The organism is Streptomyces sp. (genome assembly GCF_019510245.1).
Taxonomy (GTDB): Bacteria; Actinomycetota; Actinomycetes; order Streptomycetales; family Streptomycetaceae; genus Streptomyces.
This window is the reverse complement of sequence record NZ_JAEKKT010000128.1, coordinates 1-56,425: the sequence shown is the minus strand read 5'-3', so window position 1 is coordinate 56,425 and position 56,425 is coordinate 1. Positions and strand designations below refer to the sequence as shown.

Annotated in this window: 53 protein-coding genes and 2 pseudogenes (1 of these 55 cut by a window edge); 29 read left to right on the top strand and 26 right to left on the bottom strand. The window is 71.1% G+C overall.

Annotated features, from left to right (window positions below):
• Positions 1-2,025, bottom strand: the start of a protein-coding gene (locus tag JF597_RS15875) for a S8 family serine peptidase (RefSeq protein ID WP_293994710.1). The gene continues 2,184 nt to the left of window position 1, outside the view; the window shows 2,025 of its 4,209 coding nt (coding positions 1-2,025); its start codon is at positions 2,023-2,025; its stop codon lies off the left edge, out of view.
• A 286-nt stretch (positions 2,026-2,311) separates the two neighbouring features.
• On the opposite strand from JF597_RS15875, the gene JF597_RS15870 reads away from it, so the two are divergent.
• Positions 2,312-3,289: a helix-turn-helix domain-containing protein gene (locus JF597_RS15870; protein WP_293994707.1), complete on the top strand. Its 978-nt coding sequence runs from the start codon at positions 2,312-2,314 to the stop codon at positions 3,287-3,289.
• Positions 3,290-3,494: 205 nt separating this feature from the next.
• Here JF597_RS15870 and JF597_RS15865 read toward each other — a convergent pair whose 3' ends face one another.
• On the bottom strand, positions 3,495-7,259 hold the full coding sequence (locus tag JF597_RS15865) for an Ig-like domain-containing protein (protein WP_293994704.1): 3,765 nt from the start codon (positions 7,257-7,259) through the stop codon (positions 3,495-3,497).
• Between the two features lie 294 nt (positions 7,260-7,553).
• Here JF597_RS15865 and JF597_RS15860 point away from each other — a divergent pair, with 294 nt between their 5' ends.
• The 3 genes from JF597_RS15860 to JF597_RS55545 are packed head-to-tail and all read left to right on the top strand — an operon-like array spanning position 7,554 to position 8,566.
• Complete coding sequence (locus JF597_RS15860) at positions 7,554-7,793, top strand: hypothetical protein (RefSeq protein ID WP_293994701.1); 240 nt, start codon at positions 7,554-7,556, stop codon at positions 7,791-7,793.
• On the top strand, positions 7,741-8,280 hold the full coding sequence (locus JF597_RS15855; RefSeq protein ID WP_293994698.1) for a hypothetical protein: 540 nt from the start codon (positions 7,741-7,743) through the stop codon (positions 8,278-8,280). Before JF597_RS15860 ends, JF597_RS15855 begins: the two co-directional genes overlap by 53 nt.
• Positions 8,281-8,308: 28 nt before the next feature.
• Positions 8,309-8,566, top strand: a complete 258-nt coding sequence (locus tag JF597_RS55545; protein ID WP_366916406.1) for a hypothetical protein — start codon at positions 8,309-8,311, stop codon at positions 8,564-8,566.
• 175 nt (positions 8,567-8,741) lie between these two features.
• On the opposite strand, the gene JF597_RS15850 is transcribed toward JF597_RS55545, so the two are convergent.
• Positions 8,742-9,032: a zinc-binding dehydrogenase gene (locus tag JF597_RS15850; protein ID WP_293994696.1), complete on the bottom strand. Its 291-nt coding sequence runs from the start codon at positions 9,030-9,032 to the stop codon at positions 8,742-8,744.
• A gap of 205 nt (positions 9,033-9,237) precedes the next feature.
• On the opposite strand from JF597_RS15850, the gene JF597_RS15845 reads away from it, so the two are divergent.
• Complete coding sequence (locus JF597_RS15845; protein WP_366916405.1) at positions 9,238-9,696, top strand: helix-turn-helix domain-containing protein; 459 nt, start codon at positions 9,238-9,240, stop codon at positions 9,694-9,696.
• Complete coding sequence (locus JF597_RS15840; RefSeq protein WP_293994694.1) at positions 9,693-9,962, top strand: hypothetical protein; 270 nt, start codon at positions 9,693-9,695, stop codon at positions 9,960-9,962. Before JF597_RS15845 ends, JF597_RS15840 begins: the two co-directional genes overlap by 4 nt.
• A 260-nt stretch (positions 9,963-10,222) precedes the next feature.
• Here the strand turns inward: JF597_RS15840 and JF597_RS15835 are convergent, their stop codons facing one another.
• The 3 genes from JF597_RS15835 to JF597_RS15825 all read right to left on the bottom strand — a co-directional run bounded on the left by JF597_RS15835 (position 10,223) and on the right by JF597_RS15825 (position 18,175).
• Positions 10,223-11,488, bottom strand: a complete 1,266-nt coding sequence (locus JF597_RS15835) for an SGNH/GDSL hydrolase family protein (protein WP_293994692.1) — start codon at positions 11,486-11,488, stop codon at positions 10,223-10,225.
• A 71-nt stretch (positions 11,489-11,559) separates the two neighbouring features.
• Positions 11,560-13,962 carry a hypothetical protein gene (locus JF597_RS15830; protein WP_293994690.1) on the bottom strand — a complete coding sequence of 801 codons (2,403 nt, stop codon included), beginning with the start codon at positions 13,960-13,962 and terminating at the stop codon, positions 11,560-11,562.
• A gap of 448 nt (positions 13,963-14,410) precedes the next feature.
• Positions 14,411-18,175: a S8 family serine peptidase gene (locus JF597_RS15825; RefSeq protein ID WP_293994688.1), complete on the bottom strand. Its 3,765-nt coding sequence runs from the start codon at positions 18,173-18,175 to the stop codon at positions 14,411-14,413.
• 244 nt (positions 18,176-18,419) lie between these two features.
• On the opposite strand from JF597_RS15825, the gene JF597_RS15820 reads away from it, so the two are divergent.
• On the top strand, positions 18,420-19,388 hold the full coding sequence (locus JF597_RS15820; protein WP_293994686.1) for a helix-turn-helix domain-containing protein: 969 nt from the start codon (positions 18,420-18,422) through the stop codon (positions 19,386-19,388).
• 41 nt (positions 19,389-19,429) lie between these two features.
• On the opposite strand, the pseudogene JF597_RS15815 reads toward JF597_RS15820, so the two are convergent.
• The 3 genes and pseudogenes from JF597_RS15815 to JF597_RS15805 all read right to left on the bottom strand — a co-directional run.
• Positions 19,430-19,615, bottom strand: a pseudogene (locus JF597_RS15815) (ATP-binding protein); the annotation flags it as partial.
• Positions 19,616-19,921: 306 nt separating this feature from the next.
• On the bottom strand, positions 19,922-20,263 hold the full coding sequence (locus JF597_RS15810) for a hypothetical protein (protein ID WP_293994684.1): 342 nt from the start codon (positions 20,261-20,263) through the stop codon (positions 19,922-19,924).
• A 154-nt stretch (positions 20,264-20,417) separates the two neighbouring features.
• Positions 20,418-21,215, bottom strand: coding sequence for a GntR family transcriptional regulator (locus tag JF597_RS15805; RefSeq protein WP_293994682.1), 798 nt, complete (start codon positions 21,213-21,215; stop codon positions 20,418-20,420).
• A gap of 316 nt (positions 21,216-21,531) precedes the next feature.
• On the opposite strand from JF597_RS15805, the gene JF597_RS15800 reads away from it, so the two are divergent.
• The 5 genes from JF597_RS15800 (at position 21,532) to JF597_RS15780 (ending at position 25,531) form a co-directional block, all read left to right on the top strand.
• Positions 21,532-21,822 (top strand): class II D-tagatose-bisphosphate aldolase, non-catalytic subunit, encoded by a 291-nt coding sequence (locus tag JF597_RS15800; RefSeq protein WP_293994908.1) that lies wholly within the window; start codon positions 21,532-21,534, stop codon positions 21,820-21,822.
• Positions 21,819-22,991 (top strand): SIS domain-containing protein, encoded by a 1,173-nt coding sequence (locus JF597_RS15795; protein ID WP_293994680.1) that lies wholly within the window; start codon positions 21,819-21,821, stop codon positions 22,989-22,991. The genes JF597_RS15800 and JF597_RS15795 overlap by 4 nt, the downstream gene beginning before the upstream one ends.
• 34 nt (positions 22,992-23,025) lie before the next feature.
• Positions 23,026-24,030 carry a BadF/BadG/BcrA/BcrD ATPase family protein gene (locus tag JF597_RS15790; protein ID WP_293994678.1) on the top strand — a complete coding sequence of 335 codons (1,005 nt, stop codon included), beginning with the start codon at positions 23,026-23,028 and terminating at the stop codon, positions 24,028-24,030.
• A 266-nt stretch (positions 24,031-24,296) separates the two neighbouring features.
• Positions 24,297-24,566, top strand: coding sequence for a hypothetical protein (locus JF597_RS15785; protein WP_293994676.1), 270 nt, complete (start codon positions 24,297-24,299; stop codon positions 24,564-24,566).
• 116 nt (positions 24,567-24,682) lie between these two features.
• Complete coding sequence (locus JF597_RS15780; protein ID WP_293994674.1) at positions 24,683-25,531, top strand: class II fructose-bisphosphate aldolase; 849 nt, start codon at positions 24,683-24,685, stop codon at positions 25,529-25,531.
• Between the two features lie 234 nt (positions 25,532-25,765).
• Here JF597_RS15780 and JF597_RS15775 read toward each other — a convergent pair whose 3' ends face one another.
• Positions 25,766-27,001, bottom strand: coding sequence for a Gfo/Idh/MocA family oxidoreductase (locus tag JF597_RS15775; protein WP_293994672.1), 1,236 nt, complete (start codon positions 26,999-27,001; stop codon positions 25,766-25,768).
• A 526-nt stretch (positions 27,002-27,527) separates the two neighbouring features.
• On the opposite strand from JF597_RS15775, the gene JF597_RS15770 reads away from it, so the two are divergent.
• The 6 genes from JF597_RS15770 (at position 27,528) to JF597_RS15745 (ending at position 33,545) form a co-directional block, all read left to right on the top strand.
• Positions 27,528-28,343, top strand: a complete 816-nt coding sequence (locus JF597_RS15770; protein ID WP_293994670.1) for an endo alpha-1,4 polygalactosaminidase — start codon at positions 27,528-27,530, stop codon at positions 28,341-28,343.
• Between the two features lie 560 nt (positions 28,344-28,903).
• The gene (locus tag JF597_RS15765; RefSeq protein ID WP_293994668.1) at positions 28,904-30,229 is read left to right on the top strand and encodes an ABC transporter substrate-binding protein; all 1,326 of its coding nucleotides are present in this window, start codon (positions 28,904-28,906) and stop codon (positions 30,227-30,229) included.
• 11 nt (positions 30,230-30,240) lie between these two features.
• Positions 30,241-31,179 carry a carbohydrate ABC transporter permease gene (locus JF597_RS15760; RefSeq protein ID WP_293994667.1) on the top strand — a complete coding sequence of 313 codons (939 nt, stop codon included), beginning with the start codon at positions 30,241-30,243 and terminating at the stop codon, positions 31,177-31,179.
• Positions 31,176-32,066: a carbohydrate ABC transporter permease gene (locus JF597_RS15755; RefSeq protein ID WP_293994666.1), complete on the top strand. Its 891-nt coding sequence runs from the start codon at positions 31,176-31,178 to the stop codon at positions 32,064-32,066. Before JF597_RS15760 ends, JF597_RS15755 begins: the two co-directional genes overlap by 4 nt.
• 43 nt (positions 32,067-32,109) lie before the next feature.
• Positions 32,110-32,238 (top strand): hypothetical protein, encoded by a 129-nt coding sequence (locus tag JF597_RS15750; protein WP_293994665.1) that lies wholly within the window; start codon positions 32,110-32,112, stop codon positions 32,236-32,238.
• Complete coding sequence (locus tag JF597_RS15745) at positions 32,235-33,545, top strand: alpha-glucosidase/alpha-galactosidase (protein ID WP_293994664.1); 1,311 nt, start codon at positions 32,235-32,237, stop codon at positions 33,543-33,545. Before JF597_RS15750 ends, JF597_RS15745 begins: the two co-directional genes overlap by 4 nt.
• Before the next feature lie 141 nt (positions 33,546-33,686).
• Here JF597_RS15745 and JF597_RS15740 read toward each other — a convergent pair.
• Both JF597_RS15740 and JF597_RS15735 read right to left on the bottom strand, forming a co-directional pair.
• Positions 33,687-33,833 (bottom strand): annotated as a pseudogene (locus JF597_RS15740) (LacI family transcriptional regulator); the annotation flags it as partial.
• 7 nt (positions 33,834-33,840) lie between these two features.
• Entirely contained in the window at positions 33,841-34,548 is a 708-nt protein-coding gene (locus tag JF597_RS15735; RefSeq protein WP_293994663.1) for an alpha/beta fold hydrolase, read from the bottom strand.
• 133 nt (positions 34,549-34,681) lie between these two features.
• Between JF597_RS15735 and JF597_RS15730 the strand changes: the two genes are divergently transcribed.
• Positions 34,682-35,506 (top strand): helix-turn-helix transcriptional regulator, encoded by an 825-nt coding sequence (locus tag JF597_RS15730; RefSeq protein ID WP_293994662.1) that lies wholly within the window; start codon positions 34,682-34,684, stop codon positions 35,504-35,506.
• 339 nt (positions 35,507-35,845) lie between these two features.
• Positions 35,846-36,025 (top strand): hypothetical protein, encoded by a 180-nt coding sequence (locus tag JF597_RS15725; protein ID WP_089105573.1) that lies wholly within the window; start codon positions 35,846-35,848, stop codon positions 36,023-36,025.
• Between the two features lie 11 nt (positions 36,026-36,036).
• On the opposite strand, the gene JF597_RS15720 is transcribed toward JF597_RS15725, so the two are convergent.
• A complete protein-coding gene (locus tag JF597_RS15720; RefSeq protein ID WP_293994661.1) occupies positions 36,037-36,777 on the bottom strand; it encodes a glucose 1-dehydrogenase in 741 nt (246 codons plus the stop codon).
• Between the two features lie 356 nt (positions 36,778-37,133).
• Here JF597_RS15720 and JF597_RS15715 point away from each other — a divergent pair, with 356 nt between their 5' ends.
• Together JF597_RS15715 and lnt are read left to right on the top strand one after the other, a co-directional pair.
• Positions 37,134-37,619: a nuclear transport factor 2 family protein gene (locus JF597_RS15715; RefSeq protein ID WP_293994660.1), complete on the top strand. Its 486-nt coding sequence runs from the start codon at positions 37,134-37,136 to the stop codon at positions 37,617-37,619.
• Between the two features lie 76 nt (positions 37,620-37,695).
• On the top strand, positions 37,696-39,270 hold the full coding sequence (lnt, locus tag JF597_RS15710; protein WP_293994659.1) for an apolipoprotein N-acyltransferase: 1,575 nt from the start codon (positions 37,696-37,698) through the stop codon (positions 39,268-39,270).
• Here the strand turns inward: lnt and JF597_RS15705 are convergent.
• Complete coding sequence (locus JF597_RS15705; protein WP_293994656.1) at positions 39,188-40,099, bottom strand: Gfo/Idh/MocA family oxidoreductase; 912 nt, start codon at positions 40,097-40,099, stop codon at positions 39,188-39,190. The two genes, lnt and JF597_RS15705, sit on opposite strands and share 83 nt — an antisense overlap.
• Before the next feature lie 107 nt (positions 40,100-40,206).
• Here JF597_RS15705 and JF597_RS15700 point away from each other — a divergent pair, with 107 nt between their 5' ends.
• Together JF597_RS15700 and JF597_RS15695 are read left to right on the top strand one after the other, a co-directional pair.
• A complete protein-coding gene (locus JF597_RS15700) occupies positions 40,207-40,719 on the top strand; it encodes a DinB family protein (protein ID WP_293994653.1) in 513 nt (170 codons plus the stop codon).
• A gap of 112 nt (positions 40,720-40,831) precedes the next feature.
• Positions 40,832-41,305 carry a hypothetical protein gene (locus tag JF597_RS15695; RefSeq protein WP_293994650.1) on the top strand — a complete coding sequence of 158 codons (474 nt, stop codon included), beginning with the start codon at positions 40,832-40,834 and terminating at the stop codon, positions 41,303-41,305.
• A gap of 15 nt (positions 41,306-41,320) precedes the next feature.
• Here the strand turns inward: JF597_RS15695 and JF597_RS15690 are convergent, their stop codons facing one another.
• The 7 genes from JF597_RS15690 to JF597_RS15660 form a co-directional block, all read right to left on the bottom strand.
• Positions 41,321-41,821: a hypothetical protein gene (locus JF597_RS15690; protein WP_293994647.1), complete on the bottom strand. Its 501-nt coding sequence runs from the start codon at positions 41,819-41,821 to the stop codon at positions 41,321-41,323.
• Positions 41,822-42,020: 199 nt separating this feature from the next.
• Positions 42,021-42,707, bottom strand: coding sequence for a uracil-DNA glycosylase (gene ung / locus JF597_RS15685; protein ID WP_293994644.1), 687 nt, complete (start codon positions 42,705-42,707; stop codon positions 42,021-42,023).
• Between the two features lie 93 nt (positions 42,708-42,800).
• Complete coding sequence (locus JF597_RS15680) at positions 42,801-44,378, bottom strand: ABC transporter substrate-binding protein (protein ID WP_293994641.1); 1,578 nt, start codon at positions 44,376-44,378, stop codon at positions 42,801-42,803.
• 211 nt (positions 44,379-44,589) lie between these two features.
• Positions 44,590-45,351 (bottom strand): SDR family oxidoreductase, encoded by a 762-nt coding sequence (locus JF597_RS15675; RefSeq protein ID WP_293994639.1) that lies wholly within the window; start codon positions 45,349-45,351, stop codon positions 44,590-44,592.
• Between the two features lie 31 nt (positions 45,352-45,382).
• Positions 45,383-46,144, bottom strand: a complete 762-nt coding sequence (gene fabG, locus JF597_RS15670; RefSeq protein WP_089105586.1) for a 3-oxoacyl-ACP reductase FabG — start codon at positions 46,142-46,144, stop codon at positions 45,383-45,385.
• A 137-nt stretch (positions 46,145-46,281) separates the two neighbouring features.
• Positions 46,282-46,731, bottom strand: a complete 450-nt coding sequence (locus tag JF597_RS15665) for a DUF3037 domain-containing protein (RefSeq protein ID WP_293994633.1) — start codon at positions 46,729-46,731, stop codon at positions 46,282-46,284.
• Positions 46,728-47,492 (bottom strand): HipA family kinase, encoded by a 765-nt coding sequence (locus JF597_RS15660; RefSeq protein WP_293994630.1) that lies wholly within the window; start codon positions 47,490-47,492, stop codon positions 46,728-46,730. Before JF597_RS15660 ends, JF597_RS15665 begins: the two co-directional genes overlap by 4 nt.
• A 224-nt stretch (positions 47,493-47,716) precedes the next feature.
• Between JF597_RS15660 and JF597_RS15655 the strand changes: the two genes are divergently transcribed.
• Complete coding sequence (locus JF597_RS15655; RefSeq protein WP_293994627.1) at positions 47,717-48,517, top strand: helix-turn-helix transcriptional regulator; 801 nt, start codon at positions 47,717-47,719, stop codon at positions 48,515-48,517.
• Positions 48,518-48,704: 187 nt separating this feature from the next.
• Positions 48,705-49,205, top strand: a complete 501-nt coding sequence (locus JF597_RS15650; protein WP_293994625.1) for a Rieske (2Fe-2S) protein — start codon at positions 48,705-48,707, stop codon at positions 49,203-49,205.
• A 3-nt stretch (positions 49,206-49,208) separates the two neighbouring features.
• Here JF597_RS15650 and JF597_RS15645 read toward each other — a convergent pair whose 3' ends face one another.
• Positions 49,209-49,856: a cysteine hydrolase gene (locus tag JF597_RS15645; RefSeq protein WP_293994622.1), complete on the bottom strand. Its 648-nt coding sequence runs from the start codon at positions 49,854-49,856 to the stop codon at positions 49,209-49,211.
• 82 nt (positions 49,857-49,938) lie between these two features.
• Between JF597_RS15645 and JF597_RS15640 the strand changes: the two genes are divergently transcribed.
• Positions 49,939-50,406 carry a pyridoxamine 5'-phosphate oxidase family protein gene (locus JF597_RS15640; RefSeq protein ID WP_293994619.1) on the top strand — a complete coding sequence of 156 codons (468 nt, stop codon included), beginning with the start codon at positions 49,939-49,941 and terminating at the stop codon, positions 50,404-50,406.
• Positions 50,407-50,448: 42 nt separating this feature from the next.
• Here JF597_RS15640 and JF597_RS15635 read toward each other — a convergent pair whose 3' ends face one another.
• A complete protein-coding gene (locus JF597_RS15635; protein ID WP_293994617.1) occupies positions 50,449-51,351 on the bottom strand; it encodes a LysR family transcriptional regulator in 903 nt (300 codons plus the stop codon).
• Between the two features lie 74 nt (positions 51,352-51,425).
• Between JF597_RS15635 and JF597_RS15630 the strand changes: the two genes are divergently transcribed.
• Entirely contained in the window at positions 51,426-52,370 is a 945-nt protein-coding gene (locus JF597_RS15630; RefSeq protein ID WP_293994614.1) for a DMT family transporter, read from the top strand.
• Positions 52,371-52,535: 165 nt separating this feature from the next.
• Here JF597_RS15630 and JF597_RS15625 read toward each other — a convergent pair whose 3' ends face one another.
• The gene (locus JF597_RS15625) at positions 52,536-53,864 is read right to left on the bottom strand and encodes an aminotransferase class I/II-fold pyridoxal phosphate-dependent enzyme (protein WP_293994611.1); all 1,329 of its coding nucleotides are present in this window, start codon (positions 53,862-53,864) and stop codon (positions 52,536-52,538) included.
• Between the two features lie 36 nt (positions 53,865-53,900).
• Here JF597_RS15625 and JF597_RS15620 point away from each other — a divergent pair, with 36 nt between their 5' ends.
• Positions 53,901-54,599, top strand: coding sequence for a pyridoxamine 5'-phosphate oxidase family protein (locus JF597_RS15620; RefSeq protein WP_293994608.1), 699 nt, complete (start codon positions 53,901-53,903; stop codon positions 54,597-54,599).
• 105 nt (positions 54,600-54,704) lie between these two features.
• On the opposite strand, the gene JF597_RS15615 is transcribed toward JF597_RS15620, so the two are convergent.
• Positions 54,705-55,682, bottom strand: a complete 978-nt coding sequence (locus tag JF597_RS15615) for an EamA family transporter (RefSeq protein ID WP_293994605.1) — start codon at positions 55,680-55,682, stop codon at positions 54,705-54,707.
• A 46-nt stretch (positions 55,683-55,728) separates the two neighbouring features.
• Positions 55,729-56,325 (bottom strand): Clp protease N-terminal domain-containing protein, encoded by a 597-nt coding sequence (locus tag JF597_RS15610; protein WP_293994602.1) that lies wholly within the window; start codon positions 56,323-56,325, stop codon positions 55,729-55,731.
• Positions 56,326-56,425 lie beyond the last annotated feature (100 nt).

Sequence of the window (56,425 nt, the reverse complement as noted above, 5' to 3'; positions counted from 1 at the left end):
GCCGATGGTCTGGCGATGCGCCACGGACAGCCGCACGATCCTGACCGCTCCGGTGGCGGCGAGTTTGCCGTGTGCCTCGGCCAGTACGGCCTGGACGGCCGCCGTGACATCCAGCTGTGGGCCCACGTGCAGCGGCCGGTCGATCTGCGGCGGCGTGGGCACGGCGCGACCGGTCCGTTCCAGCAGTGAGCGCACGTCGTCGGGTGACGGGTGCCGGCCGGTCAGCCGCGAGGTCTGCAGTACGACCGCGGCGGCCGCCGCGATCTCGGGTGCGGAGGCGGAGGTGCCGCCGCTGAGGACCTCCGCGACGGACTGCGCGGTCTGCCCCTGGTGTTCGAAGGCGGGTATGCCGTCACTGGGCGCCGAGACGTCCACGCGGGTGCCGAATCCCGACGAGAAGACACCGGAGCCGTTGAGCCGGGTGGTCGCCCAGGTGCCGCCCGTCGAGGCCGCGCCGCCGTCCTGCGGGGGAACGGACAGCGTGTCGTCGGTGGTCGTGCCGCCCGCGGCGATCGCCCCGGAATCGAGGACCCGGGTGGGCGTGGTCGACATCTGGTCGTCGCCGATAAGGGTGGTGTCGGCGGGCTTGCGTGTCACGTCGGTCGGTGTGCTGCCGCCGTCCGGTCCGACGGCGGCGTTGGTGTACAGGCGGGTGCCGTCGTTCGAGGAGACGACGACGGTGATGCCGTACTGCCGCACGATGGACGCGATCACCGACTGCTGGACGGGGTCGTCCTCCAGATAACGGCCGGGCATGCCGTAGGCGTCGGTGCCGTAGCCCAGGCTGGCGGTGATCACGTCGGGCCGCGGTGCCTGCCGGGCCGCGGCCAGCAGGGCGACGGCGATCTGACTGAAGGTCGGCTCCTGCGGGACGACGAGCCGGTACTTGGCGCCCGGGGCGATGCCCAGCAGGTCGGCGTCCCCGCTGCCCTGCATCCCCGGGCGCTGCGCCTCGTGCGGGAGCGGCGCCATCACGGAGAAGTCCAGAAGCACCTCGCCGAGCGCCGGGTCCTGTCCCTGGGTCGAGCCGGCCGGGTCGAGGGCGCCGGTGGCGTCCGCGGTGTACGTGGGGATCAGCGGCATGGTGGGGACGTCCAGGTACCGGCGGCCGTCGTGCAGGACGGTCGTCGGACCGGTCGAACCGAGGTTCGGCGTCGACTCGTCGGTGAGGTCGCCGATCGAGACGTTGGTGATGGTCTCTCCGGTGCCCGGCAGCTGGCCGAACTTCCGCTTGAGCAGGCTGTAGGCGCCGGTGGCGTCGACGCCGCCGGCGTTGAGGAAGCTCTGCGTCGAGGTGGCGAGGGCCGCGTTGCCGGGGACCCCGTCGGAGCCGGTCGTGCCGCTGTGCCGCGCCTTCGGCGTGTCCCGTCCCCCGACGTCGGCACTGCCGGTTGCGGTCGCGGTTCCCGGTGCGCGCAGGGGTACGGCGCCGGTGTTCATCGGCGAGACGGTCTGGTCGGGTTCCGCGTAGACGACGCCCGGTGTCGCGGCCAGTGTCCGGGCGGCGGCGGTGGCGTCGCCACCGGCCAGCTGAACGACCTGGACCCTGGACAGGTCGACCGCGCCGGCGCCGAGTCTCGCCCGGGCAGCCGCGTGCAGTTCGCGGCCCTGCGCGGCGGTGAGCCCCGGGACCAGGGGCCGGATGGAGACGGCGCGCGCGCGTCGCAGGGCGCTGTTCACCCCGGCGTCGGAGGTGAGTGGGGTGCGGACCCGCAGGTCGCTCCGCGCGCCCTTCGGTTCGCCGGTCACCTGGGCGTCGGGCCCCAGCACCACGAGGACCTGGTGGGGGCTGTCCGGCTTGCTCCGCACGGGATCGGGCTTCAGGAAGGAGCGCAGGGGACCGAGTGCGGAGGCACCCGGCACGGCTGACGGGGCGGGCGCGGCAAGCGCGTCCTTCGAGCCGCTACCGGACGCCCTGGCAGCCGCTCCGGACGCGGCCGCGTACTGCACGGGCGTGCCGAGCAGCAGGGCCGCGGTGGCTACGGCGCCGAGGCCACGAGCGACCGCTCGTCTCCGCCGTTTCATGGGCACTCCACTTCTTGCGTGAGGAGATCGGGGAAAGAGAGGGCGTCGGCCGTCTGAACGGCGCCGACGCGTGGGGAATCTGTCAACCCCCGGGGAGCCGGCACAAGATGGGGGCCGTGGCGGACTTCCGTCAGCTGGCAGAGATCGGCCACGGGAGCCGCGGGGCGACGCGGTCCGCCCTTGGCCCAGGGGCGGACGCGGGCGGGAGCGGACCGTGCGCGAGGATGGCGTGGTGGCCGCGTCGTAGCAGGTGGCGGCCGGTGGAAAGCGGATACCGGAGCTGGAAATGGAACTTGACGTCCTCGGCCTCAGCGACGGATCGCAGCTGGTCTACACCGTCCTGGTCGGGCTGCCCCGGGGCAGCGCCTCCGAGATCGCCGAAGCCTGCGGCATGGGTGCGGCGGTGGCCGGCCGTCATCTGTCCTCCCTGGTGAAGAACGGCCTCGCGATCAGGTCGGCGGGCCGCCCGCCTCGTTTCACGGCCGCCGCTCCGGACGTAGCCGTCACCGAGCTCATCCGGGAGAGCGAGCGCCGGCTCGACACGGCCCGCTCCCTGGTCCGGCAGCTCGCCGAGACGCATCGCGAGGCCAACCGGATCAGCGACCCGAGCATCGCCGTGGAGCTGCTCACCGGTCACGAGGACATCAATTCGGCCTTCCAGCGGCTCACCGGGAGCGCCCAGCACCACATACGCGCCTTCGACCGGCCCCCCTATGTCAACCGCCCGGGCAGCGATCTGGAGAACCAGCGCCAGCGGCAGCACACCGGTGTCGCCCATCGCGTCATCTACGACCGGGCCGCCGTGGCGTGGCCGGGCCGGCTTCGCGACGACATCCTGCCGAGCGTGCGGGCCGGTGAAGAAGCAAGAGTGCGGGCGGAGTTGCCGCTGAAACTGGTGATCGCCGACGACCGCTCGGCGATCATCCCCTTCAGTCTCGCCACCGGCGGCCATTCCGTGGCCTATCTCATCCACCGCTCGCCCATACTCGCCGCGCTGGAAGCACTCTTCGAGGCCGAGTGGGAACGTGCCACCCCGCTGCGGGACACCAGCCCGCCGACCGCACGGAGCGACGGCCCGGACGCCGACACGCGTGCCCTTCTGGGCCTTCTCGCGTCCGGCTGCACGGATGCGGCCATCGCCCGCACCCAGGGCTGGAGCGAGCGCACCACCCAGCGCCGCATCCACCGCCTGATGACCGAACTGGGCGCGGCCACCCGCTTCCAGGCGGCGGCCCAGGCCGCCCGCCGCGGCTGGCTGCAGTGAGCGGCGTTCCGGCATCGCCACCGCCGTCCGCCCTTCGGTCATTCCCCGGGCCGCTGTGCCGGTTCCGCCTCCCAGAAGACCTCCCAGACGTCCGCCACAACCCGACACGCTCGTGGTCGGTAACGTCCAGCGCATTCGGATGCACTCGGCGCTTCACGACGTGCGGTCCGAGACGTCCCCGGTTTCACGGCGTACGCTGCCGACGTCAGCGCGGTGCAGGCGGCATCCACGTCCGTCTGGTCGCCTGCGCGTCGTCGTCGACCTTCCGGGCCGCGGCCGGCGCCGCCTGATGGTCGTCCCACGCCTTCTGGGTCGCGAAGTCGTCCGCGGTCAGCTTCGACTCACCGGCGACCGCCGCGGCAAGATCGGTCTTGTCCGGCAGGGTGACCGCGAGGGCCGGGTCGATCGCCTTGATTGCCTCGTTCAGCGCGACAGCCGCGAAGTAGGCGGTGTCCTCGCTGATGTTCACCGCCGAATAGCCGGAGTAACGCGCCTTGACGCCCAAGGCGTTGACATACGCCATCTGGAAGCGTTCCTGCTGTCCTTCCCAGTCCCGGCTCGTCGAGACCCGTGTGAAGCCGCCGCCTCCGGTGGTGTCGCCCGCATACGCCGAGACCTTCTTCGCCGCGGTGAGCACCGACGCCAACGGGCCGTACCCGCTGAAGTCCGCTCCTGATGAGGTCACCTTCACGGTGGTCGTGACCGGTGGCAGGCTCGGGTTGGCCGTACTGGTGCCGGTGATGGTCACCGTGCCCGCCCCGCGCGCGATCACGAGCCCGTTCTTGTCGACCATCGCCACGTTCTGGTCGCTCGACCGCCAGGCGATCCGCCGGTCGTAGGCGTTGGCCGGCGACACCGAAGCCGTGAGCTGCAGCCGGTTCGTGCCGGTCACCTTGCCCGTGTCGGCACTGGTGGACGCCGGCCCGTAGATCGTCGCTTCCGGCGGGCTGAGCAGGCGCAGTCCGGTCGGGACCGTGGACACGTCGGCGACCTTGACGTGGATCGTCTGACGTACTCCGTCGTCGGACAAGCCGCCGTGCTCGACACCGCGCGCGGTGATCGTCACGTTCGCGACCTTGCCGCCGCCGGTGCCGACGGCCTGGAGCGTCGCCGTACTGCCGGCCCCGGTCACCGTCACGACGTGGGTGTTCGAGGACTTCCACGCCACCGTGTCGCCCGGCTTGCCGCCCTCGAGCGCGGCCGTGACCGTGCCGGTGCCCGCGGGCGCGTGGCGGTGCGCGCTGTCGTAGACCAGCGTCGTCGAGTACGTGGACAGCGAGATGCCGGTGACGGTGTGGGCGCGGTCGCTGGTGTCGACCATGACCATGTACCGCTTGCCCTGTTCGGCATGGAACACGAGCTTCCCGCCCCGCACGTCGTAGTCGACGCGCTCGCCCAGGGTGTTGTCGGCGTTGACCAGCTGGATGACGGGGCGGCCGTCGGCCCACGGGTCGACCAGCGCGATCTTCCCGTCCCGCTTGCTGGTCAGGTCCACATAGGACACCGAGCCCTTGTCCGCGTCGAACGCGCTGGACACCTCGACGTCGCCCTTCGCGCCCAGCCGCTCGTAGCTCACCGACTGGGTCCGGTCCCAGTTCGGGAACACCGACAGGGTCGTCGGCATCTGGGGCGTGGTGCTGCTCTGCAGCAGCATGGCGTTGACGCCCTCCATCGCGCCGACGGTCTCGACCGCGCCACCGCTGCCGTAGTAGGTCAGGTTGCTGGTACGCACCTTGGCCTTGAGCGCCGTCTTGAACTTCGCCAGCAGGTCCGCGGCCGGCCAGCCCGCGTGCGCCGCGATCGGGAACACCTTGGGGAAGCCGTTGTTCTGGCTGCTCCAGCCTGCGAACCCGGTGGCCGCCCAGGAGTTCATGTACTCGAGCGTGTTGCGGACCTTGCCGAGCAGTTCCGGGTCGCCGTCGAGCTGCTGCACGTTCTCGAAGGGGAAGACCACGCCCTCGAGCTCGACCGGCTGGTCGCCCGGCTCGATCGTGTCGACGTGCGCCTGGTTCGGCGACTGGTAGTCGGTGGCCGTCAGCGTCGGGACGAAGTCGTCGTTGTTGTTCGCGGAGAAGACTCCCTTGGGCAGCTCGGCCTCCGGGAACGCCGTGTGGTCGGCCAAGTCCTTCCAACGAGCGACGGTGGCCCGGGCTTCGCCCATCTCCCGGGCATGCGCGGAAAGGAACTTCGACAGGTACTTGATGGCGCCGATGTCGAGATCCGGGTTGATGTCGGCGGCGTCGCCCTCGTGGATCGAGGAGCCGATCACCGAGTAGTGGTACTGCCCGTTCCCGTCGTCCTGCTTCAGCACGTAGGAGCTGTAGAAGTCGAGCAGCTGCTTGAGATACGGATAGAGCACCGTGCGCAGGTACTGGTCATCCAGGGTGTATTCATAGTAGGAGAGCATGTTGATCGCGGCGAAGAAGCCGTTCGACTTCTGGTCCGTGGACCCCGAGCTGAACCCGTAGACCGGCACGGGTGCCTTCGGGTTCAGTGCCGGCTGGTCGCTCGCCAGCAGGTGGAACGGGGACAACGTCCGCACGTGCACCGCGCCGTCGTGCCCCTGCGCGGCGGCGTTGTTCTGCTGCCACGGCAGGTCGTAGGCGATGACCCGGTTGAACGGCACTTCGGTGTCGATGCGGTTGCTCGAGCCCGCCGCGTAGTACTGCGCCTGCTGGTTGTAGTTGAGGAAGTACCGGCCACCCCAGCCCACGTTGTCGGCGGGGACCCACTCGCCGTACATCGAGCCCGGCAGATTCTGCGGATTCACCTTCCCGTTCGCGCTCGTCGGCCGGTTGGAGCTGCCGAGCACGTACAGCGATCCGTAGTAGTACCGGGCGACCTCCGGATCGGTGAACTGGACGTAGCTGCGCAGCCAGTAGTCCTTCCACCATGCCCGGTGCTCAGCCTTGAGCCGGTCGAGGGCGCTCTGCGACGCATACGCGCGCACCCCGTCCACGGCGTCCTTCTGGACGTCGGTGACGCTCTTGATCGTGTTGTAGTCGCCGCTGCTGCTGCTCAGGTAGGTGACCAGGGACGTGGTCGCGCCCGGCGCGACGGTGACGTTCCCGGACTCGCCGAGCGAGTTGTAGTACTTGCCCTTGTTGCTGTCGTAGTAGTCGTTCGCTTCGATCTGCTCGCCCGGGTTCGCGAGCTCAGAGCCGACTACGGTCGTCGCGGTCGCCATCCGGCTGCGATAGCCGCTCGTGTTGGTGGTGGTGCTGTCCCGCGTCGTCCACAGCACGGAACCGGCCTGCGCGGAGTCCACTCCCCCGGTGTACGGGTAGGTCTTCTGCGCGTCGGTGAGGTCCGTCGCGCTCGAGTTCGCGTACGCCATCGCCGGGACCCACTGCTTGATCCTCAGCGTCACCGGCCCGGTTCCGTTGTTGCGGATCTCGGTGACGAAGACGTCCGCGGTGTCGGCGGTCCAGGAGTTCAGCTGGAGGGGCGCGTCGGCACCTTGGTCGTCCTTGAGTTCCATGTCCGTGGTGACCTGGGCGTTGAGGATGTCCTGTTTCATCGAGAACGCGCTCGCCGCGTCGGTACCTGCCGCGGTGGTCGGCCAGACGTCCAGCCCGCCGCCGGATAGGATGCCCGCGTTGTCCTTGACCGAACTGCCCTGCGCGTGCAGCGTGCCCCAGAAGTCGTTCTTGCCGAAGTAGAACTGCTGCGAAGTGTTGGACACACCCGCAGCGACGGCGCCGATGTCGCCGTTGCCCATGAGCTGGCCGGTCGTGTAGCTGCCCTTGTCCACGTCGCCGATCTTCAGCGGCGACGTCACCGAACCGGAGATGCCGGACAGGATCTTCTGGAGCTGGGTCCAGTCGTCCTGGCGGAGATGGTCGAGTACCGCCTGCGGCGCCTTGAAACCGTGGTGGGCGGACGGCCCGACGTCCGCGGCGAACGCGGGGGCGGTCGTGAGTGCCCCGACCATCGCGAGCGCGACTATGACCGCTGGATGACGTCTCACATCAGCTCTCCTTGGCCATCAACACTTCACGAGCGGCGGCTGCCGATGTCTGGCCACGAGGCCGCAAGCCGAGAGTATGGAGAGGAGATCCGATGTATGTCAACGATTCAGACATGAACACCCGGTAGTTGAACCTCTCGGCAGAGATGAGTCGACCAGTTGTCCGATGTATACGGCCGAGTGAGGGCTCTGCTTGTTCTTTCACCTCTGATGCCTCTCAGGGCCGGCCACCTGTACGGTGCCGTGCCGTGGTGACAGACTCGCTACCGAGATCTGAACTGCTGCGCGCTGAGGGTGGAACCGCTGGCCGAGGTGGTCGCTCACCTGCCCTACTACGGCCCGTGCACCTGTACCGCAACTTGCATCAGCCTGCTGACCGCGCCGCCCGGTTCGTCGGGTTCCTCGATGATCCAACTCGAACGCGACGGCATGGACATCGTCTGGCTGAGCTTGGATCCGTTCCGGACCACTATCACCGACATTGAAGTCCTGGACGGACGCGATCTCGGCCCAGACGCCCAGCAGTTTGGTTGACACTCGCCGCCGCGTCGAGCAGACCAATGGCCTGAACGTGCAGCCCAGGACCTACTGGGCCTCTGCCGGGCGGATACTGCGCGGAATCGAACTGCGCGAACGTCAGCTTGCCGCGCAGATCGGCGAACTCGCCGCCCGCCGGCGCGAGGCGCAGGCTGAACGCGAGGCCCTGGCGACCACGGCCAGGACCGTCCGCGCGGTGGCCCCAGGCCTCGACCTCGAGCGGCCGCCGAACCCGATGCCGCCGGATGGCGCGGCCCACCAGCAGATCATGGACGTATCCGAGCACGAACGCCGACCGCTACGCGCCCGCGACCCGTGCCTCGCGCTGGACCTGCCCTTGATGCCCAAGCACGTCGAAGGCACCCGCGAAACTCAAACGCCTGGTCGGCCTCGGATTCCTCGACGAGACCGAACCCGGACTGTTCGCACAGCCCGGCCCTCCGGCCCCGACAGCTCCCGCGAAGACTCGCCTGTTGCCCGCTGAGCTCGCGCGTTGGCGTCAGGAACGAAGGGTGCGCAGGCCGGTGCGGATTTGGGCGGACCACGACGTCGCGGTGCTCCACAGCCGCCGCAAGCGCATCCTCCATCTCGAGGCCGGAGTGCTGGAGATGGACTGCCAGGCGTTGCTGGAGGAGGGACGCTCGCAGATCCTCGCCCTGTTCGTCCCAGCCCCCCGGCACCGGCACCGCCGACCGGCTCGCCGTGCTCGGGGTACTGGGAGCGGGGAGGTGACACGCAGGTGCGAACGATCCGCGCACCGCCATGTCTGAAGGTCGATACCGCCCATCTGGAGGGACCACCTCCGCTTGGCCGTCACCCGAACGGAACTACCCTTGCGGCGAGTTCACGGGAGTTGCCCCTGCGCGCTTCGGTACCGAAAGGGCCGGCCACCTCCCGTGTTTCGGGCGGGCTCCCATCAAGTCGAGCCGAACAAGGGGTCAGAACTCAGATGACCAGGCGTCCCCGGACACCCCCGGCTTCAGGCAGCCGGTGGGCACGCGGTGCTTCAACAGGCGAGAACCGGTCCGCCACCCTCAGGCTCAGCGCCCCGTGATCCGCGAGCCGGCGCAACAGGTCCAGCTGGTCGCGACACCCGTCGTAGGCATGGACGTACGCTGACACGAGGCGCACGCCGACATGGCGGCCCGCCTCCTGCAACGCCTGCTGGTCCGGCATGCTGCGCACGACGGCGAGCGAGCCGCCGTGACGGATGGCGCCGAGCAACGGCAGGCCCATCAACGCGGCGTCGACGGCCGCGTCGACACCCGCGGGCGCAAAGGCGCGGAATCGTTCCTCGCCCCCGGCGACGCTGAGAGCGCCCGGCAGCGCCGGTCACGGCAACGGTACTGCCGGCCGCAAGGTCCGCCCGGCACAGCGCCAGAACCATACCCGCGGCCGCACACCGTCGGTCGAGTCGGGTGCACGCTCCGACCGTGACAAGTTGCTGCGCGATGTGATGGACCGTATCGGTGACAAGTGGTCGGTGACCGTCATCTGCCGGCTCGATGACGGCCCGCTGCGGTTCAACGCCCTTCGACGGGCTGTGGACGGCATCACGCAACGGATGCTGAGCACCACGGTCCGTCGCCTCGAGCGGGACGGCCTGATCAGCCGCACTGTCGAGCCCACCGTGCCGCCGCGGGTCGAGTACGCGCTCACCCACGCGGTCGCAGTCTGCACACCGTCCTGGCCGAACTGGTCGCCTGGACCGAAGCCAACCTCGACGCCATCCGCCGCGACCGCGAAATGTACGACACTGCCGCCCGGTCTCACATCGGGCAGTGACATGCCCCTTCAGCGGGCAGACATCAACGGGCAGGAGCGGTCGCTCATGACGGTTCGCCGGAGTGGTCATCCCGTCCGGCCATCCGCCGGACAACTGGGTCCGGTGCGTCGGTGAGCGCTTCGGTCAGCGCGGTCACCGCGGCGACGACCGCCTGGCGGTGCGCAGCGGTGCGCAGCGGCGCGCTGTTCCTCCGGCTCGCCCTACGTATGGGCGGCTGTTCACCGACCGCACCCAGACCGAGTACCGCTTCCCCGCCCCGGCCGCTTTCGGGGTCGATACTGCACGCCCCGGAAACCCCGCCCCGACGGCTGGGCAAGACCGCGATCAATGAACTCGCCGTGCCCGGCGCCCGCCGGGCCACCGCCGCGGCCGCACACTGAGGCAGGCCTTCAGCTCGGGGTCGAGCCTGTAGTTGACCAGCCTCTTCCCCGGTCGCGGCTGACGCCGGAGTTCTCCCGCAGTGCTGAGCATCCCCACCTGGGTCATCAGGACTGTCACCTGTGGGAATCAGGTGGGGAAACTTGGTTGATCGGCTGGTGTCCCTCGTTCAGCAATGCCCTGCGCTGCGTGGCGGAAGGATTGGCCTGCGTGCTCGGCACGAGAGCGACGTCCCAAGCGGATCACCGCCGCGAGGCATCTCTCACGTCAGCTGGGAGAGGTCGACCGCGTTCGCCAGTGCCTGCATGCCGGCCTCGTTGGGGTGGATGTGGTCGCCGGAGTCGTAGGCCGGGTTGAGGGCGGCGGGGTCGGCCGGGTCGGCGACGGCCTTGTCGAAGTCGACCACGCCGTCGAAGGCCCCGCTGGTGCGGATCCACCGGTTGGCCGCCTGGCGGATCGCCTCCGCGGAGTCGGAGTAGTAGCCGTTGCCCTTGTCGGGCAGCATGGTGCCGCCGATGATCCGGACTCCTGCGGCGTGCGCCTGCCCGATCAGGTCACGGTAGCCGTCGATCAGGTCCTGCGTGGTCAGTGGGGCGCCGCCGGGACCGCTGTTGTTGCCGATGTCGTTGATTCCCTCCAGGAGGATCACGTCCCGTACTCCTGGCTGGCCGAGCGCGTCATGGGCGAAGCGCTTCTTCGCACTGACGCCCTGCCAGATGTTGGGGACGTCCGTCAGGACGCGGTTGCCGCCTATGCCGGCGTCGACGACGGCCATCGGGCGGGTGTCGGCCAGGCGCCGGGCCAGGTCGTCGGGCCAGCGGTGGTAGGCCCCCGCAGGGGTGTTGTAGCCGTCGGTTATCGAGTCGCCGAAGGCCACCACGGTTCCGCGGGCACGCGTCGGGACGACGTCGATCCCGGACAGGTAGTACCAGGAGGTCCTCGCCGCGACGAAGGACGCGTCGGACGCCTCGGCGGTGTGGTCGCCGGGCCCCGACAGGTAGCTGGTGTCGAAGGCGTCGGAGTGCCACGTGGCTGAACTGGTCGCATGGGGCAGGTAGATACTGACCAGGACGCTCTGGTCGGCCTTGACGTGCATCGGCACCCGGTCGCTGACCACTTCCCCGCCGGTGGGGACGGTCACGGACCTACGGTGCGCGAAGGTGACCGGGAGCAGCGACCGTGCCACGGCGGTCGCCCGGTCGGCCTGCGCGCCGACGGTGACGTGTGCCACCGTCAGCGGGATGGTGCCGCGCAGGTTGGACAGGTGGATGCGCAGTGCGCCGCCGTCGACGGTGGAGTGCGCGACCATCCTGATGGTCTGGTCGTTGAAGTTCGGACCGCCGGCCGTCATGCTCGGCGACCAGGCCGCGACCCGGCCCTGCGGTGTCCGGGCGTGCGGCGCGGTGGAGCCGGCTGCCGGGAAGGCAGCCGTTCGGCCTGTGGCGAGGTGCGCGCCGGTGAGCAGCGCGACGACCGTGGCGGGTGCCGTCAGCACGGCGAGCAGCTTACGTCTGGGTGCGGAGAGCATGGGGTGTTTCCTTTCTCCCGGCGCACGGCCGGCCCCGATGGCGATGAGTTGCCTGTGATCGCGGTCCGCGGTCAGTTCAGGGTGAAGCCGTCCACCAGGAGGTAGTCGCCGCCGGCCTTGGTGAGAGTCAGGGTGTGGGTGCCGGCGGGCAGGTTCGAGACCGTGTACACGCTCTGCTGGGCGTGCCGTTGCGGGGTGTTGGCGCTGACGGTCTTCTGGGAGGCGCCGTCGAGCGAGACGGCGATGTCGCCTTCGTCGGAGTTCGTCTCGGTGAGGAAGCTGATCCCGGTGCCGGTGAAGGTGATCGTCGCGGCGGCGCCGTCGTGCTGGGCGTAGTGGACGCCGTCGTCGAGGTCGCCGTAGCCGCGCGAACCGCTGGAGGACCAGCTGCCGGTGTAGGAGATCCGCAGGTCGTCGTCGTCGACGGTCCGGCCGGGGAGGGTGCCGGGGCCCGCGGCCTTGATGATGTCCTGGGCCGCCGGCGGCCAGTTCCCGTCGGTCACCACGGTGGCCTGCTGGAACGTGATGTCGGTGCCGTTGTTGTTGTAGGAGGCGGTGTCGCTGTAGTTGTCGTGGATCGTGTCGTCGTGGATGCTCGGCGTCCACAGGTTCGTCCAGAGCGACCCGTTGGCGAAGCGCACGACGTTGTCGTGGGTGTTCCACAGCGAGCTGCCCTCGTCGTGGTAGATCATGTTGCAGCCGTCGATGCACTCCGAGAGCACGTTGCCGGCGAGTTCCGAGGGTGCGGACTGGCCGCCGAGGGTGTAGATCGGACCGCCGTCGAAGAGCGCGCCCATGACGCTGTGCACGTGGTTGCCGAGGATCTTGTTGCCGCCGGCGTACGTGGTCCCGTGCAGGCAGGGGTCGGGCAGACCTTGCTTGGCCTGCAGTGTGCAGTTCGACGCCCATCCCCAGCCCCAGCCGACGGACATGCCGGAGTAGGGGGTGTAGCCGATGTCGTTGTGGGAGACGGTCGTCGCCCTGGTGTGGCCGACCCAGACGCCGACCGCGTCCTGGTACTCCTGGCCGGGGAACTGCACGGTGTTGCCGGAGACGGTGTTCCCGCTCGTCATGAGGGCGGGGTCGGTCTGGTAGTAGTCGTCCACCTCGCCGACCGAGACGCCGGTGCCGGAGGTGTCGGTGACGGCGCTGTCCTCGACCGTGGAGTTCTGTGTCTGGTCGGCGAGGTCGATGCCGCTGGTGCCGGTGTGCTGGACGATGTCGTGGGAGAAGGAGATTCGCGTGCCCCGGTGCACCTGGACCGCCGCGGGGATGCGGATGGGTGTGCGTGTGGCCGGGTCCCAGATCACTCCGGCCTGGTTGTCCACGTAGCCCTCGGCGGACGGGGCGTTCCACGTGGTGTAGGCGAAGGTGAGTCCGGAGAAGACGAGGTCGTGCACGGGTGCCACGACGTCGGGGATCACGGTGAACCCGTCGACGAGCAGGTAGGTGCCGCCGGTCTTGACCAGACGCAGGGTGTGCTTGCCCCTGGGCAGTCCGGTGACGGAGACCATGGCCTGCTGGGCGAGGCGCTCCGGGCAGTTTCCGGAGACCGTCGAGACCTTCTTGCCGTCGATGTACACGTCCGCGGTGCCCTCGTCGGAGTTGGTCTCGGACAGCATCTGGATCCCGGTGCCGGTGAAGGTGTAGGAGACCGCGTCACCGTCGTTGGAGGTGTAGTGCACGTCCGCGTTCAGGTCGCCGAGGTGCCGGCCGCCGGAGTATCCCCAGCTGCCGGTGTAGTCCGCCCGCCAGTCGGTGTCGTTGAGGGGGGCCAGGTGTCCCGGGGTGCCCGAGGCGTCGACGAGTTCGGGCGCCACCGGCAGTTCGACGTCCGCCGTCGCCAGGTTCTCGCCCGCGCGCGGCACGTAGTAGAGGTACCCGGCGGCCTCGTCGAGGTAGAACTGGCCCGGTGTGCCGAGGAGTTGGTAGGAGTTCTCCAGCCAGCTGACGCCGTCCATCGTCGGCAGTCCGGCGCCGTTGAAGGGGAAGCTCGGGTTGGGCACCGCGTTGTGGTTGTTGTTCCAGCAGCCGGGATCGACGGTGAGGTCCGAACCGCCCGACGCGGAACGGGTGATGGACGCCAGCGGGCAGCGCATCTGCTTCCAGCCGCTGTTGCGGACGACCTCGACCTGGGCGGGGTTCGTCCACGTGGTGTACGAGGCGTCGGCGGTGGTGAAGCCGGTGGCGGTCACGGAGAAGCCCGCCGGGTCACGCGGCCCGCGGGCCCGGTCGGCGCGTCTTCCGTCGACGAACAGCTCCCGGCCGGCGGTGCCTGCGGGCACCCGGGCCCGGTAGATGTTCTTCACGGCGTCGACCCGTGTGAAGCCGGTGATCCGCATCGCGCCGCTGAGCACCGGCGTCTGCCCCGCGGCCGCCCGGTACACCACCGGGTGGCCGGGCCGGCCGGAGTCCTGGACGCCTAGCCGGAAGGGAGCGGTGAGCCGGTAGGTCCCGCCCTCCAGTTCGACCACGACGTCGCCGGAGGCATGCGGGACGAGAGATCTCGCGCGGTCGCGAGCGGATTCGAGACCGCATGGATTTCGGTCACTGCACGCCGAACCACGCCCGTCGGGCGCGACATGCAAGGTGTCCGCCGCGTGCGCGGACGCGTCGGCGGCGACGGCTTCGGTTGGGCCGCCGGTGAAACCTAGACAAGCCACGGCGGCAGCGAGGCACGCGGCGACAACGGTACGCATGGTCGATCTCCCACAGGACGAGCGATGGGCCCAGACATCCGATGAATGTACGGAAGGGTGGGCCCAAGTCCTAGATCTGGGACGGAAATATCTGCAGCCATCCGATCTCCCTGGAAAGGGGTGCGGCCATTTCGTCCTCGGCAGGGTCGTCCGAACGGTCCGTCCGGGGGCGCGTCACCCCGGACGGACCGCTCTTGCCTCGCGTGCGATCCGTGGCGGTGCGTCAGCGCAGGCCGAACGCCCGGATCACCGTCTGGTGCACCGCGTTGCCCGCCGAGTCCCGGGCTCTCGCCCTGAGTGAGACGTAGGACGCCTTCTTCGGTGCGTCCAGGCGGAACCGCCCGGCATGGTCACCGGTGACCCGGTGCCACGTCGTGCCGTCGTCGTAGGAGATCTCCAGGGTGACCGCGCCGAGCCGGCCGGTGCCGACGGCGCCCGGTAGCTGAGCGGCGGTGGCGGACAGGGAGTCGTGCCGTCCGGCCCGCCCGGCCGGGTCGGTTCCGACCTCGTAGTCGATCTGTACCAGCGGCAGCACCGCGGCGGAGCCGTCCGCCGGCGCCTTCGAGGTGAAGTCCCACTCGGTGCGCGTACTGGAGGAGTACGGGGTGAACGACACGTCGCGCTTGCTGGTGACGACCAGCCGGTACGGAAGTCTTCCGGCGCCGGGTGCGTCGCCCGAGACGTTCGTGAAGGTTCCCGTGCCCAGCTGCGTGGTGCCCTGGTAGAGGGTCTGGCGCTGCTCGGTCACCGGGTCCATCTGGCTCATGCCCACGTGGTCGTGGCTGCCCCAGGCCGGGGCGTCGATGTAGAGGTGGTCACCCGTGCGCGTGGGCAGACTGTAGACGTCGTTCAGGTAGGGCCGCTCGATCGGCTTGAACCACTCCTCCGACTGGGTGCTGCCGGCCCGGTAGGACGTCTTGGGGCCGGCTTCGAAGACCAGGCCGTCCGCGTACGCGCTCTGGCTCCAGCTGTTGAAGCCCCCGGTGGAGACCCAGTCGGTGCGCTTGCCTCGTACCGGCTCCGGCATCATCTCGCCGATGGCCCAGTTGTTGTAGGCGGGCCAGTCGAACCGGAACTCGCCGCCGGTGGTGCCCGGCGCGGGGCTGTCGAAGGTCTCGTCGATCCTGGCGAGGTTCTTGGCGCTGCCCTGCACCACCAGGTGGGCGGGGATCTCGTTGTGCCAGGTCCGGTCGAGGTCGTAGACGTACGGGCTCACGGACGCGGATCCGACCGTGACCGTTGCGCCCCGGGTCCCGGCCTGCTGTACGAGCTTCTCACCCTCGTCGGTGCTGACCAGGCCCACGTCGAGCCGGACGGGCGTCGAGCTGAACGGCGCGTTGTAGGAGCGGAAGCCGCGGCCGTCCACGTTGTTCACGACCAGCATGAGCTTGGCGCCCGCCGCCACTGCGGCAGCCGCCTGGTTCCTGTCGGACACGTCGTCGTTACGGCGTACCACCACGGCCTTGCCGCGCACGTCGAGGTGGGCGTAGTCGGTGGTCGCGCCCTTCCCGGCGAAGACCAGCGGGAGCTTGACGGTGCCCTTGGGCAGGGGCGTGACGCCGTCCTGGCGCAGCACGTCGGTGAAGTCGGTCGTCCTGGTGGAGACGGACAGCGCGGGCTGCTCCTTGCGCCAGCGGGCCGCCAGGTAGAAGTCGCCGTGGGTGACCTTGTGGGTGGTCGGCTGGGCCCAGAGGCTGTCGTAGTTGGTCTGGGTCTCCATGTAGTCGCGCCAGGCCTGGCCGCCCATCAGGCGGGTGTAGTCCAGCCGCTGGTAGGTCGTCTCGGTCCGCTGAGGGGTCGTCATGTCTACACGGTCGATCCTGGACGCGTCGAGTGTGACGGTGGTGTCGCGGTCCATGCGGACGTCGGGGTCGCCGAGCAGCGCCATCCCCCAGGAGTGAGGTCCGTGCACGCCCTGCACCGTCTTGAAGGACAGCACCGAGTACACGTCGTTCGGCAGGTACATCTGGCCCGTACCGGAGTCGTCGACCGTGACGAACATCGGGGAGTTGTCACCGGACCTGAGGAGTTCGACCACGCCTGACATCGGCCGCCCCTGGGCGTCCTTGAACCGCATGGTCAGCTTGTGCTCGACGTCCCCCAGGGAGACGGCGGTGTGCGCCGCGACCTCGCCGGCCGCGGTCTTCGCGACGACCTGGCCGGTGTACCGGCCGCCCGTGGTGACGCCCGAGCCGTCGATGCTCACGGTGACACCGGCGGTGTCGTGTGCCGGCACCGTCACCTGGGAGGCGGAGAGCCGGAACACCCCGCTGGGGGCGTGTGCCGCCTCGACGCTCAGCGCGAGGGTGACGGGCTTGTCCGTGGTGTTGGTGTACGTCACCGGGCGCTGCACGCCGCCGGCGGGACTCTGCGGAACCTGCGCGGCGTACGCGGTCGCGGTGGCGAAGACTCCGGCGTGCGAGGCCGCGGCGACGTCGAGACGGCCGCTGCCCGCCTGGAAGGCGTCGTACTGCGGGGTCTGCCGGGAGCTGCTGGCCAGCAGGTCCTTCAGCTGGCTTCCGGTGAGGTCCGGGTGGGCGGCGGCCATCAGCGCGGCGGCGCCCGCCACGTGGGGCGTGGCCATGGAGGTGCCGCTCATGGTCTGGTAGGCGCCCTCGCCGTTGCCGTCGAACTGGGAGTTGGCCGCGAGGATGTCGACACCGGGGGCGGTGATCTCCGGTTTCAGCGCGCCGTCCACGCGGGGGCCCTGGCTGGAGAACCCGGCCACCGAGTCGCCGGAGTCGACGGCCCCCACGGTCAGCGCGTCGCTCGCCGCGCCCGGCGCGCCGATGGTGGCGGGCGCCCCGGAGTTGCCTGCGGCGACGACGAACAGCGCACCGGTCTCGGCGCTGAGCGTGTCGACGGCCTGGCTGAGCGGGTCGGTCCCGTCGGACGGCTGACCGTCGCCGAGGCTCATGTTGATGATCTTGGCGTGCTGGTCGACGGCGGCCCATTCCATGCCGGCCAGGACCCAGGAGGTCTGACCGGACCCGGTGTCGTCCAGCACCTTGCCGATGTCGAGGCGGGCGCCGGGGGCGACACCCTTCTCCTTGCCGTCGGAGGCCGCGCCGGTACCGGCGATGATGGACGCGACGTGCGTGCCGTGGCCGAAGTGGTCGTCCGTGTTCTCGTCCGGTACGAAGCTCTGACGGTCCGCGACGCGGTCCGCGAGGTCGGGGTGCCCCGCGTCGACGCCGGTGTCCAGGACGGCCACGTCCACACCCTGTCCGGTGTTGCCGTTCGCCCAGACCTGGGGGGCGCCGATCTGCGCCGTGCTGTCGGCGAGGTCGGCGTGGACGAGGCCGTCCAGCCAGATGTGCGCGATCCCGTCGGCGAAAGCCGGTGCGGCGGACTGCTTGCGGACCCCGTCGGCCGGCGGCGTCGCGGTCACGGACTTCCAGAAGTCCGCGGCGTGCGCGCGGTCCGATGTGAGGGCGGCGCCGTCGATGCCGGCGAGGGTACGGACCCGGGCCGCCCCGTCGGGCAGGGCGGCAGCCTTGCCGCGGGCGTCGGCGGCGTGCGTGTAGGAGACGATGAGCGGCAGCCGGTCGCGGTGCGCGTCGTCGTACCTGTCGGCGATCATGGCCGTGATGTTGAACAGCTGCCGGTCCAGGATGCCCTTGGCGACGAACGGCAGCGCCGACTCGGGAAACACGTAGAGGTCGTCGCCCGACGTCAGGATGTGGGTCTGCACCGGGCGCCCGTCGGCGCCGCGGACGCTGACGACCCCTCCGGTCCCGTTGCCGGTGCTCGTGCTCCGCCGGGTGGTGACCACGTCTCCGGTGATCAGTGTCACGGAGTGGTCGCCCGCGGGCACCCGGTCGGACGTGGACGCGGTCGACAGGGATGCGGTGGGCAGGTGCTCGGCGGCGGCGGGACGGGCCGCCGAGGACGCGAAGGCCGTCGCGTCGTAGGGGCCGGACAGCGCCAACGCCAGGGCGCCGGCGGCAACCGGCGCACTCCAGCGTCTGCGGTGGTGCGCTTTCACAGGGTCTCTCCCGGCTCGCGGTCGGGCAGCGCACGTTCGTCCTCTGCCCTCCAAGTGGCGCCGCCTGACCGGTCGTAGGCACCGAGGGTGCCCGGAACCCGTCCACAGGTGGCGTGAACGTTCGTAGTGAAAGCTTGTGAACGGCGAATGTCTAGATCAAACTCGTGTCGTACATCGCCAGGTGGCGATTCGCGCCACGGCCGTTCCGACAGCCCGACGGACGGCGATCGCTGGGAGGCAACCGGTGCTGAGCACCCTGGGGATCAGCGAGTTCGACGAACAGGTCTACCGCACCTACCTCACCACGTCGGACCGGACGGCGGCCGAGATCGCCGAGACCCTGGGCACCACGCCCAGCCGGATCAGACGCGCCGTCTCCCGGTTGGTGGAACTGGGCATGCTGCGAAGGGAAGGACCCGGCCAGTACCGACCGGTCAGCCCGCACACCGCGCTGAGGGCACTGCTCGCCGGACGCCGGGCCGAGACCGAGGCGGCGTTCACCGCCGTGTGGGGCACCGTCGACGATCTGGCGGACGACTACCGCGCCCATCGGCTGCAGGAGGATCCGACCGGACTGGTGGAGGTGATCACCGGCGAGGCCGAGATCACGCTGCGCGTCGCCGAACTGATGCAGTCGGTCCGCACCCATTTCTGGGTGCTCGACCGACCTCCCTATCTCGGCCCCTACAGCACCGAGCTGGAAGAGGCTCTGACGATGGACCTGCTGGGCCGCGGCGTCGACATACGGTCGGTCTACACCCAGGAGGCGCTGGCACAGCCTGGCCGGTTCGAACTGGTCACCCACCTCGCGCAGATCGGCGAGCAGGCCCGCATCCTGCCGACCCTGCCCTTCCGGCTACGCATCATGGACCGGCGCGTCGCGCTGGTCGCGCTGGTCCCCGGTCGCTACGACAGGATCGCCGTCGTCCACCAGTCGGGCCTGCTCGATGCGCTCCTCGAATTGTTCGACTCCTACTGGCAACGTGCGCAATCCCTCGTCGCGACCGCTCCGGCGGCGCCCGACGGGCCGAGCCCGCAGGACCTCCTGCTGCTGAAGATGATGCAAGCGGGTTACAAGGACCAAGCGATCGCACGGCAGTTGGGGACGAGCGCGCGCACGGTGACCCGCCGGATCGGGGCGATCGCGTCCGGCCTCGGCCTCGAAACCCGCTTCCAGGTGGGAGTCGAGGCGGCCAAGAGAGGCTGGATCTAGGACTCCGGCATCGGTGACCTCCCCGGCCCCGGGCGCCGGGGTCACGGACGGGGCGTCGTCGGCCGGGCCGGTTCGATGCCGGTGCTCTCAGTACGGAGGGGGTTGATCTCCTGCTCGGCCCAGACCGTCTTGCCCGCGGACGAGTTGCGGGTGCCCCGCCGGCTGGCGAGCTGTGCGACGAGGAAGAGACCGCGCCCGCCCTCGTCCGTCGGACGGGCATGGCGCAACACGTCCCGCTGCAGTCCGTCGCCGCGGCGCAGGCCGACGACCCCGGACCAGCCGTCGCCGCGGCGGCTCGGTCGGTGAGGGCGGGCGCCCTCAGGACCACCGCCGGGTCCGCCAGGAGCCGTCCGGCGAAGAGCCCGATCGCGTCGTCGGCGACGACGCCGCTGAGCCGTTCCGCCTCCGCGCTCCACGCGACCACCACTCCGTGCACGTCCACCACCGCGATCGCGGGGCCTGCCGAGTGCCCGGCTTCCCGTCCGGCCTCCGGCATCGTCTTCCTGGCTCCGGCCATCGGCGCCGTCCCTCCTTCAGGATGCCGACCGCGCGGCGGAGTTCGCGTCGGCGAGGCGGTCGAGCCAGTCCGCCAGGAGCGCGCCCTCGGACGGTGTCAGCGGGGAGGTGCCGTCCCGGGACAGCGCCTCGCGCAGGGCCGCGGCCCGGCACGCCACGTCCGCGCACGAGCCCTGCTCCCCCACGGTGTCCGTGGTGGTGATCATGCGTAGTGCGTGTTCACGGGCCGTAGCCGGCAGGGTCTCGTCCCGCTCGGAGGCCGGCGTGGCGATCAGGGACGGTACGACACCCAGGCCCATGGCGTGGACTAGCTGAGTGGCCCGCTCCACGCTCATGCAGAGCCGGCCGGCCGCGGCCACCCGGGCGACATTGATAAACCGAGTGGGACACGCGAAGGAGCCGAGAGGTCCACGTCAGCGGGCGCCCCCGGGGAGAACCGGGTCGTGGGGCGCTTCTGCCGAGGGGGAGACCGGTGGCTCGATCCGCGCCTCGTCACACCACGACGCGACACATTCACCACCCCGTGATGGAGGCCCGGAAGTGGTACCGGTCGCCGCGGTAGGCGGCAACGGTGAGCTCGAGGGGTTGTCCGTTCTGGTTGAAGGCGAGCTGCGTGGCGACGAGCACCGGAGTAGCGTCGGTGATTTCGAGCAGTCGCCGTTCCTCCGCCGTCGGGTGACGGGCCTCCACGGAGTAGTCGGCGACCTTGGGCAGTTGAGGCGGGTCGGCGCGGCGGAGTGTGGCGAAGAGCGTGTGCGTCGTGAAGTCCGTCTCTGCGAGCTGCGGGCACAGTGCGAGCGGCAGCCGGTTGTGCTCCAGCACCACGACGATGTCGTCCAGGTAGCGCAGTCGGCGCATCTCGAACAGCGCGGCTCCCGGGCCGACCCTCAGCTGTTCGGACTCCTGAACCGTGGCAGGGCGGACCCTGGCCTCCAGGACCGAGTCGCGGAGCCGCAACCCCTGCTGTTCGGCGTAGTCGGCGAAGCCCTGTACCGACTGGGCTGCCGCCCGGCCCGGTGACGGCGGAGGGGGTGCGGGGGCGATGCGTGCGTAGCCCTCGGCGAGGAACCAGCCGCGGGCCGGCGCGGACTCGATGACTTGGCGCTCGGCGAGTTCGTTCAGAGCGGAGCGAAGGGTGACGCGCGAGACGCCGTACCGGGCGGCCAGTGCCCGCTCCGAGGGCAGCCGGTCTCCCGGGCGGGCGCCTTTCTCGGCGATGTCGTCCAGGAGGCGTCCGGCGACCTGGGAGTACAGCGGCAGGGCGTCTCCGCTCAACAGCCCTTGAGGGAGACCACGGTCCGAAGAAGGCATACCAGATGTATACCAGTTGCGAGCAGACCAGTTCCATACCAATAACAGACCATTGACGGCCATTGGCGAGACCAGTACCGTTCCAGTCACGTTTCCGAAGGCGCGCCGGCAGGTGCGGCTGACGCTCGTCGGTGAACCCTGGAGCGCTCATGTGGAACCCCTTGGATGAAGTGGTCTGCTGCCAAGGCAGACGAACCGCACGGCATCACCTCCGTCCGCTCGGCCCATCCGCCGGTCGTCGCGGCATACGTCCGGGCGGGCTTCATGAAGATCCACCTGGTGCCGGGAGCGGCCTACGAGACGCTGGAAGGCATGTCTGCCACCAGTCCGCAGGCAGCGGCCGGCCAGGCGCTACAGCTACAGCGACCGCATGCGCTCCCACTGGCCCGACCCCGGCATCGCCACCGCGCAGGACCGGCTGTTCACCAACCTCTCGGGCCTCGACATTTCGCTACCACTGCTCAGCGCCCACCTGCCCGGCCAGTACCAGCGCGTCAGGACCGGGGACCGGTCCGCGACACCGCGGGACCTCGTCGTCGATCACGTTCCTGACGTCCTGCGCGACTACGACCGTGCATCCCGACCCCATGACAAGGAGTACGCGTGAAGACCACCACCCAGGACCTGGTACCTCAGGACCGCGGGGCCGACCACACCACCGCCGAGATCATCCAGCAGCCCGACGTGTGGCGTGAGGTCGGGGCGATCGTCGCCGGTGGACGCGCGTCCCTGGACGCCTTCCTGTCACCCCTGCTCGCCGACGAGGACCTGCGGATCGTCCTCACGGGAGCCGGTACCTCGGCCTTCGCCGGAGAAGTCGTCCGGGCCGCGGTCGCTCGCGCCACCGGCCGCCGCACCGACGCCGTTTCCACCACCGACATCGTCGCCGACCCCTACGCGTCCTTCCCCGGCGACATCCCCACGCTGCTCGTCTCGTTCGCACGGTCCGGGGACAGCCCCGAGAGTGTCGCGGCGACCCGGCTGGCGGACCAGGTCCTGGCACACGTGCACCACCTCGTCATCACCTGCAACAGCGCCGGACAGCTGGCACGCCTGCACCGCGAGAGCGCCTCCTCACACGTCCTGCTCATGCCCGCCGCATCGAACGACCAGGGCTTCGCCATGACGTCGAGCTTCACCAGCATGCTCCTGGCGTCCCTGCTCGCCCTGGGCGCGCTCACCACGGACGCCATCGAAGCCCCCGCAGCGGCGGCCGAGCACATCACGACGGGCGGACTCGGCAGGCAGATCGAGGAGTTGCTGGCCCGCGAACCCGAACGGCTGGTGTACCTCGGCAGCAGCAGCGCACTCAGGGGGCTGGCCCAGGAGTCCGCCCTGAAGCTGCTGGAGCTGACCGGAGGCGCGCTCGTGGCGTCCTCGGAGTCCTCACTCGGCTTCCGGCACGGCCCCAAGTCCGTCCTGAACGACCGCACCGCCGTCGTCGTCTACGTGTCGAACAACCCCTACACGCGCCGCTACGACCTCGACATCCTCGCCGAACTGCGCGCGGGGCTGCCGAAGGGCAGCGTCGTCGCCGTCTCCGCGTCTCGGGACGGACTGCCCGGCGACGACACCTGGCTGCTCCCCGGGCTCGCCGGCGTCGACGACACCGTCCTCGCCCTCCCCGCGGTGCTGTGTGCCCAGCTGATCGCGCTGCGCGCGTCCCTGCACCAGGGCATCCGGCCCGACAACCCCTTCCCCTCCGGAGAGGTGAACCGCGTGGTGCAGGGCGTGACCGTGCATCCGCTCCCCCAGCGACGCCATGACGTCGTCTGACAGCGTTCAGACAGAGCCGAGCGGAGGAACAGCGATGTTTCTGGGTGTGGACGGCGGAGGCACCAAGACAGCCTTCTGCCTCATCGACCGTGCGGGCGCGATCAGGGCCCGGGCCGTCTCGGAGGGTGCCTACTACTTCGCGGACAACGGGACGGGGGGCGTGGAGCACGTCACGCAGGTTCTGCGCAAGGGAATCCGGGCCGTGACGGAGGGCGCGGGCACCACGCCCGCGGACATCACCTACGCGTTCCTGGGCCTGCCCGGGTACGGGGAGGTCCCCGGCGAGGTCGCCGCGCTGGACGCCGTCCCCGGCGAGGTGCTGGGACACCGGCGCTACGCGTGCGACAACGACATGATCTGCGGCTGGGCCGGTTCGCTCGGCGCTGTGGACGGCATCAACGTCATCAGCGGCACCGGATCGATGACCTACGGCGAGCGGCAGGGCCGCGGTGTACGCACCGGAGGCTGGAGCGAACTGTTCAGCGACGAGGGATCGGCGTACTGGATCGCCGCCCGCGCGCTGAACGTGTTCTCCCGGATGAGTGACGGCCGGCTGCCCGAGGGCCCGCTCGCGGAACTCCTGCGCCGCCATCTCGAACTGACCACCGACCTCGAGGTCATCGACGTCGTACTCAACCGGTGGCAGGGACACCGCAGCGAGATCGCCTCGCTGAGTCCCCTCGTGGTCGAGGCGGCCGGGCTGGGCGACACGCAGGCCGCCGCCGTTCTCACCGAGGCCGGACGGGAACTGGCCCTGCTGGTGGACAGTGCGCGACGCCGGCTGGCCTTCGCCGCGGCCGAACCCGTCCCGGTGTCCTACTCGGGCGGCGTCTTCCGCTCGGCCGCCGTGCTCGACGCGTTCACCGCCCAACTCGGCGGCAGCACCGCCCGCTACGAACTGCGCCGGCCCCTGTTCGAGCCCGTGGTCGGCGCGGCCCTCTACGCGGCGAAGCTCGCCGGAGCCCCTCTCGACACCGCGGCACTCGCCGCCCTGCGCTCCTCCTCGGAGTTCACCAGCACAGAAACCCACCATGCGTGACCAACGAAACTGGATCCTGCACGCGGGTCAACTGGTGCTGTTCTGGGGCGTCTGGGGAGCGTTCTCCAGTCAGCCCACCGAACGGCACGGCTGTCCCAACGAGATGATGTACGTCATCTGGGCCCTCACCATGCTGCTGCCTGCGGGGGTCGCGCTGCGTCGGCAGCGGTTCGACGGCCGGCCGGTCGCCGCGGTCCACGGGCCCGCGGCGGGACTCACCGGGGCAGGCGCCGGCACTGACCGCCGGCACCCAGGTCCGCAAGGCCGTGGGCGCGTTGTTCCTCGTCATGGCGCTCAGCCGCGGCAAGGCCGGCGTCGTCGCACCGATCACCAACGCCCTGGTACCCGCCCTCACCATCGTGCTGTCGCTGGTCGTCTACCAGACGCTGCCGACGACATGGGGGACCGTCGGCATCGCCCTCGCCCTCGCCCTCGCCCTCGCCCTCGGCGGATCCACTCAGACGGCGGACGCCGACGAGAAGCGCGAAGAGACCCCCGAGCCACGGGTTCCCCCGGCACCGCCGGCCGGCCCGTAGGCCCCGCTCTCCGGTGGTCGGATCACGCCGGGCCCGCACAGGGCCGACCGACCTGATCCCAATCGCCGCACGCGGACATCGCAGGTTCAGACAGCCCCCGCGCGAGGAGCACACACATGCCTCTGGTCCCCACCGGCGAGTTGGTCGCCCACGCCGCGACCGAGCGCCGCAGCGTCACCGCTTTCAACGTCATCACCCTGGAGCACGCCGAGGGCATCGTCACAGGCGCCGAGGCGGCCGACCGCCCCGTGATCCTGCAGATCAGCGAGAACGCCGTGCGGTATCACAGAGGCCAGCTCCTCCCGCTCGCTCTGGCGACGGCCTCGATGGCCCGGTCCAGCACGGTCGAGATCGCGCTGCACCTCGACCACGTGACCGACGTGGAGCTGCTGCACCAGGCGGCCGACTGCGGTTTCTCCTCCGTGATGTTCGACGCCGGGGCCCTGCCCTACGCCGAGAACGTCTCCGCCACCGCTGCGGCGGCGCGATGGGCTCACGACGCGGGGCTCTGGCTGGAAGCCGAACTGGGATATGTGGGAGGCAAGCCGGACTCCCCCGCGAGTGCGCACACCGCCGGCGTGCGCACCGACCCGGCGGAAGCCGCCGACTACGTGGTGCGTACCGGCGTGGACGCCCTGGCGGTCGCGGTGGGCAGCAGTCACGCCATGACCGAACGGTCGGCGACGCTGGACCACGCACTCATCGAACGGCTCCGGGAAGCGGTTCCGGTGCCCCTGGTGCTGCACGGCTCCTCCGGAGTTCCCGACAGCGAACTCCGTTCCGCCGTCCGAGCCGGCATCGTGAAGATCAACATCGGGACGGCGCTCAACATATCCCTGACCCGGGTCGTGCGCGACACGCTGGACTCGCTGCCTGGGCTGACCGACCCACGCAAGTACCTGGGTCCCGCACGCGACGCCGTTGCGAGCACCGTACAGAGCATGCTCACCGTGCTGGCTCACTGACCGTCACCGGTCATTGGCCCACACCTGCCGTCGGAGGCAACGGGCGGTGCCGCCGGACGCAGTGGTCCCCAAGGGGCCGTCGGCGTCGGAAGGGAGCGACGGTCACCGGCAACTCCACGCTGAAGCACAGACAGCCTGAATGACGCCGACTGCGTGCCGAACCGCACCACGGCGTCACTGTCGGCATGACCTACGGCGCGGCGCGTCGCGGCACCGGAGGCCGCGCCAAGGTGCTCAGTCGATCCGGGGGGCCGGGCCGCGCGAACCGGGCTGGTGGCGCGCGAAGTAGTCGGCGAGGTGCGGGGCGAGGGCGGGGACCTCGACCGGCGTGCCCCCCGAGCGCAGCGACGTGGTGGCCGCGATGCCGGTCGCGACGGCTTCGCGGGCGGCGACGGGCGACGTCTCGGTCGCACCGCCGTGCGCGACGAAACGCAGGAACTCGTCGACGAGTGACTGGTCCGCGCCTCCGTGCGCGCCGCCCGCCGCCTCGGTGGGGGGCAGGGTCAGATCGGCCTCCGGCCGGTAGCCGGAACGGCGCCGGTTCCACACCTTGATCAACGGGGCGTCGCCCTCGACGCCGTCCCCGAGGTTCTCGATACGGCCCTCGTCGCCGATGACGGTGTAGTTGCGCCAGTAGTCGGGCGTGAAGTGGCATTGCTGGTAGCTCGTGAGCACACCGTTGTCGAGGCGGGTCAGCACCATGCTGATGTCCTCCACGTCGATGACGGGGTTGAGATCGCGCAGCGCCGACGGCGGCCAGACGCCCTCGTCGAACCAGTCCTGCACCCGCTGCGAGCCCTGGGGCCGGGTACGGCGGTGCGGGCTGGCTCCGTAGACGGACAGATCGCCCAGCGCGGTCACCGTGCGGGCGTAGCCGCCCGCGAGCCAGTGGATCACGTCCAGGTCGTGCGCGCCCTTCTGCAGCAACAGGCCCGTGGTCCGGGCCCGTTCGGCATGCCAGTCCTTGAAGTAGTAGTCGCCGCCGTGGCCGACGAAATGCCGGCACCACACCGCCCGCACGGTCCCGATCGCCCCTTCGTCGACGAGCCCGCGCATGGTGCGCAGGACCGGCAGATGGCGGAGGTTGTGCCCGACGTACAGCCGGGTGCCGGTGCGGGCCGCGGCGGCCAGGACCCGGTCGCAGTCGTCGAGGTCGACGGCCAGCGGCTTCTCGACGAACACGGCGACACCGGCTTCGAGGAAGTACAGGGCCGGAGCGGTGTGGAGGTCGTCCGGGGTGAGGACGAAGACGGCGTCCAGGTCGTCCGTGAGCATGTCCTCGTAACGGTCGTGGACCTGGACGTGTGCCCCGAAGACCGTCCGGGCGTCGGTGCGGCCACGCTCGGACGGATCCGCACAGGAGACCATGCGGGCCGAGCCGGGCCGCTCGGCCAGGACGGCCAGCCCGGCTCGCTGGCCCGTGCCTACGACACCGACACGCAGTTCCGGCGCGGCCGGCTGGTTGGTCATGGTGCATCCCTTCGTCGCGAACAGGGAGACGTGGCGGACGCCTGGCCGTCTTGGGTCTGTCGGAGGGTCGGCCGCGGTGCGCGGTGGTGGACGGTCTCGCGGTGTCCCGGGGCGCCGTCATGGGCACGGCCGACGCGGGAGCGTGGCAGAGATGTGTCGCGCATCGCCCCGGGCCGACAGCGCAGCCCCCGGTTCGGCCGTCACGCCGACGACCTTAGATGCTCGAAGGTGCTCAATCAACGCCTGCGTCAAGCAGTTTCGAGCATCTATGTCGGCACTCCGACGCGCCGCCAACTGTCACACCGCGCCCCGCGAGCTTCCAACTCCCGCTGCAAGCAGAGGACTTGGCCGCCGTTGACATCCTCGAACGCGATCGCTTTACTCTCGGACTGCACCGGAGCCACGCTCCGCGTTCAGAGGCACGCCCAGCCGGTATGCAGGTCCCGCGCCGCAAGCCCGGCCCAAGTCGCCAGGACACGCCAGTCGTCCGAGGCGGGGACGTGCCCGCTTCCTCTGGAGCTCACGCATGAGCCACCTGAACACCACCCCTCTCAAACTGACCGGCACCGTCATCGGCGCGGCCGCGCTGACCGGCGCCCTGTTCGTCGCGGCGCCCTCGACGCAGGCGGCGACCGTGTCCCTGCCGCCCACGCACGCGGGCTTCGACTACCAGATCGGAGGCGCCTACACGCCGCCCGCCGGCGTCAAGGTCGTCACCCGTGACCACACCGCGTCCCCGGCCGCCGGCCTGTACAACATCTGCTACGTCAACGCCTTCCAAGCGCAGCCGGGCGCGGAGGGCGAGTGGGCGTCGGACCTGCTGCTGCGCGACTCGGCGGGCAAGGTCGTCTACGACGAGGACTGGGGCGAGGCCCTCCTCGACGTCGGCACGGACGCCAAGCGCCGGCGGATCGCCGACCAGATCGGATCCCAGATCGACGGCTGCCGGGACAAGGGCTTCCAAGCCGTCGAGCCCGACAACTACGACAGCTACAGCCGCTCCGGAAACCGTCTGACGGCGAACAACGCGCAGGCGTTCATCAAGCTGCTCTCCGCCCGCGCCCACGCCGACGGCCTGGCCATCGCCCAGAAGAACACCCCCGAGTTGGCCGGCAACCGCACCGCCAACGGCCTTGACTTCGCGGTGGCCGAGGAGTGCGGCCAGTACGACGAGTGCGGCGACTACACCAGCGCCTTCGGCAACAACGTGATCGTGATCGAGTACACCAACTCCGGCAGGTCGAAGGCGTGCAAGGGGTGGGGCGGCACGCTGAGCATCGTCCAGCGCGACGTGGAGGTCTCGCCGGCCGGCAGCAGCGGGTACGTCCGCAAGACCTGCTAGGGCACCTCCCGCACCGATCGCGACCCCAGGCGCGCCCTGAAACGCGTGTCGGCCTGTGACGGTTCACCGAGCCGCCGCAGGCCGACATCGCCTGATGCTCACTCATGCAGGTTTCCTCGGTGTTTCACGCACGTCCAATCATTGCTTGCCTCTTGACAGCTGCCCGGCATCATCGTTTAACTCCTGGTCAACGCCGTAGTCGAAGCACTCGGCGGCAGAGGTACGCCCAGCCGGTAGCTGACCACGCGCCAGGAGTCCGGACTGAGTCGCCAGGACCACGTCGGTGTCCGAGGCGGGGACGTACCCACCATGTTCTGGGGCTTGGACATGATCCGTATCCGTGTGACTCCCCGCGGACGGCGAGGCAGTGCCCGCACCCGGCCGCCCGTCCCGCTCAGCGCCCGGCCCTGAGCACCGACGCACGGCGGTCCGGCCGGCCGAGACCGGCCCCCCACCCGGACCCGCCGGGACCACCCGCGGTCGCCGCGGGCGGAACTCCGTACACCGAACGCATCCCTGACGCACCGCGCATGTCCCACGGCTCCGCACGGGAGGTACCCATGTTCGCGCTCACCCGCAGCGCACAGCCCGAACGCCGCGCAGTGCTGCGCGCCGGCGCGGCTCTGGCCACCACGGCGGCCGCGGGCCTCGGGGCCTCCGGCTGCGCGGCGGGCGACGACGGCGTGAGCGCCGACGGCACCGTGACGATCGAGATGTGGCACGGGCAGACCGACACGGGCAAGAAGGCGATGGAGTCCCTGGTCGCCTCGTTCATGCGGAGCCACCCCCGTATCCGGGTGGAGCTGGGCGGCGGAGTGCTCGCCGACGCGATGCTCCAGAAGGTGACGGCCGCCCTCGCCGCAGGCTCCTACCCGGACATCGCCTACATCTTCGGATCCGACCTGGCGAGCGTCGCCCGCAGCCCGCAGGTCGTCGACCTCACCGACATGGTCGGACACGCCGGCACGCCCTGGACGAACTACTGGGCGCCGGCCCGGCAGGCCGTGACCGTCAACGGCCAGGTACGCGCCGCGCCCGCGCTGCTGGACTCGCTCGCGGTGGTCTGCAACCGGAAGCTCTTCCGGCAGGCCGGCCTGCCGCTGCCCGAAGCGGACTGGCGCTGGGACGACTTCGTCGCCACCGCCAAGGCGCTCACGGACGCCGGCCGCGGCCGTTTCGGCACCGGCTGGCCCGGCGTCGGTGACGAGGACACCGTCTGGCGTCTTTGGCCCATGATCTGGGATCTCGGCGGGGACGTCGTCGCCGACGACGGCAAGCACATCGGGTTCGCCCACGCCGGGACCCGCGCCCTGGAGGTGGTGGCCGCCCTCGCAAGGGACAAGAGCGTCTACGTCGACCCGAAGCCGGGCAGCGAGCAGATGTACCAGGTCTTCCTGTCCAACCGGATGGGCATGGCCGTCACCGGTCCCTGGCAGCTCCCCGACATCCGGCAGGCGAAGATCGACTACCACGTCGTCCCGCTGCCCACCTTCTCCGGCCGGCCGGTGACCATCAGCGGACCCGACACGTGGACGGTGTTCGACAACGGCGCTGCCCGCAAGAAGGCCGCCAAGACCTTCGTGAGCTGGCTGATGCAGCCCGCGCAGGACGTGCGCTGGGACATCGACGCGGGCAGCCTCCCGCTCAGCCGCCGCACCCGCGACCTGCCCGCCTGGCAGCACCAGGAGAACACCACCGAGGGCCTGGAGGTGTTCACCAAGGCACTGGACTCGGCCCGCGTACGGCCCGTGCACGCCGCCTACCCGCAGATCTCGCAGGCCCTCGGACAGGCCGTCGTCGCGGTGCTGCTGGGCCGGAGCAGTCCCGCCCAGGCAGTGCGCTCCTGCGCCGCCGACTCCAACGCCGCACTGCTCATACCCCGCTGAGGAGATCCGCCGTGTCCCGAGTGCCCACCCCGATCACTCTGTCCCGGCCCCCGGACAACCGGCGCGCCCTGCGCCGCAGACGGGCCGCCGAGTCCGCGATGGCCTGGACGTTCGTATCGCCCGCGGTCCTGATCATTCTCGGTCTCAGCGTGGTGCCCATCATCTGGTCGCTGCTGCTGTCCTTCCGGGCCGACGATCTCGTCACACCGAGCCGCTGGGTGGGCCTGGACAACTACCGCGCCCTCGCCCAGGACCCCCACTTCAGCCAGGCGGTGCACAACACCCTGCTCTACACCGCGCTCTACGTGCCGGCCAGCATGGTGGTAGGGCTGCTGCTCGCCCTCGCCCTGAACCGGCGCATACGCTTCGTCGGGTTCTACCGCACCTTGTTCTTCGTGCCGTTCGTGGTCTCCTCCGCCGCGCAGGGCGTGCTGTTCTCGTTCATCCTGGATCCGCAGTTCGGCGCGGCCAACGCGGTACTGCACCACCTCGGCATCCCGGCGCAGGGCTTCCTCAACGATCCGTCCCAGGCCCTGCTCGTGCTGGTCGCGATCAGTCTGTGGAGCGGTACCGGCTTCTGCATGGTCATCTACCTCGCGGCGCTGCAGGACGTGCCGGCCTCGCTGACCGAGGCGGCCCGGCTGGACGGCGCCGGCCGCTTCCAGATCCTGCGTCACGTCACCCTGCCCACGCTCAGGCCCGTCTCGGTGTTCCTGCTGCTGTGGCAGACCATCGAGGCCCTCCAGACGTTCGACCTCGTGTACGTCACCACCAAGGGCGGACCCCTCGGATCCACCGCGGTGATCGTCTACTTCATCTGGGAGCAGGCGTTCAAGAACGCCACCGCAGGCTACGGCGCCGCCTCCGCCTACGTACTGGCCGCGGCCCTGGGCCTGATCGGCCTGATCTTCCAGATCGCCCGCCGCCGACTCCAGGGAGCCGCCGCATGACCGCCGTCTCCGCCCCGCCCGAGGCCGCGCAGGCCGCCCGCACCGCCCGGACCGATGCCGGCCGGCGACGCCCGCGGCTGCCGTTCAGCCCCTGGCACCTGCTGCTCGCGCCGATGGCCCTGCTGTTCGCGGTACCGCTGATCTGGCTGGCGCTCAGCTCGGTGATGAGCAACGCGGAGATCAACCGCTTCCCGCCGGCGCTGTGGCCCTCCCGTCTGGACCTGGGCGGCTACCGCTATGTGCTCGGCAACGCGATGTTCCCGCGCTGGTTCGCCAACTCGTTCCTCGTCAGCCTCGTCACGGTCACCGCGAACCTCGTGCTCGGCACCATGGGCGGCTACGCGTTCGCCCGGATGCGGTTCGCCGGCTCCCGGCTGCTGCTGGGACTGATGCTGGCCACGATGGCGATCCCGTTCCAGCTGACGATGATTCCCACGTTCCTGGTCATGAAGCAGCTCGGCCTCATCGACACGCTCGGCGCGCTGATCGTGCCGTCCCTCGTGACGCCGTTCTCGGTGTTCCTCCTGCGGCAGTTCTTCCTCTCGCTGCCCCGCGAGCTGGAGGAGGCCGCCTGGCTCGACGGTTGCTCACGGCTTCACGTGCTCTGGCGGATCGTGCTCCCGCTGTCGCGGCCGGCCCTGAGCACGGTGGCCGTCCTGACGTTTCTCAGCACCTGGAACGACCTGACCTGGCCGCTGATCGCCATCAACCACGACACCCGGTACACGCTCCAGCTCGGCCTCACGACCTTCCAGGGACAGCACCACACGCAGTGGTCCGCCGTGATGGCCGGGAACGTCATCACCGTGCTGCCGGTCCTGCTCGCCTTCCTCGGCGCGCAGAAGGCGTTCATCCAGTCGATCACCTCCACCGGTCTCAAAGGCTGATCCCCCTCGTCACCCGACACACCACCCAGGCAGGAACACCTCAGTGCCGCACACCTTCGACGTGCTCGTCATCGGCGACGCCGCCCCTGACGTCACCGTCGGTACGACCACACGGCCCACGCGGGACGACGTCCTCTCCCGCCCTTCCGAGACCGAGGAAACCCCGGTATGACCACCCCCAAGATCGCCTTCATCGGCGCAGGCAGCGTCGTCTTCACCCAGGGACTGCTCGCCGACCTCCTCGCGTTCCCCGAACTGGAGTCCGCGCACGTCGCGCTGCACGACATCGACACCGAACGCCTGGCCACCGCGCACGCGGCCGCCGTCCGCATCGCCGACACGCTCGGCGCCCGCCCGAACGTCACCGCGCACACCGACCGCCGCGAAGCCCTGGCCGACGCCGACTTCGTCATCAACATCGTGCAGATCGGTATGGCCGAGGCCACCCGGACCGACTTCGAGGTACCGGCCCGTTACGGCGTCCGGCAGACCATCGGCGACACCCTCGGCATCGGAGGCATCTTCCGTGCCCTGCGCACGTTCCCGTTCCTGAAGGAGCTGGGGCGGGACGTCGCCGAGGTCTGCCCGCAGGCCTGGCTGCTGAACTACACCAACCCCATGGCCATGAACGTGCAGTACCTGACGCAGGCCACCGGCCTGACCCGTGTGGTGGGCCTGTGCCACTCGGTGTACTGGACGATGCGCGACCTCGCGGACCTGGTCGAGGTGCCCTACGAGGAGATCAGTTACCACGCCGCGGGCGTCAACCATCAGGCGTGGGTGCTGCGGTTCGAGCACCAGGGCCGGAGCCTCTACCCGAAGCTGGACGAACTGATCGCCTCCGACGACCAGTTGCGCCGGAGGGTCCGCATCGACATGTACCGCCGGCTGGGTTACTACCCCACGGAGACCAGCGAGCACTCCTCCGAGTACGTGCCCTGGTATCTGCACCACGACGGCGAGGTGGAGCGGCTGCGGCTGCCGATCGGCGAGTACCTCAAGATCGTCGACGAGAACGTCGCCACGTACGAGAGGACCCGCGACGCGCTGACCGCCGGGAGGCCGGTCGCCGTCGAGGGGACGATGGAGTACGCGCCGCAGATCATCCACAGCATGGTGAACGGCACCCCGCGCACGGTCTACGGCAACGTCCCCAACCGGTCCCTGATCGACAACCTGCCCGCGCACGGGACCGTCGAGGTGCCGTGCCTGGTGGACTCGCTGGGCGTCCAGCCCACCCGCGTCGGCTCCCTGCCGCCCCAGCTCGCGGCGCTCAACCGCACCTATCTGAGCGCGAACGACCTGGTGGTGCGGGCGGCGATCGAAGACGACCCGCGGCACATCAGGCACGCGGCGATGACCGACCCCGCCACGGCCGCAGCCCTGCCGGTCGAGGACGTCTGGCGCTTGTGTGACGACATGGTCAGCGCCCATGGCGAGCTCCTCCAACCCGGGCTGCGCGCTCTCCTGGGCTCGTGAGCGACCGCGGGCGGCGGGCCGACACCATGTCGGCCCACCGCCCGTCCCGAGTGCCGGGTGAACCGGACCCGACCCGTTCGACATGTCGCTCGGCCGGCACACGGCCCTCGCCCCGCGGTCCCGTGGGCTCGGGTGGGTTCCTCACGACTCACTTGGCGGGGCTGTGCTCTGTCCTTCCACCAAGTGCGTCGCCAGCTCGATGCGCTGGGCGGCTTTGCCGGATTCCGCAGGGCCGAACAGCATGCGTGACGCCTCCTCGGCCATGCGTCGCAGAGGCTGGTGCACCGTCTCGGGATCAGCCCAGCTTGAGCAGGAGGTCGGCGAGTTCGGCCGGCATGGTGATCATGCAGTCGTGACCGGTGGGCAGTTCCCACACCTGCTGGGCCGCGGGGACCGGACGGCGGACGATGCCCTGCGGAACGTTCGCCACGCAGTGGATGTGGGTCCGGGGGATCGTGCGGACGGCCGGATCGTCCAGCCGCACCGGCTGCTGGAAGCTGCGCACCGCCTGGTCGGACAGCATGCCGCGCAGCCACGCCACGTCCGCCGCCTCGGTCACCCCGAACAGTCCGTAAGGCAGCGGCAGTTCGGGCAGCGGCGGAACCCGCCAGCCGCTGTCGGACGCGAGCGCCCTCTCGATCAGGCCCAGGGTCGCGGGCTGTATGTCGGCCGCGGTCTCGCCGTGCTCCGGGACCATCGCGTCGAGGTAGACCAGGTGCCCGACACGGTCCGGGACTTCGTTGGCCGCGGAGGAGATGACCAGCCCCGCGTAGCTGTGCCCGACGAGGACGACGTCGGTGAGGTCCTCGTCCCTGATCAGCGCGAGGACGTCGGCCGCATGGGTGTCGAGGCCCACGTCCGGACCGAGCAGCCGGGTTTTCTCGCCATGACCGGTCAGGGAGGGTGCGTACACCCGGTGCCCCGCCGCCGCCAGCAGGGGGACCACCCGCTCCCAGCACTCCCCGCTGTGCCAGGCGCCGTGTACCAGCAGATATGTCGACATGATCGCGCTCCTCGGCTTGCTCGTCGCTGTCACCGACCACGCTTGCGCTCCGGCTCCGGACGGGGCAGAGCCCTGGCGGTCCTGGGGGTGGCAGGGCCAGGCACGAGCGCGGTGGCCGCATTACGGTGGCGGGATGACCGACGAACCGAACCCGCTGGGCTCGTACGTGCGCGCCCGCCGCGAGCTCGTCACGCCGGAGCAGGTCGGCATCCCCGTGGTGGGGATACGGCGGGTGCCGGGCCTGCGCCGGGAGGAGGTCGCGATGCTGGCGGGCATCAGCGCGGACTACTACCTGCGCCTGGAGCAGGGCCGCGACCGCAACCCCTCCGTGCAGGTCCTGGAGTCCCTCGCGCGCGTGCTGCGGCTCGACGAGGACGCGACGGCGTACCTGCTCCGCCTCGGTGCCGAGCGGCCCCGCCGGCGCCGTCGCCGTGCCCGGAAGGAGACCGTCCCGCCCGGCGTCGCCCAGCTCGTCGCCGCGCTCCCGCTCCCCGCGCTCGTCGAGGGCCGCTACTTCGACGTCCTCGCCGTCAACGCCCTGGCGACCGCGCTGTCGCCACGTTTCTCGGTCGGCGCCAACCGGCTGCGGGACATGTTCCTCGACCCCGCCGAGCAGGCCCTCCCCCCCGGCTGGGAGGAGGCCGGCGCCGGGATGGTCGCCGGTTTCCGGCGCTCCGTCGGGACCGACACCGACGACCCGCGCGTCATCGAGCTCGTCGGCGAAATCTCGCTCGCCAGCCCGCACTTCAGCCGCCTCTGGGCCCGTCACGACGTGGCGTCCTGCGAGGGCGCGGCCAAGGTCGTCGACCACCCCCAGGTCGGCCGGCTACGGCTGAACAGGGAGCGGCTGAACGTCAGCGGCGCGGCGGGGCAGACCCTCGTCGTCTACCATCCGGACCCGGGGAGCGGCAGCGCCGAGAGGCTCGCCCTGCTCGCCTCGGCGCTGCCGACGGGGTGACGACGGGGTGACGACGGGCTCGGCGTCGAGGGACTCCAAAGGGGCGGCGAAGGCGCGACGAGTGGACGACCGGGCAGCATTCAGGCGCCGACGCCCTGGCGCCGCATCTCAGCCAACCCCCGACTTCCGTCGTTCTCGCGGGGTCCGAGGCCGCCGCACCCGCTTCGGCGAGGGCGAAGTCCTGCCCAGCGGCACCAGGACCGGTCGGAACCCCGGCGATCCGCCTGGCAAATGCCAATGCGCGGCCGCCCGCCCGGCGTGTCGCCCGTGACCAACCCCATACGGTCTGCGTAGTGGCCCGGTAGCGCACGGTCAGTTCCTGCCCCTACGCTGTTTCTCATGTCCCCCGATTCCCGAACCCCTGGTTCCGTGCGGTCTGCTGCCGAGGTCAACGAGCACATCCGGGCGCTGTGGCTGCGCGCGGGCGGAACGCTGTCGGCCCAGGAGCGGACGGAGTACGAACTGCTGGTGGTCGAGTGGGCCGCGGCGATCCGCGAGCAGATCATCGAGGCGGCCTGACCGGCCGGGGTTCAGCGGCCGCCGGAGACGCGCAGCACCGTGCCCGTCGTGTAGGAGGCCTCGGGCGACAGCAGCCAGGCGATCGCGTCGGCGATCTCCTCGGGCCGCCCGGCGCGGCCCAACGGCGTGGTGCGACCGACCCGTTCGGCCCGGCCGGGGTCGCCCATCGCCGCGTGGATCTCCGTGTCGATCACGCCGGGTGCCACCGCGTTGACCCGCACTCCGTCGGGGCCGAGTTCCTTGGCGAGGCCCACGGTGAGGGTGTCGACGGCCGCCTTGGTCGCCGCGTAGTGGACGTACTCGCCGGGGCTGCCGAGGGTGGCCGCCGCCGAGGACACGTTGACGATCGCACCGCTCCCCCGTGCCGCCATCAGCCGGGCGGCACGGCGCGAACACAGCAGCGTGCCCAGCAGGTTGACCTCCACGACCCGGCGGAGATCCGCGGTCTCCGCGTCGGCGAGCCGCCCGAACGGCCCGGTCACGGCGGCGTTGTTCACCAGGCCGGTCACGGCCCCCAGTTCCCGCTCCGCCGCGTCGAAGAGCCCCTCCACATCGGCTTCCACGGACGTGTCCACCCGGACGACGGCGCAGCGCGCCCCGCCTCTGCGCACCTCCTCGGCGACCGCCTCGGCGGCGTCCCCGTCCCGGACCCAGCCGATCACCACGTCGTGGCCGTCGGCCGCGAGCCGCAGACAGGTCGCCGCGCCGATACCGCGGCTGCCACCGGTGACCACCGTGACGGGACGTGCCATCGCGAACCTCCTCGGACCGACCGGACGACGATCTTACGACGGCGGGCGCACGGGAGCTGGTCGGCCTTGCCCCAGCGCCACGCGGTGATCATCACCGCCACGAGGCCGAATGCGACCGGCCCAGCGCAGCATGTCTCCGGTCGAGTAGGTCACGCTGTGCATCGGACTCATCGGCACAACTCGACGAGGAACTCGGTGACGTGGAGTCCGCGTACCGGACACGGACACGGAACCCGGATTCCCGTTCGACCGGCCCACCGTTCACAGGCCGGGGGCCCCGGGTGGCCGGCTTCGAACATCACCGAATATCGCCCGCGCCCCTTGGCTCCGCCCGCCCCGTGCCCAACACTGAGCCGATGACGCAGCGCGTGGAGCTCGCGACCGTGATGGACCGGCTGGCCGTGGACGAGATGGTCACCGAGTACGCGGTGGCCGTCGACGACGGTGACTGGGCGGCGTACCGGAGGCTGTTCACGGCGGACGGGCGGGCCGACTACCGCTCGGCCGGCGGGATAGAGGGCGATGCCGGGCAGGTGGCCGGGTGGCTCGCGGAGAACCTGACCCTCTTCTCGATGCGGCAGCATCTGATCGTCAACCGCCGGGTGCGCTTCGGGATTCTGGACCACGACACCGGCGACACCGCCCGAATGCAGGCCGACTACGTCAACCCCATGCGCTTCGCCGGCGGCGACGGCGCCTCCACCGCCCCCGACTTCGTGTGCGGCGGCCGCTACTCCTTCGCGTTCCTGCGCACCCCGGACGGCTGGCGGCTGCGCCAGGTGGTCGTCGAGGAGCGGTGGCGCAGGCTGCCCGACCCGCGTGCGGTGGCCGTGTCCGACTGAGCCCGCGCCCATGCCCCCTGTCGGAGATCCCGCCGGGTCCCGCACACTGGAAGGACCCGCAGGCAGGAGGCGATGGATGAGGACCGTCGAGCGCTGGCTCAGCTCCCCGTGGCGGCGCTCCTGCGTCGGGGCGCTCGCGGGCGCGCTGCCGGTCCTGGCCTTTCCGGCGCCGTCGCTGTGGTGGTTCGCGTATGTCGCGCTGGTTCCGTGGCTGCTGCTGGCGCGCTCGGCACCGACCGGGCGGCGGGCGGCGTACGACGGCTGGTGCGGCGGGTTCGGGTTCATGGTCGCCGTGCACCACTGGCTGCTGCCGAGCCTGCACGTCTTCATCTTCCTGATCGCCGGCCTGCTGAGCGTGTTCTGGGCGCCCTGGGGCTGGGTGACGCGCCGGCTGCTGGGCGGGGTGCCGTCGCCGGGGCGGGCCGCGGCCGCGGTGCTGGTGCTGCCCTCGGGCTGGCTGATGGTGGAGCTGGTGCGGTCCTGGCAGGGGCTCGGCGGACCGTGGGGCATGCTGGGTGCGACCCAGTGGCAGGTGTCGCCGGCGCTGCGGCTGGCCTCGGTCGGCGGGGTGTGGCTGCTGAGCTTCCTGGTGGTGGCCGTCAACGTCGCGGTCGCCGTGCTGATATCCGTGCGGGAGGCCCGGGTCCCCGCGGTGGCCTCGCTGGTGGCCACGGCCGCGGCGACCTCGGCCGCCTGGGTGTGGTCACCGCGCCCGGACGTCGACGGTCACGTCCGGATCGCCGTCGTACAGCCCGGCATCGTCGACGGCACCGACAGCGGCGTCCGGCGGTTCGACCGGGAGGAGCAGCTGACCCGGCAGCTGGCCGGGCAGCATCCCGATCTGATCGTCTGGGGCGAGAGCAGTGTCGGGTACGACCTCGGGGACCGGCCCGATCTGGCACGGCGGATCGCCGCCCTCTCCCGAGCGACCGGTGCGGACATCCTGGTCAACGTGGATGCCCGGCGCTCCGACCGGCCCGGCATCTACAAGAGCTCCCTCCTGGTCGGCGCCGACGGCCCGACCGGGGACCGGTACGACAAGATGCGGCTCGTTCCGTTCGGTGAGTACATACCGGCCCGGTCCCTGCTCGGCTGGGCCACCTCGGTCGGCAAGGCGGCCGGCGAGGACCGGCGGCGCGGCACCGAGCAGGTGGTGATGGACGTCGGCCACGGGCTGCGGATCGGCCCGATGATCTGCTTCGAGACGGCGTTCCCCGACATGAGCCGGCATCTCGCCCAGGACGGCGCGCAGGTGCTGGTCGGCCAGACGTCGACCTCCTCCTTCCAGGACAGCTGGGCCCCCGAGCAGCACGCCTCGCTGGCCGCGCTACGGGCCGCCGAGACCGGCCGCACGATGGTCCACGCCACGCTCACCGGGGTCTCCGCCGTCTACGGTCCGGGCGGCGGGCGCATCGGCCCGTGGCTCGGCACCGACGCGAGCACCGCCCGGGTCTACGAGGTGCCGGTCGCCCGCGGCGTCACCCCGTTCGTGCGGTACGGCGACTGGCCGGTGGACGGCGCCCTGCTGGTGCTGGCGGCGTACTGCCTGGCCGAGGGGGTGCGGACGGTCAGGCTGCGCCGGAGCGCCGCCGAACCTCTCGTACCACGTGCTCGCACAGCTCATGAGTCGCCAGTGCGTCCCGGGCGCTGAGCACCTTCCCGGCGCGGACGGCGTCCAGGAAGGTGAGCACGGCCTGTTCGATGCCGCGCTGCCGGGCGACCGGCACCCAGTCGCCGCGCCGCCGGAGAGTCGGCTGGCCCTTGTGGTCGACCACCTCGGCGAGGTTGAGGACCTGGCGCTTGGTGTCCTGTCCCGAGACCTCCAGGATCTCCTCGGCGGAGCCGCTGAGCCTGTTCATCACGCCGAGCGCCGTGAAGCCGTCGCCGGCGAGCTGGAGGACGACGTGGTGCAGCAGGCCGTCGGCGACCCGGGCGCGGACGGTCACGTCCTCGACCGGGCCGGGGGCGAGGAAGCGCAGGGTGTCGACGACGTGGATGAAGTCGTCGAGGATCATCGTCCGGGGTTCCTCGGGCAGCCCGACGCGGTTCTTCTGCATCAGGATCAGCTCGCGCGGGTGGTCGGCGCACTGCACGTAGCCGGGGGCGTGGCGGCGGTTGAAGCCGACGGCCAGCGACACGTTCCGCGTCTCGGCGAGCGTGACGAGCCGTTCGGAGTCGGCGAGCCGGTAGGCGAGGGGCTTGTCGACGTACGTCGGTACGCCCGCCTCCAGCAGCCGGGTGACGATCTCCGGGTGGGCGACGGTGGCCGCGTGCACGAAGGCGGCGTCGAGGTCCTGGGCGAGGAGGTCGTCGAGGGTCGCGTGCCGGCGGCCGGCGGGCAGGCGGAGGCTGTCGCCGACCCGGTCGAGGGTGGCGGGGGTGCGGGTCTGGAGGTGGAGTTCGAGACCCGGCTGCAGGGCCAGCACCGGCAGGTACGCCTTCTGCGCGATGTCGCCGAGTCCGATGCAGCCGACCTTCACAGACGCTCCCCACGTGGTTGCCCGCGGTTGCCCGCGCGTGCCTGAAGGGAAGCATACGGGCCGATAATCCGTGGTGGGATCGGTCGGGCTGGGCCAGGATGCCGGGCATGACGACCGAACGCCGTATGCCCGCCGTGGACGCCGACGAACGCACCATGCTGGAGGGCTGGCTGGAGTTCCACCGGCGGACCCTCGCGGTGAAATGCGAGGGCCTGACCGACGCTCAGCTGCGGACCGCCTCCGTGGAGCCGTCCCCGCTGTCCCTGATGGGGCTGGTGCGCCACATGGCCGACGTGGAGCGGTCCTGGTACCGCAGGGTGCTCGCCGGGGAGGACGCGCCACCGCTGTACTTCAGTGACGAGGACCCGGACGCCGAGTTCCGCCTCACCGGGGCGGACACCTGGCAGGAGGCGTACGCGGCCTGGCAGGCCGAGATCGGGGCCGCCCGGCAGGCCGCGGCCGGCTTCGGCCTGGACGGCCTCTCCAAGGGCGTCCACCGTCGCACCGGGCAGCAGATCAGCCTGCGCTGGATCCACACCCACATGATCGAGGAGTACGCCCGGCACAACGGCCATGCCGACCTGATCCGGGAGCGGATCGACGGCGCGACCGGCGACTGACGTCAGCCTGACACCCGCCCGTCCCCCGTACGGGGTGCGAGATCACCCGTGCGGGGCACCAAAGTCCTGTCGACGGTGTCAACCTCCGCGCCGAGCCAGCAGAGTTGCGCGGGTGCATCGAACGACGACCACCGCAGCGCTCCTGGTCACCGTGACCTTCTCGGCCCTCTCCGGCTGTGTGACGGTCCAGCACCCGGCGGCACCGGGCCCGCCGCCGGGTACGGCGCCCTCGCTGCCGTCGGTGCCCCGCCCGGACGGCAGTGCCGAGCCTCGGGTGGTGCAGGCGCCGGTCAAGGAGGCCCTGGAGATGGTCGGCCCGTCCCGCCCGGCCCACCGCGCCGCACCGGCCGCCCCGCACGCCCCCGTGCCCGCTCCCCCGGCCGGCCCGCCCGCCCCGGCGGCCCCGCGCACGGCCACCCCGCACCGTCCCGCCGTGCGCCGGTCCCACCCCCCGCAGGCGGACCTGCCCGGACTCCCCCGCTCGGCCCCGAAGGCCCCGGACGTGTGCGCGCTCGGCAAGCAGTACGGCGGCTGGGCGCCGGACAGTCCGCAGGCGAGGATCTGCGAGCAGACGTACGGGCGTTGAGACGCCGGCGCGACCCTACTGCGGCCGCTGCCGTGGCGGGCCCCAGGGGTCGGCGCCCGGGTCGCCGTCGTCCCGGAGCCGGAGCTCCAGGCGGCTGATCGCGGCCCGGACCCCGTCGCCGTAGCCGTCGTCGCCGAGCGCGGCCGCCGTGCCGCGGGCCCGGTGCAGGTGGCTGCGGGCGGCCTCGGTGCGGCCGAGCTTCACGTAGTCGGCGGCGAGGTTCAGGTGCAGGGAGGGGTAGAAGCCGCGCAGCCCCGCGGCTCCCTCCGCCTCGTCGGCCGCCGACAACGCCCTCAGGTCCCAGGCGAGTTCGTCGCAGGGGTCGTCCTGGGTGTCGGCCAGGTAGTGGGCCAGGGTGCAGCGGTGCAGCGGCTCGCCGTGCTCGCCGATCTCCGCCCACAGGTCGAGCAGGCGCCGGCGGGCCTCCTCGCGGTCCCCGGCGTGGTGCAACATCACGACCTGCCCGATCCGCGTCAGCACGGCGTCGGCTGCCGTACGCTCCTGTCGCTCCGCCACGGGGCCCTCCGGGCTGTAAGCCGTTGTGTGCTGCCGACGGTAGACGGCGCCGTCAGTTTTTCTTGTCAGGCGGCGCCGTTGGACTGCGGGCCGGTGGGGGCTTGTCGCGCAGTTCCTCCCCCGGCCTTCGGCCGGGGGTGCCCCCCAGCGCCCCTTGGGTTTGCCCCTCAGTCGGCTTCGAGGAGCCCTCGGTATGGGCTCAGCCCAGGTCGGGGATCCGCCAGTCGATCGGCTCGTGGCCCTGGGCCGCGACCGCCTCGTTGATGTGGGTGAAGGGGCGGGAGCCGAAGAACTTCTTCGCGGAGAGCGGGGACGGGTGCGCGCCCTGGATCACCACGTGCCGGGTCTCGTCGATCAGCCGGAGCTTCTTCTGCGCGTAACCGCCCCAGAGGACGAAGACGGCCGGGTCCGGCCGGTCGGCCACCGCGCGGATCACCGCGTCCGTGAACTTCTCCCAGCCCTTGTTCTTGTGCGAGTTGGCCTCACCGGCGCGGACCGTCAGGACCGCGTTGAGCAGGAGTACGCCCTGCCGGGCCCACGGCATCAGATAGCCGTTGTCCGGCACGGACTCCCAGCCCAGCTCCTCCCGCATCTCCTTGTAGATGTTCCGCAGGGACGGCGGGATCCGCACCCCGGGGCGGACGGAGAAGCACAGGCCGTGGCCCTGGCCCTCGCCGTGGTAGGGGTCCTGCCCGAGGACGAAGACCTTGACCTGGTCGAACGGCGTCGCCTCCAGCGCGGCGAAGACCTCCTCGCGCGGCGGGTAGACGGGGCCCTTCGCCCGCTCCTCCTCGACGAACTCGGTCAGCTCCTTGAAGTAGGGCTGCTGCAGTTCGTCACCCAGAACCCCGCGCCAGGACTCGGGCAGCATGGCGATGTCGGTCACGTCAACGTCCTCACGAATTGCGGTCACTTGCAGATCCTGCTGATACCGAAAAACCTACAGGCGACCACTGACAACCGGTGCGGGACGGCCGTTTCACCAGCTGGTCTTGCGGTGCAGCTCCCACATCATCATGATCGTCGACGGGTCGAGCGCCTTCTCGCCGCCGGAGATGTCGTCGCTGGCCGCGACGTACTGCCGGCCCTGCCACAGCGGGATCAGCCGGGCGTCGTTGACGAGGATCTGCTGGGCCTCCTCGAAGTCCTTGACGACCTCGGCGCGGTCGCTCTCACTGCGGGACCGCGGCAGCAGCTTGCCGGTGATCACGGGGGACGGGTAGGGCGTGCCGAGGGCGTTCTGCTCGCCGACGAAGGGCGCGATGAAGTTGTCGGCGTCGGGGAAGTCCGGGAACCAGCCACGGCCGAACACCGGGTACTCGCCCTTCTGGTAGCCGACGACGTAGGTCTTCCAGGGCCGGCTCCTGAGGGTGATGGTGAACAGCCCGGAGTCGTCCAGCTGCTGCTTGAGCTCCTGGAACATCTCGCCGGTCTCGGAGCCGTAGCGGTCGGTGGTGTACCAGAAGGTGAGCGGGACGCGCTGGGTGATGCCGGCGTCGGCGAGGATCTTGCGGGCCTTGGAGGTGCTGGGGTCGCCGAAGTCGTCGAAGAAGCCGGTGGTGTGGCCGGTCAGGCCCGCCGGGACCATGGAGTACAGCGGGTCGACGGTGTCCTTGTAGACGGTGTGGGCGATCGCGGCGCGGTCGACGAGCTGGGCGACGGCCTTGCGCACGGCGGGCAGCTTGGCCCACGGGTCCGCGGGGTTGAAGACCAGGTAGCTGATGTCGGTGCCGGTGCCGTCGATCAGCTGGAGGTCGGTGCTGCCGTGCGCCTGCAGGGCCACGATGTCGGAGGCGGCGAGACCGCGGTAGGTGACGTCGATGTCCCCGGACCTGAGGGCCTTGACCATGGTGGCCGAGTCCTGGAAGTAGCGGATGGTCACCGCGTCGTTCTCCCGGTCGGCGAAGCCCTGGTACGTGTCGTTGCGGACCAGCTCGGCCCGCTTGCCGTCCTCGTAGGACTTGAGGGTGTACGGCCCGGAGCCGCGTACGGAGGCGTCCTTGCGCAGCGAGTGGGCCGGGTAGTCGTCGGGATCGACGATCGACATGGCGGGGGTGGCGAGCACGAACGGGAAAGTGGCGTCGGGCTTGTTGAGGTGGAAGACCACCTCGCGGTCGCCGGTCGCCTGCACCGTGTCGAGGCTGCCGAGCAGTCCGGCCGGGCCGCTGGGCGCGTTGATGCTCCGGATCCGGTCTATGGAGTACTTGACCGCCGCGGCGTCGAGTCTGTCGCCGTCGGCGAACGTCAGCCCGGAGCGCAGTTCGCAGCGGTAGGTGCGGGAGCCGGAGTCCGTGAAGGCGCACTTCTGCGCGGCGTCGGGCTGCGGGGCGGTGGCGCCGTCGGGGTAGGCGAGCAGTGTCTGGTAGACGTTCCGGAACAGCTCCCAGGAGCCGTCCCACGATCCGGCCGGGTCGAGGGTGCTGGGGGCGCTGGTCGTACCGACGACGATGGGCCCGCTGTTGTCCGCGCTGCTGCCGGAGAGCACCCCGCACCCGGCGACCAGGGACAGGGAGGCGAGCGCGGCGGCTCTTCGCAGGCCTCGGTTCCGGTTGAACACGCGCACGCTCCTCGATCCGCCGTACCAGGGGTCGGCGGCAGACCATACCGCAGCGTTGCGCGCCTTGACGCACCCCGGAAACACGGGCGTTGATCGAATGTGCTATGACGACGTTGTCATCCGGCTGTGCGGATCTCGCACGACCGCGGGGGCGCCGTTTTCGTCATAGATGCGGCAAATATCTGTGACGAAAACGACGCCCGACGGCCCGTCAGGCCATGCCGGCGTTCAGGAAGATGCCGCCGTCGACGACGAGCGTCTGGCCGGTGACCCAGTCGGACTGTTCCGAGGTGAGGAACGCGGCGGCGCCGCCGATGTCGGAGGGCACACCGAGCCGCTTGAGCGGGTAGCCCGCGGCGGCCTCCGCCTCGCGGCCCTCGTACAGCGCCTCCGCGAACTTGGTCTTCACGACCGCGGGGGCGATCGCGTTGACCCGGACGCCGGGGGCGAACTCGTGCGCCAGCTGCTGGGTCAGGTTGATCATCGCGGCCTTGCTGATGCCGTACGCGCCGATGAACGGCGAGGCCGACAGGCCGGCGACGGAGGCGATGTTGACGATGGCGCCGCCGTTCTCCTTCTGCCAGGCGTGCCAGGTCTTCTGGGCGAAGCCGAGGGCGGAGACCACGTTGGTCTCGAACACCTTGCGGGCCACGTCCAGGTCGACGTCGGCGATCGGGCCGAACACGGGGTTGGTTCCCGCGTTGTTGACCAGGTAGTCGACGCGGCCGAAGGCCGCCATGGTGCGCTCGACGACCTCGCTCTGGTGGGCCAGGTCGTGTGCCTTGCCGGCGATGCCGATGACGCGCTCGGAGCCGAGGCTCTCGACGGCCTCCTTGAGGGCGTCCTCGTTGCGGCCGGTGATGGCGACGCGGTCGCCGCGGGCGATCAGCGCCTCGGCGACGCCGTAGCCGATGCCGCGGCTCGCGCCGGTGATGATGGCGACCTTGCCGGACAGCTCGGGCAGTTCAGTCATGTCAGTGTTCCCCAGGTTCCCCGGTGTACTTCTAGTCGAGCGGTCCGCCGGCCACGTACAGCACCTGGCCGGAGACGAAGCCGGCGGCCTCGTTCGTGAAGAAGGCGATGGCGTTGGCGATGTCCTCGGGCTCGCCGACGCGCTGCACGGGGATCTGGGTGGCCGCGGCGGCCTTGAACTCCTCGAAGCCCATCTTCACGCGCTCGGCGGTGGCCTTGGTCATCTCGGTGGCGATGAAGCCGGGGGCGACGGCGTTGGCGGTGATGCCGAACTTGCCGAGCTCGATGGCGAGGGTCTTGGTGAAGCCCTGCAGACCGGCCTTGGCGGCGGAGTAGTTGGCCTGGCCGCGGTTGCCGAGCGCCGAGGACGAGGACAGGTTGACGACCCGGCCCCAGCCGGCCTCGACCATGTGCTGCTGGACGGCCTTCGTCATCAGGAAGGAGCCGCGCAGGTGCACGTTGAGGACCGTGTCCCAGTCGGACGCGGACATCTTGAACAGCAGGTTGTCGCGGAGCACGCCGGCGTTGTTGACCAGGATGGTCGGAGCGCCCAGCTCCTCGACGACGCGCGCGATCGCGGCGGCGACCTGGGCCTCGTCGGAGACGTCGGCGCCGACCGCGATGGCCTTGCCGCCGGCCGCGGTGATCTTCTCGACGGTGTCCTTGCAGGCGGCCTCGTCGAGGTCGATCACGGCGACCGCGCGGCCCTCGGCGGCCAGTCGTACGGCGGTGGCGGCTCCGATGCCACGTGCTGCACCGGTGACGACGGCCACCCGCTGCTCAGTGCTGGACATTGCTGTTTCTCCTCGCCCTTGAGAACACCTGATCGAGAATCCGGCCGGATGGTGAGCGACCGCTTAGTACCTTCGACAGACGTGACGCTAGAAGCCCTGGCACGCGGTGTCAACGTCACGCCGCGCAGTGTGATCCATTACCTCACCAGGAGGTCCAGCAACCGCTCCGTCTCCGCGGCCGGGTCGCGGGTGAGCCCGGTGTGCACGGGTCCCGGCTGGACGACGGTGGAGCGGGGCGCGACCAGCCAGCGGAAGCGCCGCCCCGGGTCGTCCCCGGCCGCGTGCCCCGCCGCCGCCCCACCCGCGCAGACAGCCTCCACCGCCCCGAGCGCGGCCCGCACCCCGGCGACGTCCGCGCCCGGGTCCAGGGCCAGCAGCCGGGCCTCGTCCAGATGGGTGCGGGCGCCCACGTACCCCTTGGCCCGGCAGTACACGAGGACGCCCGCGTTGATGCACTCGCCGCGCTCCACGCGGGGTACGACGCGCAGCAGGGCGTACTCGAAGACGTCCCGGTCGCCGCCCTGGCCGGTGCGGGTGATGTGGCGCTCGGTCATGTGCCCGGCCACGTTGATGTGGGTCTCGCTCACTTGGCCCCCTCGATGCCGGTGATGCGCTCGTGGATGACGGCGGCCCGGGCGAGCAGCGGCCGGGCGTAGGTGCGGCGCAGGTCGTCGGGGGTGTCGAAGCCGGGCTCGGCGGCGAGCCAGGCGTCCGGGATCTCGGCGGTGACCTCGGCGAGCAGGTCCTCGGTGACCCGGGGTGCCAAGTCCGCGGCGGCGGCCCGGACGTCGGGGCCGAACCCGCTCAGCGCGTGGTCGGCGGCGTCGTACGGGCGGGCGGCGGAGGCCTCAGCCGAGGGCCAGTTGTGCTGCCAGATCATGGTGGCGCCGTGGTCGATGAGCCACAGGTCGCCCCGGTGGACCAGCAGGTTGGGGTTGCGCCAGGAGCGGTCGACGTTGTTGACCAGCGCGTCGAACCACACGATCCGCCCGGCCTCCTCGGGGCTCACCGCGAAGGCGAGCGGGTCGAAACCGAGGGCACCCGAGAGGAAGTCCATGCCCAGGTTGGTGCCGCCGCTGCCTCGCAGCAGGTCCTGCACCTGCTGCTCGGGTTCGCCGAGTCCCAGCACCGGATCCAGTTCGACGGTGACCAGCCGGGGCATCCGGAACCCGAGCCGGCGGGCCAGTTCACCGCAGACGACCTCGGCGACCAGCGTCTTGCGGCCCTGCCCGGCGCCGGTGAACTTCATGACGTACGTTCCGAAGTCGTCGCCCTCGACGAGCCCCGGCAGCGAGCCACCCTCCCGCAGGGGCGTGATGTAGCGGGTCGCGGTCACTTCTCGCAGCATTTTCCCAGGCCATCCAGCTTCTCAACCATGCAGTCGACGGCCGGGCTGACCTCCGGCACGAAGTGAGCATAGTAACCGAGCGTGACAGCGGGCGAGGGGCGCCCCGGGCCCACGCGAGATCCATGATCTCACCGCATACCACGTGTTCCCAAGTCTCGTTGGCGTCATGGTCACGGAGACTCCTACGGTGGGGGCGGAACCTCCGTCCAAGAGGAGTTCGGCCCATGGCAGACCTGGTCCGGCACGGCGAACTCGGTGCCTTTCTCCGCGCCCGGCGCGAGGCGACCGACCCGGCGGCGGCAGGCTTCCGGTCCGGGGTGCGGCGCCGCACCCCGGGGCTGCGCCGCGACGAGCTGGCGCAGCTCGCCGGGGTCAGCGTCACCTGGTACACCTGGCTCGAACAGGGCCGCGACATCAGCGTGAACAGGAAGGTCGTCGAAAGCCTGGCCCGCGCGCTGCGCCTCTCCGGGCCGCAGCGCGCCCACCTGTTCACCCTGGCCGCCCTGGTGCCGCCGCCCTCGGGTCCGGGGCCGGTGAAGGTCGACCCCCTGCTGGCACGGCTGGTGCGGGAACTCTCCCCCAGGCCCGCTTGCGTGACGAACCCGTGGTGGGACCTGCTGGCGTACAACGACGCGTACGCCGAGCTGCTCGGCGGCCTCGACCGGCGCCCGCCGGACGAGCGCAACCTCCTCCGGATCACCTTCACCGAGTCGCGGGGCTCGGGGCTGTTCGTCGACTGGCTCGGCGAGGCACGCGCACTCACCGGCCAGTTGCGGGTGGCCCTCGCCCGGTACCCCGACGATCCGCGCGGCCCCGCGCTGCTGGAGTCGCTGCTGGACTCCTCGGAGGCGTTCCGCGCAGTGTGGGACGAGCGGAGCGTCGGCGGGTCCACCTCCGCCCGGAAGGAGCTACGGCACCCACGGCTCGGACGGGTCGACGTGGACTGCCTGAAGCTGGCGGACGCCCATGACGAAAAGCTTTCGCTCATGGTCTTCCTGCCCGCCGGGGAGAACGGCTCCGATTAGCGGCATCCCGGCCGCCGCGGTCGGCCGCGTCCTCGACCGGCCGAGACCGACAGCGAACCGACAGCGGCGTTTTACCGAAGCCTCATGTCCGGGTGGTCACTATCGGGATGCCGTCTGAACAGGTGGTGCCCGAAGGCCGTACCCCTGGACGGATCAACGAGAAGCTCCGCTGAAGGGAACCCCTCACATGACCAGCGCACCGCTCAACCCCTCGGCCACCCCGGCTCGCCGCACCGTGATGGTGGCGGCCGGAGCGGCAGGGCTCGCCGCCGCGCTGACCGCCTGCGGCTCGTCGGACGACGACTCGTCGAGCTCGACCACCACGAACGGCAACGCGGGCGGTGGCTCCACCACCCAGGACAGCAACGGCTCGGCCGGCGGCTCCACGGCCGCGGCCGGCGGCACCGCGCTCGCCAAGACCACGGACATCCCCGAGGGCGGCGGCACCATCTACAAGGACCAGGCCGTGGTCGTCACCCAGCCGACGTCGGGCACGTACAAGGCGTTCTCGACGAAGTGCCCGCACGCCGGCTGCGCGGTGACCAGCATCGCCAACGGCGAGATCGTCTGCCCCTGTCACGGCAGCAAGTTCGCCATAGCCGACGGCAGTGTCAAGCAGGGCCCGGCCACCACGGGTCTGACGGCGGCCAACATCACGGTCTCCGGCGACCAGATCTCACTGGCCTGATCCTCAGGACCGCCGGCGCGGTCGCCGGAGGCAGCCGAGCACCTCGTCCGTGGTCGCGACCGTGGCGACCAGCGCGAGGGTGTTGCGGACCATCGCGGGGGTGTACTCGGAGGGCACTCCCGCGACGGCGTCGGCCGAGACGACGACCGTGTAGCCCCGGTTGACCGCGTCGAACACGGCGTTCGGCACGGCCACGTTGGCCGAGACACCGGTGACGACCAGGGTGCGGCAGCCGAGGTTGCGCAGCAGCGGGTCGACGTCGGTGCCCTGGATCGGCGACAGGCCGTGCAGCCGTCGTACGACGAGGTCCTCCTCCGAGACCTCGATGGGGGGCGCGACGCGGACCGCCGTGGTGCCGGAGAGCTGCTGGACGGGCAGCCGTTCGGCGGCGCGGAAGAGGCGGGCGTTGCGGTTCGCGCCGCGGCCGTCCGGGCGGCGCTCGGCGATGGCGTGGATCACCTGGACACCCGTGTCGTGCGCGGCGGCGACCAGGCGGGCGATGTTGTCGAGAGCTCCCGAAGCCCTTGCCTCACGGGCGAGTTCGGGCAGCGCGCTCTCCGGGCCCAGCACGCCCTGCTGGCACTCGACGGTGAGCAGCACGGTGCTCACCGGGTCGAGGAGTTCCGGGAGCCGCTCGTACGACGACGGCATGACGCCCCCTTCCGCCTTGGTGCGGGGCGGGTGACACTAACCGCCATCGCGCGGGAACGGAAGAAGACGAAGAGGGGGCCGCATGACCGTCACTCAGCGCCGGGGCCGGAAGATCATGATGACGCCCGGTGAGCTGGACGAGTTCCTCACCACACAGCGCACCTGCCGGGTCGCGACCGTCTCGGCGTCCGGCGCCCCGCACGTCAGCGCCCTGTGGTTCGCCTGGGACGGCACGTCACTGTGGCTCTACTCGGTGGTGCGCAGCCAGCGCTGGAAGGACCTCAGCCGCGATCCGCGGGTGGCGGTCGTCGTCGACTCCGGTGAGGAGTACGACCAGTTGCGCGGCGTCGAGCTGAGAGGGACGGTCGAGTTCGTGGGCGAGGTCCCGCGCACCGGCGAACTGGTCGCCGAACTCGACTACATCGAGACGGTGTTCGCCCGCAAGAACTTCGGCCTGGACGAGATGCCGCACGACGGCCGGCACGCCTGGGCGCGGCTCACCCCGACGAAGACCGCCTCCTGGGACTTCCGCAAGCTGGGCTCGGCGTAGGGACGTTCACGGGCGGGGACGTCCGACAGGCGGGCAGCGGGCTCAGGCGACCGCCTCGGCCGCGCCGCGCAGCGCCTGTACCGCCGCCCGGATCGAGGGCCGGCGGTCGGCGTCGGCCCGCCAGACGACGTACACATGGCGGCGCACCCGCTGCTTCAGCGGCACCATGAGCACGCCCTCCGGCACCGGGTGCCGGCCCAGCAGTGGGGCGATGCAGACGCCCAACCCGGCCGACACCAGGTTGAGTTGTGTGTGGGTCTCGGCCGCGCGGTGCCCGATGATGGGCTCGATGCCGCGCGAGCGCAGCGTGAACATCAGCCATTCGTGGCAAAACTCGCCCTCGCCCCAGGTGATCCACTCGTCCTCGGCGAACTCCCCCAGGTCCACCTCCGCGCGGTCGGCGAGCCGGTGTCCCACCGGCAGGGCCACCTCGGCGGGGTCGTCCAGCAGCGGCGCCTTGACCAGGCCGTCGGGCAGCGGCATCGGCTTGTTGTACCAGTCCAGGACGACCGCGAGGTCGAGGTCGCCGCGGACGACCCCGGCGATGCCGTTCTCCGGTTCCAGTTCGCTGGAGCGGACGCGCAGCGCGGGGTGCCGGGTGCGCAGGGCGGCCAGTGCCCCCGGGAACAGACCGCGGGCGGCCGTCGGGAACGCGGACAGCCGGAGCTCGCCGACGACCTGTCCCCGGTGCGCCTCCAGGTCGGACTGGGCCAGCTCGACCTGGGAGAGGATCCGGGCCGCGTGCTCGGCGAGCAGCCGGCCGGCGTCGGTGAGCCGGATGCCCCGGCCGTTCTTGGCGAGGAGTTGCTGGTCCACCTCGCGCTCCAGCTTGCCCATCTGCTGCGACACCGCCGACGTCGTGACGTGCAGGGCCTCGGCTGCGCCGCTGACGGAGCCGTGCCGGGCGAGGGCGTCGAGGGTGCGCAGGCGCTCCAGGTTCAACATGTAAGCGATTCTAAGAGGTACCCGGTGAGAAGTCTCGATTGTGCTACGAGATCGCTTGACGCATCGTGGTGGGCATGAGCACCGTGACCACCGCCGCGACCAGCGAGCCCGCACTCGCCGCCACCCCCTCCCGCCCCCGCCTCGACTGGCGCCTTCGCTTCGGCGCCCTGTCGCTGATCTGGGGCTTCAGCTTCCTCTTCATCAAGGTGGGGACGGAGGGCTACGCGCCGTTCCAGGTCACCCTCGGCAGGCTCGTGTTCGGTACGGCGGTCCTTGTGGCGGCGATGGCCGTGAAGCGGCAGCGGCTGCCGCGCGGGGCCCGCACCTGGGGGCACCTGGCCGTCGCCGCGTTCCTGCTCAACGCACTGCCGTTCTCCCTCTTCGCCTACTCGGAGCTGACGATTCCGTCCACCCTGGCCGGCATCTGCAACGCGACCTCGCCGCTGTGGGGGATGATCCTGTCGCTGGTGGCACTGTCGGAGGACCGGCCGACGCGGGTCCGGTTCGCCGGACTCGGCCTGGGATTCATCGGTGTGCTGACGGTGCTGGGCGCCTGGGAGGGCTTCCACGGCCTGGACGTCACGGGCACCGTCATGGCGCTGCTGGCGTCGCTGAGCTATCCGATCGGGTGGGTCTACGTCCGGCGGACGCTGGCCGGGACGGGCGACTCCCATCTGGCGATGACCGGCGCGCAACTGCTGCTGGCGACGGTGCAACTGGCCGTGGTGACTCCGTTGTTCACGTCCTTCCCGGCACACTTCGCCCTGGTCCCGCTGCTGTCGATCGCCGCGCTCGGCGCGCTGGGGACGGGGCTGGCGGTGCTCGTCCAGTACGGGCTGGTGGCGGAGGTGGGGCCGACCACCGCCCAGATGGTCACCTACTTCATCCCGGTCATCGCCGCCGCGGCGGGCGTCGCGGTGCTGGGCGAGTCGCTGCGGTGGAGCACGCCGGTGGGCGCCCTGATCGTCATCGCGGGGGCCGCACTTACTCAGAGGAGGCCCAAGGCGGGTACCTCCTGAGGAGCGTGAGCGGGTGCGGGTGGGTGGTGGGCTGGTCGCGCAGTTCCCCGCGCCCCTTTCAGGGGCGTCAGCCCAGGCGCCCCTTCGGGGGCTCGGGGAACTGCGCGACCAGCCACCACGGCGGCGCAGACGAGGCCGGCCCGTCGCCGCGCTTCGAACAGAGCCTCAGGCCTGGATCCGGCCCTTCGCCGGTGTCACCGCTCTCGCCACCGCCGCCGCGAGCGAACCGGCCTCCTCGGGTGCCAGCGTCGAGACGGTGACGCGGATGCCCGGCGGGGTCGACAGCCGGTAGCGCGCCCCCGGCGCCACCGCCCATCCCTCGTGCAGCAGCCGGGACACCGCACCCGTCTCGTCCGGAACGGGGACCCAGAGGTTCATGCCGCTGCGGCCGTGCGCCTCGACGCCGTGGTCCGCGAGCGCGTCGATCAGGAGTTCCCGACGGGCCCGGTAGGCGGCCGCCACCTCCGGGCCGTTCACCGCGCCGTCGGCCCACATCCGGACCACCGTGCGCTGCAGCAGGCGGCTCACCCAGCCCGGGCCCAGGCGCTGGCGCCCCCGCACCCGGTCGACCGTCACCTCGTCGCCGGTCAGGGTAGCCAGCCGCAGGTCGGGGCCGTAGGCCTTGGCGACCGAGCGGATGAACGCCCAGTGCCGGGTGGCGCCCGCCAGCGGGTGCAGCGGGAGGTCGACGATGCCGTGGCCGTGGTCGTCCTCGATCAGCAGGGTGTGCGGGTGCGCGCGCAGGACGGCCCGAAGGGCACGCGCGCGTGCGGCGCTCACCGCGGCGCCGGTGGGGTTGTGCGCCCGGGCGGTGACGATCAGGGCGCGCGCCCCGGACTCCAGGGCCCGGCGCAGGGCGTCGGCACGCGGCCCCTCGTCGTCGACGGCCACCGGGACGGTGCGCAGTCCCAGCGCGGGGATCAGGTCGAGGGTGCGGCCCCAGCCGGGGTCCTCGACGGCGACCGGGTCGCCGGGCCTGAGGTGCGCCAGCAGGACGCGTTCGGCGGCGTCCAGGGAGCCCGAGGTGACGGTGAGCGGTCCGTCGGGCACGCCTTCGGCGGCCAGTTCGGCGCGCGCCCTCCGCTCCAGCTCGGGCTCGACGAGGTCGGCGCCGTAGAGGACCGGGGCGCGGTCGAACTCGGCCGCCACCGCGGCGAGGACCGGTGCGAGGGCGGGGAGCAGTGCGGGGTCGGGGTTGCCGGAGGACAGGTCGCGCACTCCGGCCGGGACGTCGGGGAGCTGGTCCCGACCGGTGGTGGCCGGCTTCGGCCGGACCCGGCTGCCCCGGCGGCCGGCGGTCTCGATGACTCCGCGCTCGCGCAGGATGCGGTACGCGGCCGCGACCGTATTGGGATTCACCCCGAGCCTGCTCGCCAACTCCCTCATCGGCGGCAGCAGTTGCCCCGGCTCCAGCTCCCCGGAACCCACCGCGCGCTCGACATCGGCCGCAATCTCTGCTGCGCCGCGCCCTTCGATCCGATATCCTCCTAGCACAAAGAGCATTATGCACTAGTGCAATGGAGACGCGCAATGGAGACAGCCGCGCCGGGGACCGTACCGGCCCAGCCCGCCGGGCCCGCCCCCTACGCCAGGACCGACCGGACCGTTCCCACCCGTTCCGCCGAGCGGGCGTCGTACGACAGGGAGCTGGTGCACGCGATCCTCGACGAGGGCTACCTCTGCCACCTCGGCTTCGTGCGGGACGGTGCGCCGGTGGTGCTGCCGACGCTGTACGGCCGGGTCGGCGAGGTCCTGTACCTGCACGGCTCGACGGGCTCGCGTCCGCTGCGGATGACCGGACAGGCCGATCCCGGGCTCGCGGTGTGCGTGACGGTCACCCATGTCGACGGCCTCGTGCTGGCCCGCTCGGCCTTCCACCACTCGGTCAACTACCGGTCCGTGGTGGTGCACGGCATCGCCCACCAGGTCACCGACCCCGACGAGAAGAGCCGTGCGCTGGACGCCCTGGTCGACCACGTGGTGCCGGGCCGGGCCGCCGACTCCCGCCCCGCCAACAGGAAGGAACTGGCCGCGACCGCGGTGATCCGCCTCGACCTGAACGAGGTCTCCGCCAAGACCCGCACGGGCGGCGCGAACGACGAGCCGGAGGACATGGGCCTCCCGCACTGGGCGGGCGTGCTGCCACTGCGGAAGGGGTACGACGCCCCGGTGGCGAACGACGACCTGGCGGCGGACGTCGCGGTGCCGCAGTACCTGAAGAGCGTCTGATTCGACGTTCCGGCAAGGGAAGCGCCCCGAAAGGGGCGCGGGCCCGGGTGCGACACGCGGCTCCGGCCGGGCGGGCGCGACAGGCCCCCCGCGCACCCGCACACGTCACCCCCCAGAGGCCGAGGCGACCTTCTCCCCCACCGCACTCTGCCCCACCACCGACTCCTTCACCGGAGTCGAGGACTGCGCGATGAACGCCCCGGCCAGCACGACCGCCCCGCCCAGCACCTGTGGCGCCGACAGATGCTCCCCCAGCAGCACCCAGGCGAGCACGGTCGCCACCACCGCCTCGAGGCAGGCCACCACCCCCGCCACCTGCGGCGACAGCCGGCGCACCGACAGCACTCCGGTGATGTAGGCGACGACGGTGGCCACCAGCACGACCCAGGCCAGCAACGCCGCCGCCGGCACCGCGCCCCCGTGCAGCCGCGCGGAGCCGCCCAGCACCGACCAGTCCATCTCCCACGGCCGGGCCACCACGGTGAGCAGCCCCGCCCCGACCAGCAGCCCGTAGGCGATCACCCCCAGCGGATGCGCGTCGTCGCCCCCGCCGTGGTCGGCTAGCACGAAGTACCCCACCTGGCAGCAGGCCGCCGCCAGTGCCAGCACCAGCCCCAGCGCGTCGAATCGCAGCCCCGACCACACCTCCACGACACAGGCGAGGCCGCCCGCCGCCAGGACGACACCGAGCGCGGCGGCGCGGGTGACCGGCCGTCGCTGCACGAACCGGACCCAGCCGAGCACCAGCGCGGGGGCGAGGTACTCCACGAGCAGCGCCACTCCCACCGGTATCCGGGAGATCGCGGCGAAGTAGCAGGCCTGGACGCCGGCCACGGCGAGCAGACCGAACCCGGCGAGCAGCGCCGGCCGGCGGCGCGGCAGGTCACGGTGGCGGACGGCGAGCGGAAGCATCACCAGGGCGGCTCCCGCCACCCGCAGCCACACCACGTGCAGCGGCGCGAGGCCGGCCTCGATCAGGGGCTTGGCCGCGACGCCGGAGCCGCCGAAGGCGAGCGCCGACCCGACGGCGAGGGAGAGCCCGAGGCCCTTTCCATGGCTGCTGTCAGTGGTGTGCACCGGCACATGATGCCAGCGGGCGACATGAGCGTCACCCTCGATGGCACCTGTCTCAACGGCCGGACGCGCGGCGCTCCGCCTCGGCGTCCCGGAGCACCCCGGCCGCCCCGTCACCGTCTATCCGCACGGCCAGCTCACGGACGGCCACCCCGGCCCGCGCCAGCACCTCCACGGCCCGGGACTCCGGGTCGAGGACCAGGCCCGCGAGCAGGTCGATGCCGTCGGAGCGGGCCGCGCCACGGCGCCGGGCGCGGCTGCGGGCGTACTCCAGGGCGGCCGCCGCCACCGGCGACCAGGCACCGTCGCCCCTGCCCTCGGCTCTCCCGCCGGCCCGCGGAAGGGCGGGCAGCGCGCCGGAGTCCTCGACCCCGCCCTGCCAGCGCAGGCCGTAGCCGATGCTGCGCTGCACGAGGTAGCCGAGCAGGCGCGCGAGTTGCGGGGCGTCGCCGATGGCGGCGCACACCTCGGGGTCGTACTCGATCAGCGAGTGCAGCAGATGGGCGGTGTCGACCTGACGGTCCCCGTCCCGCACGGCCCGGCGGCGGGCACCGGCGATCACCGCTGCCGGCTCGGCACCGAGCCCGGCATCGTCGTCCGCGTGGATACCGCCCTGGTCCTGGGCGGGCTGGCGGGGAATACGGGGTTGCACACCCTTACCTCATCAACCGCAGGGGCCTGAGTCATCGGCGGGGGGAAGCATCTTCGCGTCCCACGCAGAGTGGACGCGGGTGGCCGGAATCTCCTCCTTG

What these genes read in the sequence shown, in the direction of transcription:
- JF597_RS15870 (WP_293994707.1), top strand. Translation starts at nt 2,312, where the DNA reads ATGGAACTTGACGTCCTCGGCCTCAGCGACGGATCGCAGCTGGTCTAC.
- JF597_RS15850 (WP_293994696.1), bottom strand. Translation starts at nt 9,032, where the DNA reads ATGGGCCTGCCGTTGCTCGGCGCCATCCGTCACGGCGGCTCGCTCGCC.
- JF597_RS15835 (WP_293994692.1), bottom strand. Translation starts at nt 11,488, where the DNA reads ATGCTCTCCGCACCCAGACGTAAGCTGCTCGCCGTGCTGACGGCACCC.
- JF597_RS15805 (WP_293994682.1), bottom strand. Translation starts at nt 21,215, where the DNA reads ATGCCTTCTTCGGACCGTGGTCTCCCTCAAGGGCTGTTGAGCGGAGAC.
- JF597_RS15790 (WP_293994678.1), top strand. Translation starts at nt 23,026, where the DNA reads ATGTTTCTGGGTGTGGACGGCGGAGGCACCAAGACAGCCTTCTGCCTC.
- JF597_RS15780 (WP_293994674.1), top strand. Translation starts at nt 24,683, where the DNA reads ATGCCTCTGGTCCCCACCGGCGAGTTGGTCGCCCACGCCGCGACCGAG.
- JF597_RS15775 (WP_293994672.1), bottom strand. Translation starts at nt 27,001, where the DNA reads ATGACCAACCAGCCGGCCGCGCCGGAACTGCGTGTCGGTGTCGTAGGC.
- JF597_RS15770 (WP_293994670.1), top strand. Translation starts at nt 27,528, where the DNA reads ATGAGCCACCTGAACACCACCCCTCTCAAACTGACCGGCACCGTCATC.
- JF597_RS15765 (WP_293994668.1), top strand. Translation starts at nt 28,904, where the DNA reads ATGTTCGCGCTCACCCGCAGCGCACAGCCCGAACGCCGCGCAGTGCTG.
- JF597_RS15755 (WP_293994666.1), top strand. Translation starts at nt 31,176, where the DNA reads ATGACCGCCGTCTCCGCCCCGCCCGAGGCCGCGCAGGCCGCCCGCACC.
- JF597_RS15745 (WP_293994664.1), top strand. Translation starts at nt 32,235, where the DNA reads ATGACCACCCCCAAGATCGCCTTCATCGGCGCAGGCAGCGTCGTCTTC.
- JF597_RS15735 (WP_293994663.1), bottom strand. Translation starts at nt 34,548, where the DNA reads ATGTCGACATATCTGCTGGTACACGGCGCCTGGCACAGCGGGGAGTGC.
- JF597_RS15730 (WP_293994662.1), top strand. Translation starts at nt 34,682, where the DNA reads ATGACCGACGAACCGAACCCGCTGGGCTCGTACGTGCGCGCCCGCCGC.
- JF597_RS15725 (WP_089105573.1), top strand. Translation starts at nt 35,846, where the DNA reads ATGTCCCCCGATTCCCGAACCCCTGGTTCCGTGCGGTCTGCTGCCGAG.
- JF597_RS15720 (WP_293994661.1), bottom strand. Translation starts at nt 36,777, where the DNA reads ATGGCACGTCCCGTCACGGTGGTCACCGGTGGCAGCCGCGGTATCGGC.
- JF597_RS15715 (WP_293994660.1), top strand. Translation starts at nt 37,134, where the DNA reads ATGACGCAGCGCGTGGAGCTCGCGACCGTGATGGACCGGCTGGCCGTG.
- lnt (WP_293994659.1), top strand. Translation starts at nt 37,696, where the DNA reads ATGAGGACCGTCGAGCGCTGGCTCAGCTCCCCGTGGCGGCGCTCCTGC.
- JF597_RS15700 (WP_293994653.1), top strand. Translation starts at nt 40,207, where the DNA reads ATGACGACCGAACGCCGTATGCCCGCCGTGGACGCCGACGAACGCACC.
- JF597_RS15675 (WP_293994639.1), bottom strand. Translation starts at nt 45,351, where the DNA reads ATGACTGAACTGCCCGAGCTGTCCGGCAAGGTCGCCATCATCACCGGC.
- fabG (WP_089105586.1), bottom strand. Translation starts at nt 46,144, where the DNA reads ATGTCCAGCACTGAGCAGCGGGTGGCCGTCGTCACCGGTGCAGCACGT.
- JF597_RS15660 (WP_293994630.1), bottom strand. Translation starts at nt 47,492, where the DNA reads ATGCTGCGAGAAGTGACCGCGACCCGCTACATCACGCCCCTGCGGGAG.
- JF597_RS15655 (WP_293994627.1), top strand. Translation starts at nt 47,717, where the DNA reads ATGGCAGACCTGGTCCGGCACGGCGAACTCGGTGCCTTTCTCCGCGCC.
- JF597_RS15650 (WP_293994625.1), top strand. Translation starts at nt 48,705, where the DNA reads ATGACCAGCGCACCGCTCAACCCCTCGGCCACCCCGGCTCGCCGCACC.
- JF597_RS15645 (WP_293994622.1), bottom strand. Translation starts at nt 49,856, where the DNA reads ATGCCGTCGTCGTACGAGCGGCTCCCGGAACTCCTCGACCCGGTGAGC.
- JF597_RS15640 (WP_293994619.1), top strand. Translation starts at nt 49,939, where the DNA reads ATGACCGTCACTCAGCGCCGGGGCCGGAAGATCATGATGACGCCCGGT.
- JF597_RS15635 (WP_293994617.1), bottom strand. Translation starts at nt 51,351, where the DNA reads ATGTTGAACCTGGAGCGCCTGCGCACCCTCGACGCCCTCGCCCGGCAC.
- JF597_RS15630 (WP_293994614.1), top strand. Translation starts at nt 51,426, where the DNA reads ATGAGCACCGTGACCACCGCCGCGACCAGCGAGCCCGCACTCGCCGCC.
- JF597_RS15620 (WP_293994608.1), top strand. Translation starts at nt 53,901, where the DNA reads ATGGAGACAGCCGCGCCGGGGACCGTACCGGCCCAGCCCGCCGGGCCC.